Origin of the sequence: Micromonospora sp. NPDC020750 (assembly GCF_044334565.1) — a bacterium.
Taxonomy (GTDB): domain Bacteria; phylum Actinomycetota; class Actinomycetes; order Mycobacteriales; family Micromonosporaceae; genus Micromonospora.
The window spans coordinates 195,778-250,910 of sequence record NZ_JBIRTH010000010.1; the positions used below are offsets into that span (position 1 = coordinate 195,778).

A 55,133-nucleotide genomic window follows, 5' to 3' on the forward strand; every position below is an offset into this window, starting at 1 on the left:
GGTCTCGTGTACGACGGGTTGGGGGATCGGCGGCGGGCTCTCGGCTTCTACGATCAGGCGCTTCCCATCCGGCGGGAGGTCGGCGACCGGGCCGGCGAAGCTGTCACCCTCAGCAACATCGGCCTCGTGCACGGCAGGTTGGGGGACTGGCGGCGGGCTCTCGGCTTCTACCACCAGGCGCTCCCCATCTTGCGGGAGGTCGGCGACCGGGCCGGCGAAGCCACCACCCTCAGCAACATCGGCCACGTGCACGTCGGGTTGGGGGATCGGCGGCGGGCTCTCGGCTTCTACGATCAGGCGCTTCCCATCGTGCGGGAGGTCGGCGACCGGGCCGGCGAAGCCGCCACCCTCAGCAACATCGGCCTCGCGCACGTCGGGTTGGGGGATCGGCGGCGGGCTCTCGGCTTCTACGATCAGGCGCTTCCCATCGCGCGGGAGGTCGGCGACCGGGCCGGCGAAGCCGCCACCCTCAACAACATCGGCCACGTGTACGACACGTTGGGGGATCGGCGGCAGGCTCTCGGCTTCTACGACCGGGCGCTGCCCATCTTGCGGGAGGTCGGCGACCGGGCCGGCGAAGCTGTCACACGCAACAACATCGGCCACGTGCACGCCGGGTTGGGAGACCGGCAGCGGGCTCTCGGCTTCTACAACCAGGCGCTCCTTATCCGGCGGGAGGTCGGCGACCGGGTCGGTGAAGCTGTCACCCGGCACAACATCGCGATGGTCCACCGGGCGGGAGGTGACCTCGACCTGGCGATCCAGGAACTCGAACACGTTGTCGACCTCGCCCGCCAGGTCGACCGCCCCGACCTCGACGCCGACACCGCCGTCCTCGAACAACTCCGCCGACAACGCGCGGAAGACCACGGATCCGAACCGCCCGCAGGGTCGTGATGACGGCTGTCACAGCAGGGAGGCGCGGGCCGAGAAGGCCACGCTGGCCAGGAGGAAGCCGCGGTTGACGATCGTGAACGCCACGATCACCCAGAACACCAGGGCCGGGGCGAACGCCAGCACCAGGCCGGCCACGAAGATCACCGCGCCGTAGTCGCGGACCAGCTTCACCAGCCGTACCAGCAGGCTGGTCGAGGTGACCATGCTGGCCGCGGCCGCTGCGGTCGGCGACGCCGGTCGACCGCCGGCAGCGGCTATCGAAGGTTGCTTTGCCCAGCACCTGGCCGAGACCGACCGCCACGCGCGATGAGAATGGCTCACTGCGTTGGTTACGCTCCCGGCATGTTCCGTGAGGCTCGTCCTGGCGATTTCGAGCAGGTTATCCGCCTCTACGGGCAACTGCACCCCGACGATCCGGTTCTGAAGGACGGATCTGATGCGGAGGCTTTCCAGCAGATCCTCGGCTCTCCGGCGCTGCATCTCTTCGTGCTCGAGGTGGATGGGGTCGTCGTCGCCACGACGTACCTCAACGTGAATCCCAACATCAGCCGATCGGCAGCGCCCTACGCCGTCATCGAGAACGTCGTCGTCGAAGCATCGCGGCGCGGCACAGGTCTGGGTAAGCAGATCATGGCCGGTACGCTCCAAGCCGCATGGGATGCGGGCTGCTACAAGGCGATGCTGATGACGGGCTCGCGAAGGCCTGCGACGCACGCCTTCTACAGAGCCTGCGGGTTTTCGGCCGACGTCAAGACGGCGTACCTGGCGCGACCATCGCCATCGTGACGTGGCGCACCGGCGAGCACACCGGGGCGTTGGGCCCGCTTTTACCGAGGCCGTCCATTTCCCGGGAATTCCGTTCCGCGCCTTAGGAGGGTCGGAGATCTTGGTAGAAAGTGGCCCCTCCAGGGGCCGATTTCTACCAAGATCTCCCGTGGGTTAGTCGTGACGTCCAAATGGCGGGTGGGAAGTCGCTCGGCTGCCGTTCCGCACATCGGGTAGCCCGGCGGCGGAGCGGGCACGTGACACCGGGCGGTGCGCACGACAATGCAGAGATCAGCGATGACTCCCACCAGCACGGGCGCGTCTCCACCGACCAGCCCAAGCCGGAAATCCCCGGAGGACTGGCGGGTCAGCGCAGCGAGGCGCGGGCCGAGAAGGCGATGCTGGCCAGGAGGAAGCCGCCGTTGACGATCGTGAACGCCACGATCACCCAGAACACCAGGGCCGGGGCGAACGCCAGCACCAGCCCGGCCACGAAGATCACGGCGCCGTAGTCGCGGACCAGCTTCGCCAGCCGCACCGGCAGCGAGGTCGAGGTGACCATGCTGGCCGCGTTCGGGCCGGACTGCATCACCGACGTCACCAGGTTGACCATCCAGGTGCCCGCGAAGACGGCGACCAGCCAGGACGGCGTCTCCGGGCGCTGCGCCACGGCCGTGGCGGACAGGGCGGCCACCAGGGCGATCTGGGCGGCCACGTCGCAGAGCACGTCCACCCGCGCGCCGGCCGCGCTGCCCTGCCCGGTCACCCGGGCGAGCTGCCCGTCGGCGCAGTCCAGCGAGTACGCGACCTGCCAGCCGACCAGCGCGGCCAGGCCGACCATCCAGGCCGGCACGTCCCCGGCGGCGACCCGGCCGGCGAGGGCCACCACGGTCACGGAGGTGGCCAGGCCGAGCACCAGGTTGGCGATGGTCAGCGCGGTAGGGCGCAGCCCGAGCCGCTGGGCGACCAGCGCGAACACCGCGCCCAGCCACTGGCTGACCGACTCGCTGAACAGGCCACCGCCCCGGTTGACCCGGTGGAAGTCGGCTACGGAGGGGCGGGACGGCTCAGTCAAGGTGGTCGCGGAGTGCACCGGCGTAGTCTGCCAGCCGCTCCCGCGTCTCGGAAGGCGACATCGCCAGGTGCTCCAGGATGGTGTACCGGTCCGGCCGGGTCCTTGGCGCGAACTGCACCGCCTCGACGAACTGGTCGTCGCCGAGCCCCACGTCGGCCGGCAGCCGGGGCAGGCCGTGCCGGGCCAGGCAGGCCGACATCTCCCGGAACCGGCGCAGGTCTCCCCGCAGCCAGGTGCAGAAGAGCGCGCCCAGCCCGGCCAGCTCGCCGTGCGAGGCGGTGCCCGGGAAGAGCGCGTCCACCGCGTGCATGATCTCGTGGCAGCCGCCGCTGGACGGGCGACTGGTGCCGCACACCGCCATCGCCAGGCCGCTGGAGATCAGCGCCTCGGCGAGCACGGTGACGAACGCGTCGTCGGTCATGTCGCCGGGGTGGTTGAGGACCGCCTCCGCGCCCGCCCGGGCCAGCGAGGCGGCCAGCCCGTCGACCGGTTCCCCCCGGACCTGGCGGGCCAGCTCCCAGTCGGCCAGCGCGCTGATGTTGCTCACCACGTCGCCGATGCCCGCCCGGTTGTGCCGCTCCGGCCCGGCCTCCACGAAGTCCAGGTCGATGATGACCGCGATCGGGATGTGCACCCCGTAGGAGCCCTTGATCCCGTCGGTGATCAGCGAGGCCACCGGGGAGGCGATGCCGTCGTTGGCCAGGCTCGTCGCCACCGTGACCATCGGCAGCCCGCGCCGGGTGGCCGCGTACTTCGCCACGTCGATGGTCTTGCCGCCGCCGATGCCCACCACCGCGTCGTACGAGCGGGCCCGGAGCTTGCCGCCCAGGTCGTCGGCGGCGTCCAGGGTGCCCCCGGCGACGGTGAACACGTCCGCCGAGCGCAGCGACGGGCGGATCAGCTCGGCGATCTGCCCGCCCTGCCCCGGCCCGACCACCACGGCCACGTCGCCGCCGGAGGAGATCCGGCCGTCGGCCAGGATCGCGGCCAGGTCCGCCACCGCGCCCCGCCGCACGTCGATGTGCAGCGGGGTGAGCACCGTGCGGGCTAGCAGCGGCACGCGATCTCCCGCGCCCGGGCCAGGTCGGCGTGGTTGTCGACCTCGACCCAGGAGACGTCGCCGATCGGTGCCGCCCGCACCTCCCCGCCCCGGTCGGCGAACTCCTGGTAGCCGTCCTCGTAGTAGAGGTTCGGGTCCCGCCGCCAGGTCGTCTCCAGGGCGTCGGCGAGCGCGTCGGCCACCCGCGGCTCGATCAGCGTCGCGCCGATGTACTCCCCGTACGCCTCGCCCGGGTCCATCAGCTTGGTGATCCGGGTGAGCTGGCCGGCGGCGTCGAAGGTGGTCTTCATCTCCTCCTCGGCCAGCGCCTTGATGGTGTCCACCGCGAGCAGGATGCCCGGGCCGCGCTCGGCCAGCAGGGTCTTCTCCACGCTCACCGGGTGCACGGTGTCGCCGTTGACCAGCAGGAGGCCCCGGGCGAAGTGCTCCCGGGCCAGCCAGAGCGAGTACGCGTTGTTCCACTCCTCGGCCTTGTCGTTGTGCACGAGGCTGATCGTGACGCCGTGGCGCTTCTCCAGCTCCGCCTGGCGGGAGACGACCGCGTCGGCGGCGTACCCGACGACGATCACCACCTCGGTCAGCCCGACCTCGGCGAGGTTGCGCAGCGCGATGTCCAGGATGGTGGTCTCACCGTCCACCGGCACCAGCGCCTTGGGCAGGGTGTCGGTGTACGGGCGCAGTCGACGCCCCGCACCGGCGGCGAGCACCATACCGATCATGCGACGTTCTCCCTCGTACGACTCCGGGTCACCGGTGGAGGATAGCGCCGGGACGGAACACGCCCGCCGTCAACCGGGGTTCACCCCGGCAGCGCGGCCAGGTCGGCGAGCACGGCCAGCCGCTCGTCGGCGGTCAGCACCGCGTACGGGCCCGCCGCCCGCCGGTCCGTCTCCTGCTCGATGGCCAGCCGTTCCGGGCCGGCCGGCAGCTCGGTGATGCTGAGCGCGGTGTGCCCGGCCGCCGTCCACGCGGCCTCGTGCGCGTCGGCCCGGTGGTAGCGCAGCGTGCCGAGCCGGTTGAGCAGCAGCACCCCCGGCGAGGCGCCGTCCGGCTCGTGCGGGGGTGCCATCACGACGAACGCGTCGCCGGCCGAGCCCGGCTCCTCCTCGGCGGCGACCATCGCGTACGTGAGCAGCCGGCCGAGCGCCTCGACCAGCCGGAGCACCCGGTCGTCGTGCCCGGCCCACAGCTCCTCGGTCACCTCGGCGTGTATCTGGTAGATCTCGGTGAGGAATGCCTGCCCGCGTTCCGTCGCGGAGAAGCAGCCGTCGGGGCGGCGGTGCAGCATGCCGTAGGCGACCTGCTTGTCCAGCGCCCGCTGGCAGGACCCCGGGTCCCGGTACCGGGTCACCGCGGCGAAGCCCGCCGGGTCGACGGTCCCGCCCGGCGCGGCCAGCCGGGTGCGGAACTCGATCAGGAAGCCGGTGGCCGCAGGCCCGCCGTACCGCTGGCTCAGCTCCGCGCCGCCCCCGTCGCGGCCGGCGAGGATGCCGGCGACGAAGACCCGGTCCACCGGCGGGGCGACCAGCCCCGCGAACCGGTGCGGCGCGAGCTCGACGTCGTCGCTCACAGACCGATCGAGCGCAGCGCCGCGAAGGCGTCCTCGGCGATCCGCCGGATCAGCCCGTCGTCGACGTCGCGGTGCTCGTCCAGCAGGGCGATGTCCCGCTCGGCCAGCCAGCGGAACTCCGTGTGCTTGCCCTCCTCCAGTCGGGGCCGGCTCAGGTCGCCGTCGACCCGGACGAGGAAGTCGACCTCGATCCGGTCCAGCCCGTCGGCGCCGGTCCAGCGGTACTCGCCGACCGGGCCGAGGACGTGCGACACGGTCCAGCCGGTCTCCTCGGTGACCTCGCGGAGCAGCGCGTCCTCGACCCCCTCGCCCGGTTCCAGGTGGCCGCCGACGATGTCCCAGGTGCCGGGGAACAGGACCCGCTGCGGGGACCGGCGCTGGACGAAGAGGCGGCTGTCGTCGTCGACGATAAGCGCGCCGGCGCAGCGGAGAGGCTCTGTGGGCACGTCACGACAGTAGCGAGCCGGGGCCGGTACGGCGATGCCCCCGTACCGCCCGACGACCGCCGGTGGGCCCCGCGGGCGGCGGGACGCCGACGGCCCGGCCCCCGCGAGGGGACCGGGCCGTCGGTGGAGACCGGTCGGGCGGGGTCGACCCCCGCCGTGGGACGGCGGTTACGGGCCGGTGAAGACCGCCCGGGCCCGCCAGTCGACCCCGCCGACGGCGGGGCCGCTGCGCACGGTCCAGGCGCCCGAGGGCGCCCCGTTGACCCAGCTCGCCGACGACAGGTTGCCGGTGGTGCGGCTGATCAGGTAGATCCGGGACCCCGAGACGAAGACGCTGCCGGAGTCGGCGAAGCCGGTCGCGCCGGCCACGGTGAACTTGTCTGCCCCGACGGTGCCGCTGTCCGGGTTGAACCAGCGCCAGAAGAGGCCGGCCTGCCCGCTGAGCGTGTAGTAGAGCCGCCCGTTGGTGTAGAACATGCCGGTCACGTTCGCGATCTCCGGGTAGAAGCTCACGGTGGCGCCCCGGAACGTCTGGCCCTCCGGCCCACCGCCGGTCACCACCGTGTCCCACAGCGGGTCGTGGTACGGGTCGACCAGCTTGGGGGTGCCGAACGTGGTGCCGTTGAACGTGCGCCGCCACAGCGCGCCGTTGATCCCGTAGAACAGGGTGCCGCCGACCCAGAATGCGCCCTTGGCCGTCGACCAGGTGGTGCCGTCGGGGTTGGCGACCGAGGCGGCCGCGCCCACGGCGCCCGTCCCGTCGTACGACCGGCGCTGCACAGTGTTCGCCGTGCCGCTGCCGACCCCGGCCTGGTAGACGTTGCCCGGCAGGGCGGCGGTGGCGGTGGAGTGCGGGGCGGCGCCGCCGGCCAGCGGGAAGAACGAGATGCGCTCCCGGCGGTACTTGCGGTTGCCGATCCAGGGCTGGTCGGAGCCGAGCCAGAGGCCCTGCGGGGTGACCAGCAGTTCCGCCACGCCGTACCCGCGCGGGTTCCGGCCCGGGTTCCAGGCCAGCGGCAGGCCGTTGAGCGGGTCGAGCGCGGCGATGCTGGGTCGGGCGACCGCGCCCGGGAGGGCCGAGTCGGTGGCCGAGGTGTTGTTCAACCAGCGGAAGTGCCCGCCGACGTAGACCGCCTTCTCGGTGATGCCCACCGAGAGCAGGGTGTCCCCGCCGCTGTAGTTGACCCAGGTCGGCTGGACGGCGGTGCCGGTGGACGAGGTCTCCCAGCGGGCCGCGGCGTCGCAGAGCGTCCCGGCGGACGGACCGCCCGTGGTGGCGACGACGAAGTAGCTGCCGTCCGGCGAGAAGCTCACGTCCCGCACGTACGAGTCGAACTTCGTCCAGGCGCAGCGCGGCTCGTAGCGGTTCGTGTTCCAGGACGAGACGGTCGCCGCGGTGCTGCCGAGGGCGAGCCGGACCACCTGGTCGTGCAGGGCCCCGTTGGCCTTCTTGAAGTTGCCGATCACCACGAGTTGGGTGCCGTCCGGCGAGACGGCCAGCTTCTCGGCGCCGACGCCGGCCGTCGCGCCGCTGACCCCGTCGTAGTTGTGGTGCTCGGTCAGCTTGGCGGTGAGGTAGTCGTCCACCGCGCCGGTGGTGGCGTTGACCGAGACCAGGCCGCCGCGCGCCTTGCTGGCGACGGTGGTGAAGGTGCCGCCCACCAGCAGCCGGGTGCCGACCCGGGCCACGTCGTTGACCAGGCCGTTGAAGGCCAGGTTGGGGAAGCTGGTGACCAGGCTGCCGTTGGAGAGGTTGACCAGGGCGAGCTTGCGGCGGGCGGTGCTGTTGACGTTGTTGAACTGGCCGGCGAGGTAGACGGTGCCGGCGGTGGGGCCGGCGAGCACGTCGTAGACCTCGCCGTCGACCGCCGGCACGAACGTGGTGTCCACCTTGCCGGTGGCCTTGTCGAAGGCCAGCACGTACTTGCGGGCGACGGTCACGTCGGAGTCGCGGTCCTGCACCCCGGTGAACGAGCCGCCGACGATCACCTTGCTGCCGGCGTCGTGGATGGCGAAGACCGTGCCGTCGATGATGTCGGGGGTGAGGGTGGACGGGACCGCTCCGACCACGGTGGTGTGGTCGGGCGCGGCGGGTGCCGGGCCGGCGACGAGCACGCCGGTGGCGGTGAGTGTGGCGGTCAGGACCGCGAGCGGTCGGCGGGTGAGCGCCGGAAGACGGGTCACGGGCAACTCCGGAGGAACGGCGGAGAACTGATTTGGGAATGCCTCCGTGACCGGGCGGACCCGGTCGGTCACTGCCGGTCGGGGAGGCGACGACCGGCGACGAAAAGTCTGAGGACACGATGGCGCATCGAACGCGCGGCGTCTACCCCGGGGTGTCCGATGTGCCTGTCGTCATTGTCGCTTTTTCCGGGCCCGGCCGGCCCGGCCGGGCGAGCCGGACGGCGTCACTCGGTACGGGGGCCGTGCACCGGGACCGGCGGGGGCGGTGCGGCGAACCACGGGTCGGCGGTCAGCTCCCGGTACGCGGCCAGCCCCTCCGGGTCGTCGTTGAACGTGCTGTCGTACACGGGCTTCGTGGTCTGCTTCGCGGCGAAGTAGACCACCGCCTTGATCTGCGGGTGCTGCTTGACGTAGTCGCGGGCCTCGCTCAGCCAGGCGGCGCGCTGGCCGGGCCCACCCGGGTACGTCACCCCGAACTCGCCGATCACCACCGGCCGGGGGTGCTTGGCGGCGAAGGCCATGAAGGTGTCCATCTGCTCGGCGAAGCCGTCGAACTCCTTGCCCGGGTACACGTCGGTGCAGAGCCAGTCGACCTGGTCGTCGCCCGGGTAGTACGCGGCGGCGTTGCGCTTCTCGTCGACGAAACCCTGCACGTGCGGACACCAGACGAAGCCGGCGTTGGTGGCCCCCACCTCGGTGAAGATGCCCCGGATCCGCTTCCAGGCGGCGACGTAGTCCTCCGGGGAGTGCACGCTCTGGGTCAGGTTGGGGCGGTCCATCTCCCACCGCCAGCGCAGCAGCAGCGGCACCCCGAACTGCTTGATCTTCTCGGCCCGCTGCCGGATCAGCTGGTCGTACACCCCGTCCCGGATGGACCGGGTGTCGGCGCCGGACCAGGAAATCATCTGGAGCTTCCCGGCCGCCTGGAACGCGTGCTCGGTGGGGCCGGGGAAGTCGTCCTCCCAGTCGTGGAACATGTGCGCCAGGACGACCTTGCCGCGGGTCTGTTCCCCGAACGCGGTCAGCGCCTCGACCCGGCCCTCCGGGGTCTGCCAGTCCGGCTTCACCCAGGCGCCCAGCCAGACGCCCTCCCCGGGCAGTTCGGGGCCGCGCCCGGTGGTGCGCAGGCCGTCCGCCGGGCGGGGGCCCGCGGCCGGCGCGGTGCCGGTCGGTGTGGCCGGCGGCACGAAGTCCGGAGCCGGCTCGGAGCACGCCGACACGGCCAGCGCCGATCCGAGCAGGAGCACCACCGCCGTCTGGAACCGCTTCATCGTTGCCGTACCTTCCCCGTGTGCTGAGGCCACCGGCGTGCCGATGGCGGACGTTCAGTGGACAGGCCCGTGGTCGGGACCTCAGCGCCGCCGACCCCGGCGCAGCGCCCGCAGCGCGTCGAGTTGGAGCACCCGGCGCAGCCGCCACACCCCGGCGGCGTACCCGGCGGCGCCGAGCACCGCCAGCACGGCCAACGTGACCGGCCCGGCGTCGACCACCGTGCGGGCCAGCAGCGCCGGCACTCCGAAGCAGGCCACCGCCAGCCCGGCGGCGGCGAGCGTGCCCCGACCGAACGGGTGCAGCCGGTACGCGTGGTGCAGCTGGGCCAGCGGCACCAGGTTGGTGATCAGGATGGACGCCGACCAGGCGACCGCCGCCCCCATGATGCCGAAGCGCGGGATGAGCAGCACGTTGAGCACCACGTTGACGACCGTGCCGGCCAGCGCGTTGTAGAACGTCCAGGACGTCCGGCCGGCCATGTTGAGTACCGTGTCGACCATGCCACAGCCGGTGGCCACCAGCATGCTCAGCGCCAGGAAGACGGTCACCCGCTGGCCGGCGGCGTACCCGTCGCCGAACAGGTGCAGCATCGGCTCGGCGAAGACCGCGAAGAGCAGGTACGCCGGCCAGGCCAGCAGCACCAGCCACCCCGTGGCGGCCTGGTAGAGCCGGCCGGCGGCGGCCCGGTCGTCGCGTACCAGGTGCTCGGCCAGCCGGTGCTGCACGGCGGTGGACAGCGCCTGCCCGGAGAGCTGCCCGAGGGCCAGGAACCGGGTGGCCGCCGTGTAGAGCGCGGCCTCGGACAGCCCGCGCAGCGCGCCGATCAGCACGATGTCGAGCCGCTGCACCGCCATCTGGGCCAGCCCGCTCAGCGCCCGGGGGCCGCTGTAGCGCCAGTACGGCCAGAACTCGTCGCGCAGCGACACCGGTGGGGCCTGCGCCCCCCGCTCGGCCCGCCGGACCAGCCGAGCCAGCCACACGGTGCCGAGCAGCGCTGCGGGCAGGTAGGGCAGCGCCCAGGCCAGCGGCAGGGCGGTGGTGGCGGAGAGACCGAACAGGGCGACCAGGCCCACCCCGACCAGTTGCAGCCCGGTCCGACCGAGCCGCTCGACCAGCAGCAGCGGGCGCATCTTGCCGAACCCCCGGCAGGCGGCCAACGCGAAGTCGCAGAGCGCGGCCACCGGCACGAAGACCAGCAGCACCCGCAGCGCCCGCACCGCCCCGGGCACCGGCTCGTCAAAGGTCAGCGCCACGATCTGCGGGGCGGCCCACCAGCCGGCCAGCGCGATCAGCGTGCCGAACAGCACCACCGGCAGCAGCCCGACCAGCACCGACGCGCGGATGCGCTCCGGCTGGCCGAGGGTGCGGTAGCGGCTGAGGAAGTAGACCGAGCCGACGCCGGTGCCCAGCCGGGCCGCCGCGTACGCGATCATGAAGGCGCTGGTGGCGGCGAAGAAGAGGCCCGCGTCCGCCATGGACCAGGCCCGGGTGACGACGATGTTCAGGCCGAACCCGGCGACCGCCGCGACCGTCACCCCGAGCAGGTTCGCCACCCCGTGCCGGGCCGCCCCGCCCAGCTCGCCGCCCGGTGACCGGGCCGGCGCTACCGTCGCCACGACGGCACGCGTCCCCACCAGGCGCTCAACCGCTCGTCGTACGGGGCGAAGTGCTCCTCCAGCCGGGCCCGCAGCGCCGGGTCCATGGGCGAGCGGGACCGGGCGTTGTGCTTGCCGAACGAGATCTCCGCCCAGTGCGGCAGGCCGAGGAAGTCGCAGACCGCGTCGAACGCCGGCCGGGGGTCGGCGAAGAAGTCGTCCGCGTCGACCACGTGCAGCCGATCCCGACCGAAGATCGACTCCAGCCGTTCGATCTGCTCGACGTAGCGCCCCCGGGTCAGGTAGGCGTTGTGCTGGTAGTGGTGGCTGTGCGCGGTCGGGTCGGCGAGCAGCCGCTCCCGCTCCCCGGCGATCCGCTCCTCCTCCAGCTCCAGGGCGCGCTCGAAGCCCTCCGGCTCGAAGCCCCGGGCCGCCTCGTGCGAGTGCGCCGAGTACGCCCGCTCCACCGGGTCGCGCAGCAGCACCAGCAGCCGCACGTCCGGCAGGTCCCTCGCGATCCGCTCGCCGGCCAGCGGGTGGAACATGTAGTACGGGCTCGACTCGCCGGTCACCCCGCGCACCCCGGCCCGCTCCCGGGCCGCCTCGGCCTGGCGAACCGTCGGGAAGTGCCCCAGATACCAGTCCATCCCCCGGTCGTAGCCGGTGTCGAAGTAGTGCACGCCCTTGTGGTAGTTCGCCGGCAGCACCGCCGGGTGCTGCGAGAGGGTCTTGAACAGCGACGTCGTGCCGCACCTCTGGGCGCCCACGATGAGGAAGTCGGGGGCGAGCCGCGACCCGGCGGTCCACCGGCCGTACGTCCGACTCACCGACCGCACCGCGCGCCGCGCCTGTGCCTTTACCAGCGTCACTTCGCCACTCCTCCCGCGCCCGGCCGACCGGCCAGGTGATCCTCCACCGCCGGCAACAGCCAGGCGGCCACGTGTCCCAGCCGGGCGCCCGCCTCGGCCTGCCGGTCGCGCAGGTACCGCGCGGCCAGCTCGACCAGGTAGAGCACCGCCACCAGATCGGCCACCCCGGCCGGCTGCCCGAACTCCGCCAACGCCCCGGCCGCGTCGGCGATCAGCCGCCCGGCCGCCACCCGCGGCTCCACGCCGGCCCGGGTGATCGCCGTCTGCACCCGACGGTGCAGGGCGTCGAAGCCGACCGGCACGTCGTCGGCGAACCGTTCCCAGTCCCAGACCAGCACCCGGCCGTCGGCCAGGGCGGCGCTGTTGCCGCCGTTCCAGTCGCCGTGCCAGGCGCCGAGGTCGAGCACCGGGTCGGCGCGGCGGACCTCGGCCAGCACGGCGCGTAGCCGGGCCGCCTCCGGGCGGTCACCGAGCGCCGCCAGCTCGCCGGCGAGTCGCCGGGCATGGGCGCTCTCGGCGTACGGCCGGCGGTCGACGCCGACGCAGCGGCTCACCGCGACCATGGCGGCCCGCTCCGCCTCGGCGGCCCGAGCGGGGGCGGCCCGAGGCAGGCCCACCGGCAGGGCGCTCTGCACCAGCAGGGCGTGCCCGCCCCAGGTGCCGTGGTGCAGCACCTCGGCCGCTGCGATTCCGGGCAGGTCGAGCGTCGCCAGCCGGCCCAGCACCGCCGCCTCGGCGTCGACCAGGGCCCGGGTGAGCGGGTCGACGCCGAGCTTGGCGTACCCGATGGGGTCGCCGACGGCGTCGAGGAGCTGGACCACCGGCTTGCGGTTGGCCCGGGCCGGACCGATGTGGATGCTCAGCAGCGCCGGCCGGCCCAGCACGGCGGCGAGGTGCGCGTCGAGCGCGTCGGCGGCGGCGTCGACCACCAGCCGGTCCCGGAACGCGAGCCGGCCCAGCCCGGTGCGGAACGCCGCCGCCAGCACCGCGCGGCGCAGCCGGGCCTTCGCCCCCTGCGCCTCCGTGGAGTGCCGGACCGCGCCCGCCGCGGCCCGCCGGGAGCCGGCCGGGACCAGCAGCCGGGGTCGCGCGGCCGACGGGACCACCGCGAAACCGGCCCGGCCGCCGCGCCGCAGCGCCGGTCTGGCCGGCGCCGGCCAGACCACGCCGGCCAGCTCGGGCAGGTACGCGCCGCGCGCGTCCGCGCCCGGGGGTGGGGTGAGCATCAGTGGGACCGCCGTTCCGGCCACGCACGCGGGCCCGTCGTCTCCAGTGCGGCGAGCCGGGCCTCGCGGCGCAGTTCGCGCAGGTGCAGGTCGTTGCGGGCGAGCAGCGCCACGCTGATCAGCCCGTACGCCAGGGTGGTGTTGAGCGAGCCGTAGAGGAACTGGAAGAACAGCATCAGGATCAGCACCAGGCTGCCGGCGATGCCGATCGGGGTGTGGTCGTGCCGGAACCGCCACAGGCACCAGAGGAAGAACGCGCTGTAGCAGAACGCGCCCACCCACCCCTGGCCGGTCAGCAGGTTCCACAGCTGGCCGTTGCTGCCCAGCTCCCGGTTGCCGCACTGCTTGCAGTCGGCCGACTTGCCGATCGCGATGGACCGGTTGCTGCCGATCAGCGCCCGGTTGCCACCGTAGCCGAGCACCGGTGAGTGGTTCGCCGCCTCCACCGCCCCGTTGGACAGGGTGGACCGGATGTCGTCGCTGTGCCCGTTGGCCATCCGCTCGTTGAGCAGGGCACCCAACGGCGAGGCGAGCACCGCCACCCCGACCAGGCCGGTGGCCAGCGCCAACCCGACCAGGACGACGATCCGGCCGCGCAGCGCCATCCGCACCGCCACGTACACCGCGCCGATCACCAGGCCGATCCACAGCCCCCGGTTGAGCGAGTAGACGATCGGGAAGATGGCGGCGGCCACCACCAGGTACCCGGTGAGCCTGCGCGGCCCCCGGCCGAGGACCACCCAGCCGACGATGAACCAGATCAGCAGGATGGCCATGTTCTCGCCCCAGGTGTTGGTGTACTCGAAGGGGGCGGCCGGGCGGGGCGAACTGGCTTCCCCGGCGAGCACCTCCTGCACCTGGGCGACCTCGACGTGCATCAACCGGTTGACGAACGGTTCCTTGGCGATGGCGGCGGGGAGGAGGTAGTTCAGCGGCGCGACGAACTTGAGCTGGGGAAACAGCGCGCCGACGTACCCGCCGACGACGGTGATCACGGCCATGAAGCCGAACAGCCTCACCAGCCGCTTGCGGGGCAGTTCGCGCTCGCTGAGGTTGAGCACGTACAGCATCGTCACGGTCAGCGCGGTGTAGTTCATCACCCGGATGCCCCAGCCGATGTACCGGCCGGACCCGTTCGGGGTGAGCGTGTTGGGGGCGGTGATGTCGAGCATCAACCCGGACAGCACCACCCAGGCCAGCAGGATCAGCCAGAGGCCGAAGCCCGGCGGCACCCGCACGGCGCCGCGCCGGTAGAGCTGGAAGCCCATCGGGACGGCCAGGATGGCGAAGATGAACGAGGGCAGGCCGAGCGCCCACCACAGCGGGTACAGCACGAAGAGCGCGGTCACCGGCCAGGCGACGGGCAGCCGCAGCGACCAGCGGCGAGCCCCGCCGGCCGGCGGGCTCTGCGGCGGGTCGGCCGGACGGTGACCGGCCCGCGCCGGCTCCGGCCCGGGGTTGGGCCGGAGCGGGGCGGCCGTGGTCATGTCACGCTGACCTTGGCGGTCTTCGGGGCGTAGATCACCCAGGCCGGTCCGGGCTGCGGGCGGATCTGGTAGCCGGCCGTGTCGGTGACGTTGCAGACCAGCTTCTGCCCGGGCTTGCTCCACTGCGCCTTCGCGCTGGACGGCCCGGACACCACCACCGCGGCCCCGGACCCGTACACGTTCGCCCCGGGCAGGGAACGGGGGCTGGGCTTGCGGACGTCGATGGTGCGGTACTCCATCGTCAGCACGACCACCGAGGCGACGCTCACCGTGGCCTTGCCGACCCGGCCGCGCCACGACGAGCTGGCCGCGTCGTACGTCCAGGTCTGGCCGGGGTGGCCGGGCGCGGTGACGGTCAGCTTGCCGGCCGGGGTGACGCCCTGGCTGGCCAGCGCAGTTCCCGGGGTGGCGTGGTCGAAGACGCGGGTCGGCGCGGGGCCGCCCTTCGGGGCCGCCTGCCGCAGCGCGGCGACGGACGCCTGGCCGGACGGGAACGCGGCCGAGCGCTGCGCCGGGGTCACCCCCGGCAGGTCCGCCGCCTCGAACTGGCGGAGGAACCCGGTGGGCCCGCCGGCGTAGCCGACGAACGGGCGCAGCACGCCGACCGTGCGGATGTCCACCGGCCGGATCTCGGCGACCGGTCCTACCCGGGCGGCGTCCCGGGACTGGTAGACCGCAGTCAGGTGCAAGCTCTCCGACTCGGCGAACTCCTGGTAGACCAGGTCGGCCTCGGCCAGCCCGGCCGGGCTGGTGCCGGCGGTCACCCGCAGCGGCACCGCCACGGCCTGGCGGGCGGCCGTCGCCGCCGCGACCGGCTTTCCGGACAGCGGCGCGGCCGGCAGGCTCGGGGTGGGGCTGGGCCGGGGTGCCGGGGAACCCGGGTCCACCACGTTCGTCGCGCCGGGCGCCTGCTCCTCGGCGCAGCCGGCGCCGAGCGCGGCGACGAGCACGACCGCGAGCGTCGTGCCCAGCGCCCGCCGGCGGGTCACTCCCGCTCCTCGACCGGGTCGAGGGCCATCGAGTACCGGCTGGGGTCGGGGCCGTCGGCGTCCCGGGCGGAGCGGTAGACGGTGGACTTGCCGGTGGGCTTCTGCTGGGCCGCCGGCTTCGGCGGCCCAGGCGGCGGGGCCTGGACCGGGCCGGACTTGGCCATGCCGGGCGGGACCGGGCCGGACTTGCCCATGCCGGGCGGGACCGGGCCCGACTTGCCCATGCCGGGCGGGGCGGGGGCCGGCCTGGCGGCGGTGTCCCGGGCGCCCGCGCCGGCTCGGGGCAGGATCATCGTGGACTCGAAGTTCGGCGCGCCCGGCTGGGGCCGCCCGGCGGGCGTCGGCCGCGGGCGGGGCGACGGCGGGCCCCCCCGGCGGGCCGGCGAGGTGGGCGGGGCCGGCCGGACCGTCGGGCCCCGGTCGGTCAGCCGGGGGGTCAGCACCGCGCCGAGGACCGGTGCGTCGACCTGCTCGAACTGCCGCATCGCGGCGGTGATCTCGCTGCTGCGGGTCTGCCCGCCCTCGACCACCAGGATCACGCCGTCCACGTGCCGGGCCAACGCCTGCGCCTCGACCGCCGCCGTCGGCTGGGCCGTCTCGATCAGCACGTGGTCGAAGCGGGCGGCCAGCTCGGCGAGGATCTCCAGCATGGTGGCGACGGGCAGCTCCACCTCGGTGTCGAGGTTGCCCGGGAGCAGCACCCGGAGCTGGTTCAGGCCGGGGGCCGGGGTCAGCGCGGTGAGCGCCGAGACGTCGTGGCGCAGCACGTCGGCGAGGGTGTGCCGGGGCCGGACCCCGTCGAGCATCCCGGCCAGCGGGGAGTCCGGCTTGGTGGTGACCACCGCGACCTGTGCCCCGGTGCGGGCGTACGCCGCGGCGAGGTTGCCGACGACGAAGCCGGCGGCCGGGCCGGGGGAGGTGTCGGTGAGCAGCAGCAGACGGCCCCGCCCGGGCCGTGATTCGGGCATGGTGGACTGCAACACGTTGCGCAGCCGGCCGAGCTCCCGGGAGACCTCGTGGGCCGCCGGCAGGACGGTCAGCCCGGTCGGCCGGGGCGGCAGCTCCAGCAGCATCGGCAGGCCGAGCCGCTCGGCCACGTCCCGGCCGCGCCGGACCCGGGTGTCCAGCCGGTCCAGCACCAGGGCGACCACGATGCCGAAGAGCAACCCGGCGCCGAGGCCGCTGGCCAGGTTGAGGGTGGTGTTCGGGGAGCTGGGCTTTCGGGGCAGCGCGGCGTCGGAGATGATCTCGCCGGGGTCGAGCGCGATGCTCAGCAGCGGGCTCAGCCGGCTGTTGAGGCTGGCGAGCTGGTTGGTCAGCACGTTCCGCTCGGCCTCGGCGCGGGCCCGCTCGACCGAGTTGGACGGGGCCCCGGCGATCTTCCCGGCGACTACGGCGAGCTGCTTGTTGGTCTCGGTGATCTGCTGCTTGAGCGCGGTCGTCTCGTTCTCCAACGACCGGGTGGCGGTGGCCAGCCGCAGGTCCAGGTACGCCTGGGCGAAAGAGTGTGACCCGGCCTGCGCCGCCTCGGGGCTCTGCGCCTCGTACACGATCTGGAGCACCTGACTGTTCGGCGGCACGGTTACCGACAGTGAGCGGACCAGGTCGTCCGGCGGGATGGCCGTCTTCAGCAGGGCCCGAGCCCGTTCGGCCACCACCAGGGAGCGGACCACCTGGGCCTCGGTGTCCAGATTGACCTTGGTGCCCTGGTTGGCGTCCTGGCCGACCTGGCGGACCAGCAGCGACGTCGTCGAGACGTATGTGCGGGTCTGCACCTGGCTGACCAGCATGCCGGCGCCCGCGCCCAGCAGCGCGGCCACCACAAGGATCCACCACCGGCGGCGCAGCCACTCGAGGTAGGTCATCAGTGTGGGACCGTCTGAATCGCGCAGATCGGTGTGGTGAGGCGAGGGCATCGGGCTGTGTCGCTTCCTGTGGACCGGGACCGGCCAGTCGGCCGCAGCGGCGGCACCATGGCGGAACCCTGAGTCTCCCCGATCCGGGCGGTGAGGGGAAGCCGACGAAGGTCCGCTTCTCCGCAGCCGGGTCCGGGAGGCAGGATGGGTGGGTGCGGTTTTGCTACCACATCCAGAGCCACCGGTCCCCCGAACAGATGAACCGGCTGGTCCACGCCGTGAAGCGGTACAGCCCGGACAGCGTGGTGCACATCAGCCACGACGTCAACGGCCCCCCGCTGGACCTCACCGAGCTGCGCTCGCTGCCCGACGTCGTCGTGCAGACACACGAGGGCGGTTATGGTGACTTCAGTCATGTGGACCGCTACATGGCTGCCGTGGACTGGCTGAAAGACGAGGGGGTCCAGGTCGACTGGCTGGTGAACATCACCGGTCAGGACTACCCCCTACGGCCGCTCGGCGAGTGCGAGGCGGAGCTGGTCGACTCGGGCGCGGACGGGTTCATGGAGTACTGGGACGCGTTCGGCCCGGACAGCCACTGGCCGAGCCGCCGGGTCCGGTCCCGCTACCACTTCCAGCACCGCCGACTGCTCCCGCTCACCCCCCGGGGCAAGAAGCTGCTCCGCCCGATCCAGGCAATCAACCGGGTGCAGCCGCTGGTCCGGGTGCACGTGTCGTACGGGCTGGCAGTGGGCCGCCGGGCCCGCACCCCGTTCGGGCCCGACCTGCGCCTGCACGGCGGGTCGGCGTTCACCTCCCTGAGCTGGCCGGTGGTGGCCTACCTGCGGGAGTACTTCGACCGGCGGCCGGACGTGGTGTCGTACTTCCGACGCTGCCTCTCCCCGGTGGAGGCCGTCTTCCAGACCATCGCGTGCAGCTCCGGCCTGTTCAACCTGGTGCCGGACTGCAAGCGGTACTTCGACTTCCGGGACAGCACCTTCAACCACCCGAAGTCGCTGACCGCCGAGGACCTGCCCCGGGCGCTGGCCAGCGGGGCGCACTTCGCCCGCAAGTTCGACTACGAGCGCGCCCCGGAGCTGCTGGACACCCTGGACGCCCACCTGGCCGCCGCCCGCCCCTGAGCCCGCCGCCCGGCCGTGCCGCGAACGGGGTAGGCGGGGAGCGGCGGGCAGGTCAGCGGTAGTCGTAGCGGCGGCGCAGCGGCCAGGTCAGCGCGCCGACCAGCCGGCGGTGGCCCGGGGCGTACTCCCGGCGCCACTTCTCGTCCAGCGCCAGGGTGATGGGGCCGCTGCGCATCCGGATCCGGCCACCGGCGACCGCGTGCGAGCCGGCCTGGTCGAACTCGTTGTCCCGCAGGAACTCCAACGGGTCCACGACGCCGGTCACGTCGGCGGTGAGCGCGGCGATCCGGCCCAGCTCGGCGCGCGGGTCGCGGACCAGGTCCTCGTACCGGACGGTGACCCGGGGGACGCCACGGCTGGCCAGCGCGGCCACCATCGCGTTGACGGTGACCCAGCGGCGGGCGGTCAGCCGGGCCGAGCGCTGGTTCATCCGGCCCTTCGTCGAGGTGCCCTCGGGCAGCTCGACGACCTGGCTCCAGGAGTACGCCACCCCGCGCGGGTCGCGCAGCACGTGCACCAGCCGCAGGTCGATCTGCGGGGCCCGGGCCAGGATGTACGCCAGCGAGGGGCGCTTGGTCGAGTCCACCACCACCTTCGCCCCGGACACGTCGGCCACCGCCCGGTAGAGCTTCGTCAGCAGCTCGGTGTAGCGGTCCAGGTCCCGTCGGAACGCCGGGGACATCCGGGAGTTCACGATCAGCGGCAGCTTTCCGGTGGCGTCGACCCGGCGTTGCAACGCCCGCACGTCGGCCACGTCGACCTGGGTCCACCCGCCGTACGCCCGCCGGCCGACCTCGCCCCAGAACGGGCAGGCGTCGAAGTGCTCCCCGCAGGCGCAGCGGAAGTTCCGCTCGACGCCGGACTGCCACAGGTAGAACAGCTCGCCGACGTCGCAGTGCCCGACGAACTGGCCGAGCATCAGGTCGAGCAGGGTCGAGCCGCTGCGCGGCATCCCGCAGACGTACAGGACGGTGACCGCCCGGCTGCCGCCGCCCTGCGCCGCCTCGGCCGTGTCGGTCATCCGCCATCCTCTCGCCCGGGTTGCTGTCAGCAGGCAGTCTAGGCACGGGACGGTGGAGTGAGGCACTGGCGGAAGGGCCGCAGCCGATCATCCGACAGGTCCGATGATGGTGAGAGCCACTTATGTTCCCGGCCGGGTGGCCGATACATTGTTGCGGCGTCGTGCCGTCCGGTCGACCGCCCCGTCGGGCGTGTCCCGGGGCGCGGCCGGGGCCGTGGGAGGCGGGTGACATGGAGTCTGGTGAAGTCATGCTCGTCGGATCCAGCGGCGGGCACCTCGCCCAGCTGGTGGCGCTGCAACCGTGGTACCGCGACCGGGCCCACTCCTGGGTCACGTTCGACACCCCGGACGCCCGGTCGCTGCTCGACGGCGAGGACGTGGTCTGGGCACACCACCCGACCACCCGCAACGTGAAGAACCTGGCCCGCAACATGTGGCTCGCCGTCCGGGTGTTCCGCGGGCGGGACGTCGCCGCTGTGGTCACCACCGGCGCCGGGGTCGCCGTGCCGTTCGTGGTGGTGGCCCGGCTGCGCCGCATCCCCACCGTCTACATCGAGGTGTACGACCGGATCGACACGGCGACGCTGTCGGCCCGGCTGTGCCGGCCGTTCCTCTCCGCGATGCTCGTGCAGTGGGAGGAGCAGCGCCGGCTCTACCCGAAGGCGACCGTAGTGGGAAACCTGCTGTGAGCCTGCCGATCCCCCGCCAGCGCACCAACTCCCCGGCCCGGCGCACCGTGCTGGCCATGGTCGGCACCGACGTGCACCGGTTCGACCGGCTGGTCGAGTGGCTGGAGCGCTGGCACGCCGGCCGCGACGCCCTCGCCCCCGAGGTTCGCCTCGTCGTCCAGCACGGGCGCAGCCGCGCGCCCCGGCTCGCCGACGCGGCCCCGTTCCTGGCCCACGACGAGCTCCAGCGGGCGATGACCGAGGCCGACCTGGTGGTCTGCCACGGCGGGCCGGCCACCATCACCGAGGCGCGCCGGCACGGGCACCTGCCGATCGTGGTGCCCCGGGACCCGACCAGGAACGAGCACGTCGACGACCACCAGCAGCTCTTCTCCCGCCGCCTCGGCGTGGCCGGGATGGTCCGGCTGGCCGAGTCCGAGGCCGACCTGGTCGCGGCCCTCGACCGGGGGGTGGCCGACCCGAGGGCGTACGCGCTGTCTGCCGACCCGGGCCGGCCCGACCCCCGAGTTGCCGCCGCCACGGCGGTGGGCCGGATCGTCGAGGACCTGGTCCGGACCAGCCGGGAGCCGGGGCGGCGCAGGTGGTGGCGGTGAACGCCCGGGTGCTGTTCGTCGGCGGCCTCGGCCGCAGCGGCTCCACGCTGCTGGAGCTGATCCTCGCCCAGCACCCCGACGTCTGCGCCGTCGGCGAGGTTGTCCACCTGTGGGAGCGGGCCCTCGGCGGCGACGAGCGGTGCGGCTGCGGGGAGCGGTTCACCGCCTGCGACTTCTGGCAGCGGGTCGGCGAGCACGCGTTCGGCGGCTGGTCGGCCGTCGACCGCGACGACGTGCTCGCGCTCAAGGCCACCGTCGACCGGACCCGGCACATCCCCCGGCTGGCCCGGGGCGACCTGCCCGCCGCCGAGCTGGCCCAGGTGCGCCGCTACGCCGACTTCTACACCCGGATCTACGCCGCCGCGATGGCGGTGACCGGGGCGCAGCTCGTGGTGGACTCCAGCAAGCACGCCTCGACGGCGTTCGCGTTGCGCTGGGCCGACGACCTCGACCTGCGGGTGCTGCACCTGGTCCGGGACAGCCGGGCGGTGGCCCACTCATGGGCGAAGCAGGTGCGCCGGCCCGAGGTGGTGGACGCCGAGGCGTACATGCCGACGTTCTCGCCGTTCACGGTGAGCAAGCTGTGGACGGCGCAGAACGCCGCGTTCCACCTGCTCGCCACCCGGGCGCCGGTGATCCGGCTGCGCTACGAGGACTTCACCGCCGACCCGCGCGGCACCGTCGCCCGGGTCCGCCGCTTCGCCGGCCTGGCGGACACCCCGGACGCGCTGCGGGTGCTCGACCCGACGCCCACGCCGCTGGTCCGGGCGCACAGTATCGCCGGCAACCCGCTGCGGTTCAATGCGGGGCCGCTGCGGGTCCGGCAGGACGATGCCTGGCGCACGGCCCTGCCCTCGCGCAGCCGGGCGGTGGTGAGCGTCGCGACGCTGCCGCTGCGGCTGCGGTACGGATACGTCGGCCTCGGCCGCCCGGGCTCCACGGAGGCACCATGACCGAGCCGTTGAACGAGCACCCGTCGGTGACCGCGGTGGTCCCCACCCGGGACCGCCCGGAGTTGCTGCGCAAGGCCCTCGACGCGATTCTCGGCCAGGAATACCCCGGCCCGGTCGACGTGGTGGTCGTCTACGACCAGTCCGAGCCGGATCGTTCGCTGGCCGACGACCCCCGGGTCACCGTGCTGGTCAACCAGCGCACCCCGGGCCTGGCCGGCAACCGCAACACGGGCATCCTGGCCGCCACGGGCGACCTGGTGGCGTTCTGCGACGACGACGACGAGTGGCTGCCCGGCAAGCTCGCCGCGCAGGTGGCCGCGCTGCGCGCCGCCCCGGACGGGGCGTTCGTGAGCTGTGGCATCCGGGTCGACTACGACGGCCGTCCCCCGGTCGACCGGGTGCTCTCGGTGGACCGGGTGCCGCTGGCCGCCCTGCTGCGGGACCGGCACACCGAGCTGCACCCGTCGACGTTCCTGATCCGCCGGGACGCGCTGCTCGACGGGATCGGGCTGGTCGACGAGGAGATCCCGGGCAGCTACGCGGAGGACTACGAGTTCCTGCTCCGGGCCGCCCGGCACGCCCCGCTGGTGAACGTCGTCGAGCCGTACGTGACGGTGCGCTGGCACAAGCAGTCGTTCTTCGCCCAGCGCTGGGAGACCATCGCCACGGCGTTGCAGTGGCTGCTCGGCCGGTACCCGGAGTTCGCCACCGTGCCGGCCGGCGAGGCCCGGGTCAGCGGGCAGATCGCCTTCGCCCAGGCGGCGATGGGCAACCGGGGCGAGGCGGTCCGCTGGGCCCGGCACACGCTGTCCCGCAACCCCCGGGAGCCGCGCGCGTACCTGGCCCTCGCCGTGGCCAGCCGGGCCGTCGACCCCGACCGCGTCCTGCGTACGCTGCACAAACGCGGCCGGGGGATCTGAGCCTCAGGAGGCGGCGCACCAGGCTCGCCACGCCTCCTGGCTCGGCGCGTCGGTGAGCCGGAAGTCGCCCCCGGCGACCTGGTAGTCGTAGTAGGCCACCCACAGCGGGCGCTGGCCGTCGAGGTACCGGCTCATCGCCCGGATCCACGCGGCCCGCCCCGCGCCGCTGTCCCCGGCGATCCGGAGGCTGCCTGTCTCGGCGAGCCCCCACGGCTTTCCCAGCGCCTTCGACTTGGCGATCATCGGGGTGAAGACCTGCGCCGGGTCGGTGTACCGGTTGAACTTGCCGCCGCTGTTGTAGCAGTCCCAGCCGAGCACGTCGATCGCGTCGCCGCCCGGCCAGTAGTCCTCGAAGGTGCGGCGCGAGCTCGGGTTGAGCGTCCAACACATCAGGATCAGCGTGGCCCGCAGCCGGGCGTTGCCGGCCCGGTCGGCGATCCCGGCGAGCCGCTGCCATGCGGCCCGGAACTGCGCGGCGGTGTACGAGCCCTGGGCGATGTCGTTCTCCGGCTCGTGGAAGTACGACCAGTAGACGTCCAGGTTGCGGGGGACGGAGCGGAACCAGGCGGCGAGCCGGGAGTCGTGCCGGCCGGCGACCACCTCGCCGGGCGGCGCCTTGAACGAGACCACCACGGTCCGGTCGGCGGCGTCGGCGCGGCTGCCGGACCAGGACGGCGGCAGGCCGGGGTAGAAGACCCGGACCATGCGCAGCGGCCCGTAGCTGCGGTCGGACCGGGCCAACCCCGCGGCGAAGTTCTCCCCGTCCTTGAGATGGATGCTGGCCCCCGGGAGGGTGTTCCGGCCGCCAGGGAACCCGCCGGCCTCCGTCCCGCCGCTGGTGCTCGGGCTCGGCGAGGCGGACTTCGGGCTGCTGCCGAAGCCCTCGTCCCCACTTGGCGTCGGCCGGGTGCCGGGGGCGGCCGGGCCGAGGCCCGCGCCCTCGGACGCGGCGTCGGTGACCGTCGGGGCCGGCCGCCCGGGCAGGTCCCCGTTGGTGGCCAGGGCCACCGTGGTGCCCAGCGCTACCGCGCCGGCGGCCACCGGGAGCAGCAGCCACCGGCCGAGCCGGCGGCGCGGGCCGCTGGGTTCGGCCGGGGCAGGGGGCAGGGCGGGTGCGGTGGTGGGGCCGGAGCTCATGACCCTCCTCGGGTCGGCGGTGTCGATGGGACCGGGCGGGAGCACCACGACCGCGCCCGCCGGGCGGCGGATCCGTCGGTCAACGGTGGCGGTCGATGGCCGCCAGCAGGGACTCCGCGTGCTCCGGGCGGCAGACCAGCAGGTCCGGCAGGCGCGGGTCGTCCCGGTTGTAGCGCAGCGGCGAGCCGTCGATCCGGGACGCGTGCATGCCGGCGCCCAGGGCGACCGCGACCGGGGCCGCCGAATCCCACTCGTACTGGCCCCCGGCGTGCACGTACGCGTCGACCTCGCCGGTCACCACCGCGCAGACCTTCACCCCGGCCGAGCCCATCGGCACCGCCCGGGCGCCGATGCCCTCGACCAGTTCGCCCACGAACGCGGGCGGCCGGCTGCGGCTCACCGCGATCCGCAGCGGCCCGGCCACGGCGGGCGTGGCGGGTACGGCGGTGCCCAGGACCAGCGGCGTGCCGTCCGACGCGGTACGGGCCGGCATGCCGACCGCGCCGGCCACCAGCGCGCCGTCCGGGCCGGCCGAGCGCTGCCAGAGCGCCACGTGCACCGCCCAGTCGTCGCGGCCGGACTCGGAGAACTCGCGGGTGCCGTCGAGCGGGTCGATGATCCATACCCGGTCCGCCTCTAGCCGCGCGGGACGGGCCCCGGCGGACGGGTCGCCGGCCCAGGCGTGCCGGCTGTCGGCCTGCTCCTCGGAGAGCACCGCGTCGGCGGGCCGCCACCGGGCCAGGGCGGTCGACATCAGGTCGTGGGAGACCTTGTCGCCGGCGTTCTTGAGCGCCGCCGGGTCGGCGAAGCCCTGCTCCGCGCGCAGCGCGGTCAGCGCCCTGCCGGCCGCGCCGGCCAGCCACTGCGCGAAGGCCTGGTCGTCGAGCCGACCCGTACCGTCCTCGGTCACGTGAACCTCACCACTCCTTCGGTGCCGGTGCCGGTGCCCGTCGGCCCCGCGCGGACGCCCATCCTTCGGCGGTCGCGGGGGCGCGGCCAGGGACCGGTCCGATAATCGACACCTGAGTGTCGCGCACCTCCGGCCGCTTCCGCGTCGGCCGTTCCGCCGTCCGTCCGCTGCCCGCATGTTGAACTTGGCGTGTATGCCGGTCGGATCGCCGGGGCCAGGCCCTAGGCTCGTCCGCATGACCGCCGAGCAGCTGATCTCCTTCGCCCGTGGGGCTCCCTCGCTGGACATCGTCGATGTCGAGGGGCTCAAGGCCGCCGCCGTCCGTGCCTTCGACGCCGACCCCGCCGGGGTCACGGCCTACGGCACCTCCGTCGGCTACCCGCCCCTGCGGAAGTGGATCGCCGAGAAGCACGGCGTCGGGGCCGACCAGGTGCTGGTCACCAACGGTTCGCTCCAGGCCGACGCGTTCCTGTTCGATCACCTGGTCCGCCCCGGCGACGCGGTCGTGGTCGAGCGCCCGACGTACGACCGGACGCTGCTCAACCTCCAGCGGATGGGCGGCGAGATCCACGGCGTGACGATCCAGCCGGACGGCCTGGACATCGCCGAGCTGCGCAAGCTGCTGGAGTCCGGGGTCCGCCCGAAGCTCGCGCACGTCATCCCCAACTACCAGAACCCGGCCGGGGTCACGCTGTCGTTGGAGAAGCGGCGGGAGCTGCTCGACCTGGCGGCCGAGCACGGCTTCATCATCTTCGAGGACGACCCGTACGCCGACATCCGGTTCCGGGGCGAGCCGCTGCCGTCGATGCTCTCGCTGGACACCCGGGGCGTGGTGGTGCACGCCTCCAGCTTCACCAAGACGGTCTGCCCGGGGGTGCGGGTCGGCTACCTGATCGGGGCGGCGGACCTGATCGCCGACATCGCGAGGAAGGCGACCAGCCTCTACATCTCGCCCGGCATGGTGTCCGAGGCGATCGTGCACCAGTTCTGCGTCTCCGGCGACATCACCCGCTCGATCGAGACGGTCAGCACCGCGCTGGGCGAGCGGGCCCGGGTGCTCGCCGAGTCGCTGCGCCGGCACCTTCCCGAGGCCCGGTTCGTGGAGCCGGACGGCGGTTACTTCCTCTGGGTGGAGCTGCCGGAGGACGTGCTGGTGGACCGGCTCGCCCCGGCGGCGGCCGAGCGGGGCGTGGCGGTGGTCAAGGGCAGCGACTTCGTGCTCGACGGCGGTCAGCACGCGCTACGGCTGGCGTTCTCGGCGGTCACCGCGGATCAGATCGACGAGGGCGTTCGTCGTCTCGCGGAGGCGGTGGCGGCCGTCCGAGGCTGACCTTCTGTCGGATTCCTGACAGAAGGGCGGTGCCGGTCGGGTCGGGTCTCCCGCCCGGCCGGTTCGCGGCCCACAATGCTGCGAGCACCACTCACGTCGCCCGGCCGACCTGCCCCGATGCTGGCCTCGGCCACCCGACCGGTGGTGTGCGCAGCACAACCCCCGCCCCAAGGGCGCCGGGTGGGCCGTGTCGTCCCTCACCCCCCTGACGCGGCACGGCCCGCCCCGGCGCCGTCCCCACTCCGGGCCCGGGGCGCCTGTCGGCCACCCGCTGAGGCGCCGGCCGACGCCGGCCGGTCCGCGTCGGGTGCGGGCGTACCCTGCAACCCGCGACGGCGTGCTGCTGCCGCGACAGCGTGGGGAGGGGGTCGCCATGTCGGACCGGGCGGAGCGGAGCCGGGCCACGTCGCCGGACGGCGGGCGGGTGATCAAGCCACGGGCCTGGGCCCCGGTGCGGGTGATGACCCGGATCCTCAACCCCGACGAGGGCCAGCACGTCCCCGAGCCGGTCGGGCCGGGGCGCAGCGCGGTGATGGACTGCGGGCTCTACGTCGACGGCAGCCGGCAGCCCGGTGAGTGGCACTACGCGGAGGCGCTGGCCGCGGCCCGCCGCGAGCGGGGGTTCGTCTGGGTCGGCCTGCACGAGCCCGATCTGGCCGAGATGTCCGCGATCGCCGATACCTTCGGCCTGCACGAGCTGGCCGTCGAGGATGCGGTCAAGGCCCAGCAGCGGCCCAAGCTCGAACGCTTCGGCGAGGTCACCTTCCTGGTGCTGCGCACCGCCCGGTACTGCGAGCACGACGAGCTGACCGAGAACTCGGAGGTCGTCGAGACCGGGCAGGTGATGCTGTTCATCGGTCCGAACTTCGTGATCAGTGTCCGGCACGGGGACGCCTGCCGGCTCGCTCCGGTCCGCGCCGACCTGGAGGCCAGGCACGAGCTGCTGGAGCACGGCCCCTGGGCCGTCGCGTACGCGATCACCGACCGGGTGGTCGACCTCTACCTGGAGGTGGCCGACCGGCTGGAGGACGACCTGGACGTGTTGGAGGCCGACGTCTTCGACCGGCAGAGCAGCGGCCGGATCCAGCGGATCTACCAGATGAAGCGGGAGTTGGTCGAGTTCAAGCGGGCGGTGGCGCCGTTGCAACGGCCGTTGATGACCCTCACCGCCCAGGTCAACCGGGAGGTCCCGCAGGAGGTGCGGCGCTACTTCCGGGACGTGCAGGACCACCTCAGCCGCACCGTCGAGCAGGTCAACTCGTACGACGACCTGCTCAACTCGATCCTCCAGGCGCGGCTGGCCCAGGTCACGGTCGACCAGAACAACGACATGCGCAAGATCGCCGCGTGGGCCGGTATCGCCGCGGTCTGGACCGCGATCGCCGGCATCTACGGCATGAACTTCGCGAACATGCCGGAGCTGAAGATGACGTACGGCTACCCGGTCGTGCTCGCCCTGATGCTGGTCGTCTCGCTGTCCCTGTACCGCTGGTTCCGCCGCAACGGCTGGCTCTGAGCCCGCCGCCCGTCACCCGCCGTCACCGGCCTGGCCCCGGCTGCGACGGACAGGCGCCCGGAAACGCCCGCGGCGCGGGACGACGGGGGTCGTCTCCGCGCCGCGGGCGATGGCCCGAAGGGGTCAGCGCCGGCCGCCGGACCGAGCCGTGTGCTCCTTGCCGAGGGCCGTGGTGAGGTCGTCGGCCGGACGGCCGGAGACGTCCCGGGCGCCCTCGGCGACCGAGGGCACCTTGTCGTTCGGGTGGATCACCGGCTGGGTGTCGAGGGTGCTGGTGGAGGCGCTGTCGCCGCCGGCCACCGCCGAGCTGCCGGCCCCGGTCGGCCCGCCGGCCACCGGCGAGCCACCGGACATGGTGGACGAGTCGGCCACCTTCGCGCCGTTCGCCGACGGGGTCTCCACGATCAGGGTGTCCACCTCGTCGCGGGCCGGCTCCAGGGTGCGGGCCGGGGCGTACTCGGTCCACTCCTGCTGCTCCCGGCGGCGGCGCATGGCCATCGCGCCGGCCAGGCCGGCGACCGTGCCGGCGGCCAGCAGGCCGACCATCGTGCCGCGCGACGACTTCTTCTGCTTCCTCCGCGTGACCTTCAGGCTCTTCGCCTTGACCTTCTTGCTCAGCGCGGCCTGCCGCCCGGCGGCGGCCTTCTTGCCGGCGACGGCCTTGCCGGCCGCCTCGGCCTGGGCGTTGCGGACGGCCAGGGCCAGCGGCGCGAGGGCCGCGACCGTCGACGCGAGACTGCTCGACGCCCGGTCCCGCACCACGAGGGCGGTCGGCGCGACTGCGCCCCGGGCCGCCTGGACCCGCGGGCCGACCGTGGCGCCGGCACCCCTCGCCGCGTACGTGGCGGCCTGCTTCAGGTGACCGATGCCCTGGTTCAGCTCGACCTTGGCTCGCTGCCCCTGGGTCTTTCGCCGCCCGATTCCAAACACGGTCCCACCTCCTGGGAGTTGTTCCTCCGTCATCCTCCACCTTCGGATGCCTCCGCACTGCCAGATCGGGCACATGGGAGGATCCGCATGGAACTGACCAACGACTGAGGAGTACCCGTGGCCGAGGCTGTCTACGCCACCTTGCACACCAACGCTGGCCCGATCCGGCTGGAGCTCTTTCCCAACCACGCGCCGAAGACGGTCCGTAACTTCGTGGACCTGGCCGAGGGCAACAAGGAATACACCGACCCGCGTACGGGTCAGCCGGGCAACGGGCCGTACTACGACGGCACGATCTCGCACCGGGTGATCAGCGGCTTCATGATCCAGATGGGTGACCCGACCGGCACCGGTCGCGGCGGCCCGGGCTACAAGTTCGGTGACGAGTTTCACCCCGAGCTGCGCTTCGACCGGCCCTACCTGCTCGCCATGGCGAACGCCGGGCCGGGCACCAACGGCTCGCAGTTCTTCATCACCGTGGGGCCGACCCCGCACCTGACCAACCGGCACACCATCTTCGGCCAGGTGGCCGACGAGGCGTCGGCGAAGGTCGTCGACTCGATCGCCAGCACCCCGACCGGCCCGAGCGACCGCCCGATCTCCGACGTCGTCATCGAGCGGGTCGAGATCGAGCGCACCCCGGCCTGACCGGGTGGCGATGTACCTTTGCTCGCATGACTGAGCGCCCCGCCGGCACCGGGAGGCAGCGGCCGTGAGTGAGTCCCCACCGACCACCCCGGTCTGCTACCGGCACCCCGGCCGGGAGACGTACGTCCGGTGCACCCGCTGCGACCGGCCGATCTGCCCGGACTGCATGCGGGACGCCTCGGTCGGGCACCAGTGCCCCGAGTGCGTGGACGAGGGACGCCGTAGCGTGCGGCCGACGCGTACCGCCTTCGGCGGCGGTACCGTCGGCCGCCACGGCTACGTCACGAAGACCCTGATCGCGCTGAATCTGCTGCTCATGGTCCTGTCCATCGCCTCCGACCGGGGCGGGGACGCGGTGGCGGGCGGCTCCGGCTTCGGTGGCCTGATGGGCGGCAGCACGCCGCTGACCGACTGGGGCTCGGTGCTCGGCCAGGCCCTCTTCCCCGACGGCAGCGTGCACGGCATCGCCCAGGGCGAGTGGTACCGGCTGGTCACCGCGATGTTCCTGCACTACGGCGTGATCCACCTGCTGCTGAACATGTGGGCGCTCTGGGTGCTCGGCCGGTCGCTGGAGGCCAACCTCGGGCCGCTGCGCTTCCTCTCCCTCTACCTGGTCGCCGGGCTCGGCGGGAACGTGGCCGCCTACCTGTTCAGCGCCGAGAACTCCACTACGGCCGGGGCGTCCACCGCGGTCTTCGGCCTGTTCGCCGCGTTGATCGTGATCGAACGCCGGATGGGGCGGAGCATCTCCTCGGTCCTCCCGATCCTGGTGATCAACCTGGTCTTCACCCTGACCGTCCCGGGCATCTCCATCCCCGGCCACCTCGGCGGGCTGGTGATCGGCGGGGTGATGGCCCTGCTGCTGGCGTACGCGCCCCGGTCCCGGCGCGGGCTGTTCCAGGCCGCCGGCGCCGTGCTGGTGCTGGTGGCGCTGATCGGGCTCGCGGTGGTCCGCACGGCGTCGCTCACGGGCTGACCCCCGACGCGGGGCCGGTCCGCAGCGTGGTGTCAGGGGGTCTCGCCGTGGGCGGCGCGCAGCGCCTCGGCCACCTCGCCGGGCGGGGCGTCCAGGTCGTACCGGCCGAACAGGTGCAGCGAGTCGCCCACGTCGATCTCCAGGATCTCGGTGGACAGCCCCAGCCGGGGTCTACGGTCCACGGTGATCGCCTCGACGGTGTCCCAGGCGAGCCGGCGTCGGCCGGCGAAACCCCGGACCACCGTGATCCCCGCCGGGCCGACGGCGAGCCGCACCGGCACCAGCAGGTCGCGCGCCGCCCAACCGGCGAGCCCGACGGCGGCCGCCGCGGCCAGCACCAGCCGCACCCGGTCGCCCTCGGCGAAGAGCAGCCCGAGCCCGACCAGCGCCGCCGCGCCGAACAGCTTGACCACCGGCACCGAGGCCGGCACCCGCCACTGCCGCTCCGCCGTCGACGACTCCGGGATCCGCTCTGGCCGCATGCGTACAGCATGCCCTGCCGGGACCGCCTCGGCCGGCCGGGACCGGCCGGTGCGGGGGACGGCCGGCCGGGACAGGACGTAGTATCGAGGCCCGCCAAGTTACCGGGGAGTAAACATGAGTGACGCGGTCATCGTCGGTGCGGTACGGACCCCGGTCGGGCGGCGCAAGGGCGGCCTGGCCTCAGTGCATCCGGTCGACCTCTCGGCCCACGTGCTGCGCGCCCTGGCCGAGCGCACCGGGATCGATCCCGAGCAGGTCGACGACGTCGTCTGGGGTTGCGTGTCCCAGGTCGGCGAGCAGTCGTGGAACGTCGCCCGCAACGGCGTGCTGGCCGCCGGCTGGCCGGAGTCGGTGCCCGGCACCACGCTGGACCGGCAGTGCGGGTCCAGCCAGCAGGCCCTGCACTTCGCCGCCGCCACCGTCGCGTCCGGCCAGGCCGAGCTGGTGGTGGCCGGCGGTGTCGAGTCGATGACCCGGGTGCCGATGGGCTCCAGCGTCGGCGACGCCGCACCGTTCAGCGACCAGGTCCGCGACCGCTACCGGGGGGTCGAGGGCTTCGCCGAGGACTCCCCGCTGCCGTTCAACCAGGGCGTCGGCGCGGAGCTGATCGCCGCCCGCTGGCGCTTCTCCCGCGCCCAACTCGACGAGTTCGCCCTGGCCAGCCACGAGAAGGCCGCCGTCGCGCAGGACGCCGGGGCGTTCGATCCCGAGCTGGCCCCCGTGGTCCTGCCCGAAGGCGGGAGGTTCGCCGCCGACGAGGGCATCCGCCGGGACACCACGCTGGCGAAGCTCGGCGAGCTGAAGACCCCGTTCCGGTCCGACGGCGTGGTCACCGCCGGCTCGGCGTCCCAGATCTCCGACGGTGCCGCCGCGCTCGCCGTCACCACCTCCGAGTGGGCCGGCCGGCACGGCCTGCGCCCGTTGGCCCGGGTGCACACCGCCGTGGTCACCGCCGACGACCCGGTCGCCATGCTCACCGCCCCCATCCCGGCCACCGCGAAGGCGCTGCGCCGCGCGGGGCTGGGCATTGAGGAGATCGGCGTGTACGAGGTGAACGAGGCGTTCGCCCCGGTCCCGCTCGCCTGGCTGGCCGAGACGGAGGCCGACCCGGACCGGCTGAACCCGCGCGGCGGGGCGATCGCCCTCGGGCACCCGCTCGGCGCGTCCGGTGCCCGGATCATGACCACGATGCTCCAGCACATGCGGGACAACGGCATCCGATACGGCCTCCAGACAATGTGCGAGGGCGGCGGCATGGCCAACGCCACCATCGTCGAGTTGCTCTGACCGCCCAGCCGGCCCGGCGGGCCGCCGGAACGTGGAAGTTCCGCAAGTCCGCCGTGACCCATGTCACGCCGCCGCCCCTGTCGTTGGGCAGGGCATGGACGTCTTCTCCCGAACGTTCCTGCCCGCAGCCGCCGACACCGGGCTGGCGGCACAGACCGTCAGCCGGCACATGCCGATCTTCCGCCGCTGCGTCGGCGCGGGCGACGCCACCATTCTGGTGACCCGGTGCAGCCGGCCGCAGCGTCCGGTCGGCGAGTACCTCCTGCTGCTGACCCACCGGCGACTCGTCGTCATCCGGCAGACGCGGGTGCTGCACCGTCTGTGCCTGCACCTCAACGCCGAGCTGCGCGAGCTGACCGACGTCACGTGGAGCCCGGACCCCCGGCTGCCCTCGGTCGAGCTGGCCGCCACCGCCATCGACGGCGTCCGGGAGCGGTTCCTCATCCGGCCCCAGCACCCGAGGCAGGTGTGGCAGCTCGACGCCCTGCTGCACCACGCGTTCCGGACCCGGCTCCGGACGGCCCGGGAACGGATCGTGGCCACCATCGGCGACGCCCCGGCCACTGCCCGCCCCACCGCGTTGCGGCCCGTGGTGATCCGCTGAGCGGGTCCTTACCCGATTCGAACACGGCCCGGCTCGTCCCGGGCGTCGAGGTTCGGCAATCATGAGCCGATGCCGACCTTCGGCCGCCGCCCGGGGCGTAGCCACCGCCGTTGCCCGGGCGTCCTGATCAGGTGGGCGGGAGGGCGTAGCCGACGTAGCCCCGCCAGGTCAGCGTCCAGCCGGGCGGCACGAGCTTCACGCAGGCCGCCCGGCTGCCGGTGCAGACGATCGCGTCCGTCGAGGCGGGGTCGGCCGGCGGGAGGTCCGGCAGCACCGACTCCAGCGCCACCAGCTCGGGCGGGCGGCCGTCGGCGTCACGCAGCAGCAGCCACCATGGGTACTCCCAGTTGTCGTTCTGCTGCACCAGCCCGATCCGCCGCGCGCCGGACGCCCGCACCGCGTCGGCGGCCCCGCGGAACTCGTCCGTCCACTGTGGCCGACGCAGGAAGCGGGTGTCCCACTCCGAGGTGGTGAAGACCGATCCGGCGCCGACCAGCCGGCGCGGGAAGCCGTACGACAGGGCGAGCACCCCGGCCAAGGCGGAGGTGGCCAGCACCGTGGCGGCCAGGCCGGCGGCCACCGACCGTCGGCCCGGCGCGAGTCGGCGGCGGAACAGCGCGTCCAGCCACAGACCGGCCAACGGGGCCGCCAGGATCAGGGCGTACAGCAGCAGCCGGTTGCCCCACGGCTGCCATTTGATCATCGCCGTGTGCAGCAGGACGGCGGCCACCACCACGACGGCGTACGCCCGCAACGCCCCGGCCGCGGCCGGGGCGACCCGGGCCGGCCGGGCCAGCGCCAGCACCGCACCGATTAGGGCGAGCGCGCCGGCCAGCGGGAACGCCACCCGGTCCTCGTCCGGGTACCAGGCCGGCACCGGGAACACCTCCCGGCCGAAGGTGATGGCCCGGTCCTGCGGGTCCACCCCGATCGCGCGGGACCCCGCCATGATCGCTTCGGCCGCGCCGTCGCGGACCGGGGCGAGCGGCGTGTCCAGCGCGGTGTGCCCGATGCGCAGCGCGTTCACCAGGACCGACGCCGGGTCGTGTTGCTCCATCGGGATCGACTCGCGCAGCCGGGGCGGGCCCAGCGGGTGACCGAACTCGGCCTGCACCCGGGCCAGGAACGGCCCGACCACGGCCAGGGCGACCAACAGGACCAGCAGTGATCCGGCCGCGGTCCGGGCCAACCGGGTCACCCGGGCCGCCCGGGACGGTCCCGCCGGGCGGCCCGTGACGCCGCCGCGCACCGCCGGCCCGGCCGTGGCCGCCGGGTGGTCCCCGTCCTCGACCGCCCTCGCACCGCCGGCTGCCCCGTCCTCGACCGCCCCCGCACCGCCGGCCGCCCCGACCCCGACCAGCACCGGTCGGCCCGGGGTGCCGCCGGCCGCCCGCACCGGTCCGCCCAGGTACGCCAGCCGGAGCTGGCCGATGCCCCAGAGCAGCAGCAACGGGCCGACCCCGATCAGCCCGCTGGTCTTCGTCACCGCGGTCAGTCCGGTCGCCGCGCCGAGCAGCAGCAGCGTGCCGGCCCCGGTCCGCCGGCGCAGCCCGTCCAGCGCCAGGGTCGCCACGCAGGCCACCCAGGCGGCGCAGACCAGGTCGGTCTGGGTGCTGGTCGCCTGGAGTGCCACCATGGGGGTGGTGGCCAGCACGAACGCGGTGAGTAGCTGGGCCCGCCGCCCCCCGCCGAGCTGGGCGGCGATCCGGGCGGCGACCAGCAGGCAGCCCACCCCGGCGGCCCACTGGACCAGGTTGTGCAGCGCGTCGCCGCCGGTGAACAGCCGCAGGTGCAGCAGCAGGTACTCCGCGCCGGGCGGGATGGTCACCTGCCGGTGGATCGCGGTGGGCCAGAACTCCAGGCCGCGCTGGGCCACCCAGTGCTCCACCTTGGGCAGGTGGTAGGTCTGCGAGTCGAAGTTGTTGGGCTCGGCCAGCAGCGCGATCAGCAGCTCCACCAGGACCAGCCCGCCGAGCGTGCCGGCCAGCAGCCGCTCGCCCCGCCCCGTCGTACGCCACCGGCCGGCCAGCCGGGCGAGGCCGGCGCGGGCGGCGGCGGCCGGGGCCCCCGGCGTCCCGTCGCGGCGGCGTCGCCAGCCGGCGGCCCCGGCGGCGACGGCGAGGAAGATCAGCCAGGCGACCGCGAAGGCGGGCAGGGTCAGCAGGCGCAGCGCCCCGAGCAGCTCCACCGTCAGCACCGCGAACGCGCCGGTGACCACGGCGGCTCGGATCACGGCCAGGCGCAACGGGGCGACCTCGTCGGTCCCGCGTGGCCGCAACGCCACGGTGAGCGACAGGACGGCGGCGAATGGGGCCGCCACGAGCAGGAAGCCTGCTGCCGACATGGCGCGAAGTAAACACCATCAGACTGGATACGTTGCCCCCCACGCCCGACGGTGGGGAATACCGCCGGGTTAACTGCCAGGCTAGGCTGGGGCCGACGTGTCGCCGCCACCGTGGAGATTTCCCGTGAAGCTCTCGATCCTGATGCCGGTCTACAACGAGGAAGAACGCATCGCGGATGCGCTCAAGCAGGCGCTGGCGGTCGACTACCCGTGCGAGATCGAGATGCTCGTGGTCGACGACGGCAGCCGCGACGGCACCGGCGAGATCCTCGGCCGCGCCGACGACGCTCGGCTGAGGGTGATCACCCACCAGCGCAACGCGGGCAAGGGCGCGGCCATCAAGACGGCGGTCGACAACGCCGACGGCGAGTACATGGTCATTCTCGACGCCGATCTGGAATACGACCCGCAGGACATCCCCAAGCTGCTCGCCCCGGTGCTCGACGGCCGGGCCACGGTGGTCTACGGCAACCGCACCTTCGGCAGCCACAGCGCGTACAGCTTCTGGTACGTGATGGGCAACAAGGGCGTCACCATGGCGGCCAACGTGCTGTTCAACTCGTACATCGGCGACCTGGAGACCTGCTTCAAGCTGATGCCGGTCGCCCTCTACCGGTCCCTCGACGTCCGCTCCCGGGGCTTCGGCATGGAGGCCGAGGTGACCGGCAAGCTGCTGCGCCGGCGCATCCGCCCGTACGAGGTGCCGATCAGCTACCGGGCGCGGGGCCGCGAGGAGGGCAAGAAGATCACCTGGAAGGACGGCGTCGAGGCGATCTGGATCCTCGGCCGGGAGCGCACCCGCCGCCGTCCCGTCGACACCCCGCGGCGCTGACCCGGGTCAGCGCCCCGCTTCGAGGAAAGCGCTGACCGACCGGCGCAGGCCCGCCGCGTCCAGCCCGTGCCAGCGGGTGTGGTCGGCAGCGGAGCCGTACCGTCGCAGCTCCTCCCGGCCCACGCCCAGCGACAGCAGCCGGTGCGGCCGGTCCACCAGGGCGTCACCGACCAGCCGGGCGGACGTCCCTGCCAGGTAGGGCTCCACCAGGATCACCTCGGCCCCCGCGAGGGCCCGCAGCCCGGCCACGTCGAACGGTCGCGGCCGGTGGGTGTACGCAACAGTCACCTTCAGGCCGGCCATCGCCGCCAGCGCCGCGTCCAGCACCGGCCCGACCGCCACCAGCAGCGGTGCTCCCGGCCCCGCGTCCCGCACCACGGCAAGCGATCCGTCCGTGCCGTGCGGCCGGTCGTTGCCCAGCGTCGACAGCCGCAGGTACGCCGGACCGTCTCCGGCCACCGCCGCGTGCAGTAGGGCGGACACCTCGTCGGCGTGCCCGGGCACGTGCACGGTCCAACCGGCCAGGGTGTCGATCAACGCGACGTCGGCCGGGGACAGGTGGGTCCGCCCCGCGGCGGCCCGGTCGTACGATCCGCCGATGCTGACCAGCACCGCGCTCACGCCCTGGTGGTCCAGGTCCAGCTTGATCTGCTCGTACGCCCGCTCGACGAGGAACGGGGCGTAGCTGTGCACGATCGGCCGCAGCCCGGTCAGCGCGAGCCCGCCGGCCACCCCCACCATCAACTGCTCCCGGATACCCACGTTGAGCACCCGGTCGGGGTGCCGCCCGGCGGCCGGGGCGAACGACTCGGCCGAGATGTCGGCGAGCACCAGCGCGGTGCGCGGCTGCTCGGCCAGCAGCGCCGTGGTCGTGTCGACGAAGGCGTCCCGCATCATCGTGGTCACTCTCCCTCCCGGACGACCGCGACGACCACGTGCGGCCGGTTCCCGTGCTGCCCGGTGAGGGCGTCGTGCAGGGCGTCGTGGTCGCGCCCGTCCACGGTCGCGGCGGTCCACCCGTTGACGGTGAACCGGGTGGCGATCCCGCCACGCCAGCCATGGCTGGCCGAGTCGTTGTCGATCACCACGGCGGTCAGGTTCGCCAGCCCGACCGCGCCCGCGTACGCGATCGCCTCGTGGTTGGACCCCTCGTCCAGTTCGGCGTCGCCGAGCAGGACGTACACCCGGGGGTTCGTCAGGCCCTGGGCCCGCAGCCCGAGCGCGGTGCCCGCGCCCAGGCCGAGGCCGTGGCCGAGCGAGCCGGAGCCGATCTCCACCCCGGGGACCAGCAGCCGGTCCGGGTGTTCGCCGAGCAGGCTGTCCGGGCCGCCCTGGTCGTCGAGCCAGTCGACGGGCACGAAGCCCTTCGCGGCCAGCACGGCGTAGTAGCCGGCGACGGCGTGCCCCTTGGAGAGCAGGAACCGGTCCCGGTCCGGGTCGTCGACGGTCGCCGGGGTGATCCGCAGCACCCGGTCGTAGAGCACCTGGAGGACATCGAGGGTCGAGTACACGTTCGGGTCGAACTCCCGACCTGCCCGGACCCGTTCCAACAGGGTCCCGAGCGGTGCGGGTGGGTCGCCTTCGGCGGCCCGCGTGGTGGCGCTCATGATGGTCATGCCGCTAGCCTGCAAGTTGAAGTCCCCTTCAACTCAAGGCGACGTGATGCAGGAATCCCTGACTATCGGCCAGCTCGCCGCCCGCAGCGGCGTCGCGCAGTCGGCGCTTCGCTACTACGAGCGCCTCGGCCTGATCCGGGCCGACCGCACCAGCGGTAACCAGCGCCGGTACGCCCGCACCGAGCTGCGCCGGGTGGCGTTCGTCCGGATCTCCCAGCAGGTCGGCATCTCGCTGGAGGAGATCCGCGACGCGCTGGACTCGCTGCCCGCCTCCCGAACCCCGACGGCCGCCGACTGGGCGGAGCTGTCGACCGCGTGGCGGGCCCGGCTGAGCGAGAAGATCCGGCTGATGATCAAGCTCCGCGACGACCTGGACGGCTGCGTCGGCTGCGGCTGCCTGTCGTTGCAGCGCTGCACCCTCTACAACCCGGAGGACAAGCTCTCGGGCGAGGGCCCCGGTGCCCGGCTCATGCTGCCCCCCGCCGAGCAGGCACCGCCCGCCGGGTGACACGCCGGGGTCACCCGAGGGTGAGCAGCACCTTGCCGACGTGGTCGTTGGACTCGACCAGGCGGTGTGCGTCGGCGGCCTCGGCCATCGGCAGCCGCCGGTCGACGACCGGGCGGACCGCCCCGGCGGCCACCAGCGGCCAGACCTGCTCCCGTACGCCCGCGACGATCGCCGCCTTCTCCGCCAGCGGCCGGGACCGCAGCGCGGTGGCCGCCACCGAGGCCCGCTTCGCCAGCAGCGCGCCCAGGTCCAGCTCCGCCTTCCGGCCGCCCTGCATGCCGATCACCACGAGCCGGCCGCCGGTGGCCAGCGCGGCCACGTTCCGGGCCAGGTAGGAAGCGCCCATGATGTCGAGGATGACGTCCGCGCCCCGGCCGTCGGTGACCCGCCGGACCTCCTCGACGAAGTCCTGCTCCCGGTAGTCGATCGCGTGCGCGGCACCCAGCTCGCGCAGCCGCTCGTGCTTGGCCGACCGGGCGGTCACCACGACCGTCGCGCCGAGCGCCGTGCCGAGCTGGACGGCGAACGTGCCGATTCCGCTGCCCCCGCCGTGCACCAGCAGCGTCTCGCCCTTCGCCAGCCCGGCGAGCCGGACCACGTTCGACCAGACCGTGCAGGCCACCTCCGGCAGCGCCGCCGCGTCGACCAGGTCGACGCCGTCCGGCACCGGCAGGAGCTGCCCGGCGGGCACGGCCACCCGCTCGGCGTACCCGCCGCCGGCCAGCAGCGCGCAGACCTCCTGGCCGACCGCCCACCCGGTGACGTCCGCGCCGATCGCGTCGATCACCCCCGAGCACTCCAACCCGGGGTACGCGGGCGCGCCCGGCGGCGGTGGATAGTGCCCCTGCCGTTGCAGCAGGTCGGCCCGGTTCACCGCGCTGGCCCGCACGTGCACGACCACCTCGCCGGGGCCGGGCTCCGGATCGGGCACCTCCGCCCAGACGAGTGCGTCGGGTCCGCCGGGCTCCGGGATCGTGATCGCGCGCATGGCCCAGTCTTACCCCATCCGGCCCACCGTCCACGCCCGGACGGGGATCGGGCTGGCCGTGTCCCCTGGTGGCGGCTCGGCGGTGCCCTGCCGGAGGCGGCCCGCACCGCCGCAGGCGCACCGATCGGGGGAGCGGGCGGGTCGGCAGCTCGGCCACTGTGGACCTCGCGCGGCGGAGATTCCGCTGCTCAGCACGGCGGGCAGGGGTGCCCGCATCCGGCCGCCCTGCCAACCAGGGTGGGATGGCGGCTCGCCCGTGCACCGGCTTCTGGCAGACTAGGCGGCGGGCGCGTCCTGCGGGGCGTGGTCCGGGAGGGTTCGCCTAGTGGCCGATGGCGCTGGTCTTGAAAACCGGTAAGGCAGCGATGTCTTCGTGGGTTCGAATCCCACACCCTCCGCTCCCCGAACAGCAGAAATGCCACAGGGGGCATGCCTGTGGCATTGACCCGGTCCCACTGGTTCTCGCCAGGGGCCCCCATGACGCCGGACGGGCAGCCCTGCCTCTAGCGACGGCGGCTTGCCCGGCTCACCAGGAACCAGACGAGGCCGGCGAGCAGCGCTGCCGACGTGACGAGACAGCAGAGCGTGGCGATGTGCCACGGCTTGAGTGCGCCCATGCTGCGGCACTGTACCGGCGGCTGCCCACGGCCACCGGCCCCTGCCGCCCGGTCGGCGGCGAATGAGCGGCAACCAGTCTTCGTGGGTTGGGTTCGAATCTCGCACCCTCCGCCCCCGAACAGGAATCTGTTCCCTGAACAGGGAAAACGCTGGTCAGGGGCCTATCGTCTGCTGGTGGGTCAGTCTCACTGCTTGCCAGGGACGTCACAGCCGCCACCTAGGCTCGGCGCGACGAATGCTGGCCGCCTAAGGAGAGTGACCATGCTCGACAACGAGACGCGGGGGTTCATGCGCCAGGTCGCCGGCCTTGCTCCTGAGACGTTGGCCCGGATATTCGATCGTGCCCTCGATCTGTGGCAACAGGGCGGGCGCGACGCCAGCAGAGCAGCCAAGGTTTCCGCGTCCCAGAACTCCGAGATCCGTAGGACCGTGCTCACGAGCTTCCGGCCGCGTGCGGAGGAACTCGATGCCCACCAGCCTGAGCTGTGGTCGAGTGCGATCAGCGGCACGGTGATCGCGGCGCGCGGCGTGCTGAAGCGCGACCGTTTGACGGCTGAGCAGTACCACGTGCTGATGGAGCCGTTCGTGTCCGCGGGCATGGTCACGCCGGAGCATCCGAGAGCCGGGATCATGTCGGATGACACCGCCACCTCGGCCGATGACCGGCCGGGGCACCCTCAGGACTCGACGGACGACCACGTGGCCGTCGCCGAGCAGATGCGGGCCCGCGGTCTTTCCACCGGTTCCGACTACTGGTTGTACGTCGCCGGCGAGCCGGCATCGGCCACGACGACGCCGGTCGAAGCAGGCGAGCGTCACCACCCTCCCCAGTAGGGCCGGCCCCTACCCCGTAGGCCCTTCGCGCCGATCCGACGTGCCGGTGGTCGATTGGCGGGTCGTGGCGGGGTAAGAAGGGCGGCAGGAAACCACGCTCACCGGAAGGACCGTCCCCGATGTCCCTGGAACGACCGATCGCCCCGGACCCGTACGAGCTGCTGCCGACCGTTGCGTCGTTCACCCTGACCAGTGACGACGTGCACAACGGTGAGCCGATGGACGCCCGGCACGCCCACGGCAGCGTCGGCGGGGGGAACGTCTCGCCCCAACTCGCCTGGTCGGACTTCCCCGCCGAGACGAAGAGCTTCGTGGTCACCTGCTTCGACCCGGACGCGCCGACCGGCAGCGGCTTCTGGCACTGGGTGCTGGTCAACCTTCCCACCTCGGTGACCGAGCTGCCCCGGGGCGTCGACGAGGCCGCCCTGGGCGACGCGTCCAGTGTCCGCAACGACTACGGTGCGACCGGTTTCGGCGGCGCCGCCCCGCCCGCCGGCGACCGCCCGCACCGGTACGTCTTCGCCGTGCACGCCGTCGACGTCGAGCGCCTCGACGTGGGCCCGGACGCCACCCCCGCGTACGTCGGCTTCAATCTTGCCTTCCACACCCTGGCCCGCGCGGTCATCCGCCCGACGTATCAGGTCAAGGACTGAGCCACCCGCCCGCGATCTTGCACTTGCGGCCCGCGTCTTGCGGCACTTGCCCGGATTGTCCGGGCCGGAAATGCAAGATCGCGGGGCCGGTGGGGGTGGGGGTGGGGGTGGGGGTGGGGGTTAGGCGGGGACGCGGGCTACGGCGAAGACGGACTGGCCGAACGGGGGGCGGACCAGTTGCTCCGCCGCCTTGGTGGCGGGGAGGACGAGGGTGTCGTAGACCTTCACCATCGGGCCCTCCTTCGGCATCAGCCGGAAGACCTTGGTCGCCATGAAGTAGCCGATCAGGCCGAGCGCGTTCGCGTAGTGGATCTTCTCCACGGTCAGGCCGGCCTCGGTCATCGCGGCGGACAGGGTCTTCTTCGTGTACCGGCGGACGTGGCCGGTGGCGATATCGGCGGGGCCCATCGCGAACTGGAACGCCGGCACGATGATCACCACGGCGCCGCCCGGCCGGACCAGGTCGCGCATGCTGGCCAGCGCGCTCACGTCGTCCTCGATGTGCTCCAGCACGTTGTACGACACGGCGGCGCTGTAGTCCCCGCGCTCGGAGTGCGGCAGCAGCATCTGCCGGACCTCGATGTTCGGCTGCGCGGCGAGGCGCTCCTTCAGGGCGACCAGCCGGTCCGGGTCGGCCTCGGTGGCGGTGAACCGGGGAAAGTGGTCCGCCCACGCCAGGGCGTAGTCACCCAGCCCGCTGCCGATCTCGATCGGGTTGTCACCGAGGTGCGGGACGGCCAGTTCGACGAACCACCTACGGTGGTTGACCGCCGTCGCGAGGCCTTCCAGCACCTCGGACTGGACACGCTGATCCCCAGTGATTTCTGCCATGCGTCGATTCCTCACGGTATGACTCGACCTGCCCCGGGACCGACAGAGTGAACCATCCGAAGCGGACGGTGGGGAAATCGGGGCGTCGTGGTGGCCGAATTGCGGTCGGGGGTGGGCACGAGATCGGCGGTCGGCGAACCCGGCACATAGTACGCCAGTCCCCAGAAACATGTCACGTCAGCGCCATACGGTGACTACTCTATGAATTGCCATGACTACTCCTCAATCGGACCGCCCCGATGGCGAGCCCGGGGGCGGCGAGGCCGAGCCCCGGGTGACGGATGTGTCTGACGAGGGGGCGGGCAGGGCCGCGGCGTCCCGGCGGGGGCGCTGGACGGACGTCCTCGCCGTGCTCAGCTTCGCGCTGATCGCTTTCTGGGTGACCGTCCGGCTCTGGGTGAACCCGGCGCACGGGGTCCGGGACAACCGATCCGACCAGGCGCTCTTCGAGTGGATGATGGCGCACGGCGCGCGCGTGCTGACCGATTTCGCCTATCCGTTCGGCTCGGACCGGATGAATGTGCCGGACAGCGTCAATCTCATGGCCAACACGTCCGTATTATCCATTTCTCTGCCAATGACGCCGGTCACCGTCCTGTTCGGGCCGCGTACCGCTTTTCTGGTGTTTCTCACCGGCGGCATGATCGCCACCGCGACCGCCTGGTACTTCGTCCTCTCCCGGGTGCTGGTCGGCTCCCGGGGGCCGGCCTGGCTCGGGGCCGGGTTCTGCGCGTTCGCCCCGGCGATGGTCTCGCACGCCAACGCCCATCCCAACATCGTCAGCCAGTTCGTGGTGCCCCTGATCGTCTGGCGCACCCTGCGGCTGCCCGACGGCGGCCGGTGGCTGCGCAACGGCGTACTGCTCGGGCTGGTGATCGTCTGGCAGGCCTTCATCAACCTGGAGATCCTGCTGATGACCGCCATCGGGCTCGGCGTGGTGGTCGTCGCGCTGGCCCTGGGCCGGCCCGAGCTGCGCCGGCGGGCCCGGCCGTTCCTCGCCGGGCTGGCGGTCGCCGCCGCCCTGGCCGTGGTGCTGCTGGCGTACCCGCTGTACGTGCAGTTCTTCGGCCCCGGCGCGTACGAGGGCCTGTCCGAGCTGATCCGCGGCTACCGTACCGACCTCGCCTCGTTCACCGCGTTCGGCCGGGAGTCGATCGCCGGTGACCCGAAGGCCAACCTCAGGCTGGTCAAGAACCCCACCGAGGAGAACGGCTTCTTCGGCTGGCCGCTGGTCGTCCTGGTCGGTGCACTGGTGTGGTGGCTGCGGCGCAGCCCCGTGGTGCTCGGCCTCGCCGCGGTCGGCCTGCTCTTCGCGGTGCTCTCCCTCGGCCGGGAGATCCAGTTCGAGGGCCGGGCGACCGGGATCGCCGGGCCCTGGGCGGCCCTGGAGAACCTGCCGATCCTGCACTCGGTGGTGCCCACCCGGTGGGCGCTGGCGACCGTCCCGGTGGTCGGGGTGCTGCTCGCGTTCGGCGCGGAACGGGCCCGCCGGCTGGCCCGGGAGCACCCGGCCGCCCGCCCGCAGATCCGCTTCGCCACCGCCACCATGCTGACCATGGCGCTGCTCCCCGCGTTCCCCACCCCGTTGCCCTCGGTACGGCTCGACCCGGTGCCCGAGTTCGTCACCTCCGGCGCCTGGCGTCCGTACGTGGCCGGCGGGCGCAGCGTGGTGACCCTGCCGCTGCCGGACACCGACTACCCCGATCCGCTGCGCTGGTCGGCGACGACCCGCCTGGACCTGCCGCTGGCCCGGGGCTACTTCCTCGGGCCGGACACCCGGCCGGGGGCACCTGAGGGGCGGATCGCCCTGTTCACCGCCCCGCCCCGCCCCACCAGCAGCTTCTTCATCACCATCCGGCGCACCGGCCAGGTCCCGCCGGTCACCGCGCCGATCCGGGCATCCGCGCTGGAGGACCTGCGGTACTGGCGGGCCGGGGTGGTGCTGCTCGGCCCGCACGAGCACGCCGACGCGCTACGCCGGGGGATGACCGAGCTGACCGGAATTCGCCCCACGTACACCGGGGGGGTCTGGGTCTGGGACGTCCGTCCGCTGACGGACTGAGCCCGCCGCTGGCGGACCAGTCCGTGTCAGCGGAGGCAGCAGCCCTGGCAGACCTTCGGCTTGGGCAGGGTGAAGGCCAGGCAGCAGGTGCGACGCTGGACTGTCGGCTCGCCGGCCGGGCCGGGCACCAGCTCGACCAGGTCCGCCAGGTCGAGGGCGTGCAGCAGCGTCTCGACGTGCCGGGTCGCGGGGCCGGGCAGCACGTCGGCGGCCCGCAGCACGCCGTGCGCGATGCCGGAGGCGACGGAGCCGAGCAGCGTACGGGTGCCGATGCGGACCTCCGCCTGGATAGCGGTGACCAGCGGGGCGAGGTGGGCGTCGAGCAGTGAGGCGCGGAGCACGGCCAGCAGCGCGGCCTCGTCGGCGACAACCCGGACCTCCGGTAGCCCCGCCAGGGCCAGCGGGTCGCCGGGGAGCACCGCGACGGTGGTGGACCGGCGAAGCCCGAGGGTGACCAGCGGGCGGTGGTCCTCGAAGTGGATCAGCACGTCGGCCGGGTCGAGCAGCGGCACCCGGCGGGCCGCCGCCCAGCCGAGCACGGCCGGCAGGGCGACCCAGTAGCTGTACGACTTCCAGGCCAGCGCGGCGCAGGCGTGCGGGGTGCCGCCCCAGAGCAGGGCGGCGGCGTGCAGCAGCTCGGGCAGCCGGGTCCCGTCGACCAGGGTGGTGGCCGGGGCCCAGCCGAACCGGTCGTCGGTCACCAGCAGGCCCGGCGCGAGCCCGGGCAGGTCGTCGGTGCCGAACATGGCCCGCAGGGTCGCGGTCACGGGGGCGAGGGGCGTCGCGGTTTCCCGCGCGGGCATCACCGCTGTCACCGCATCTCCCCTCGACCGAAGCTCCGAGCCGTGAACTAAGGCTAGCCTAACCAACGCTTCGGGGATAGGGAAAGCCCCGATCTGCGGCGACCGGGAGGCGGCCGTCACCCTGGCGGGCTCCACGGCCTCGGGGGCGTGCGGGGGCGGTACCCGGCCAGGACCGGGGAGAACCCGGTCGGCCGGGGCGGGTCGGGCCGCCGGCGGTATTGACGTTCATGCGTGGATTGTCAAGCCGAGTGTCGACAAGATGCCAAATCCGTGCGCGTTCACGTACGGAAAGTGAAACTGATACTCCCCGGCGTTGAGGAAGCTGATGACGACCTCTCCCATCGAGCGGGCCGCTGACTCGTTCGCGGCCGAACTCGCCCGGCAGCGGACCGAGCGGGGGATGTCCAAGAAGCAACTGGCCACGCTGATGGGCTTCGACCCGTCCTACGTCAGCCACGTCGAGGGACGCCGGCACCGGCCGACCGAGGACTTCGCCCGCCGGGCCGAGGCCGTCCTGGCGGCCAGCGGCGCGATCTGGCAGCGCTTCCGGGAGTACGACGAACTCCGGCACGGCCGCCCCACCCCGCCCCATCGCGACCACCCCGCCCCCGGCCAGTGGATGCCCCCCGGCACCGGGCTGATCGTGGAGGGCGAACTGGCCACCCTCACCCACACCGACGAGGGCTACCGGTGCGTCATCCGCCGGGAGCTCTACAACGCCGGTACCGAACCGGTGACCCGCTACCTGGTCCGGGTCGCCGTCGACCGGTACCCCAACGACCCCGGCCGGTCGAACCGGCACCACCGGGAACACCCGCTCACCTTCGCCGAGCTGCAACTGCTGTCGTACCGGTACGACGGCGGAGAGCCCGAGCCGATGCACTGGCGGGCCAAGCACGACCGGGACGCGTTCAAGGAGATCTGGCTGCTCTTCGAGAACGACGAGGGCCGCTTCCCGCTCTACCCCGGCGAGCGGGCCACCATCGAGTACGCGTACCGGGTGAGCCGGGAGAAGTGGGGCCCCTGGTTCCAACGTGCCGTACGCCTGCCGACCCGGCACCTGGCGGTCCGGCTCGACCTGCCCACGGACCTGGCCCCCCAGGTATGGGGGGTGGAGACCTCGCTCTCGTCCGAGGAGGGGCCGCTGCGCCGCCCGATCAGCCGGCACGAGCGCGGCGGCCGGGCGATCTTCGACTGGGCCACCGAGGACCCGCCGCTCAACGCCCGGTACCGGTTGCAGTGGCGGTTCCGCAGCCGCCCGCCCGAGTCCGACTCCGGCGGGCCGGTCGGCGGCCGGGTCCGGGCCAGCGACCGGATGCGAGGGCTCGGCATCGTGCAGCGCGGCGCGGACCTGCTGCGCCAGCCCAGCCGCCAGTTCAACCTGCCCGCCGACGAGGCGTCCGCCCGCGACGTGGTCGACCGGCTCAGCTCGGCGCTGGTCCGGCTCGACGAGCTGCACCCGTTCAGCAAGGGCGTCGGCATCGCCGCCCCCCAGCTCGGCCTCGCCTGGGCCGCCGCCGTGGTCCGCCCGCCCGACCGGGGTGCTGATCCGGTGATCCTGCTCAACCCCCGGGTGGTCGACTCGTCCCCGGACACCGACGAACAGTACGAGGGCTGCCTCTCCTTCTTCGACCACCGGGGGCTCGTGCCCCGGCCGCTGCGCATCGACGTGGAGCACGCGCAGTGCGACGGCGGCCGGATGATCACCTCCTTCGAGTTCGCCATGGCCCGGCTCGTCGCGCACGAGATCGACCACCTGGAGGGCCGGCTGTACGTCGACCGGATGACGCCCGGCGTGCCGCTGGTGCCGGTGGAGGAGTACCGCGAGACCGGCAACCCCTGGCGGTACTGAGAGACGAGCGAGGGTGCGGACCGGGTCGCGTGCCCCAGGGGGCGGAGGCACGCGACCCGGTCCTTTTCGGGGGGAGGAAGGTCTTCGTCCGGGCGTCCCGGCGCGTTCGCCGAACGCCGAACGGCGTCGTGCTACAGCTCGCCGAAGGTGTCATACCGGATGTTCGGAGGCGGCACGTCGTCCCCGGCGAGCGCCCGCAGGGTCGCCCGGACCATCCGGGCCGAGCCCGAGACGTAGCAGTCGTGGGCGGTCCACGGGCCGTACCGGGCCACCACCTCCGAGATGTCGCCCCGCTCCCCGTCGAAGTCCGGCTCCGCGCTGCACGCCGGGGTGACCGAGAGCCAGGGGTGGGTGGTCACCAGTTCCCGCAGCCCGTCCAGCGCGTACAGGTCGTCGGCGTGCCGGGCGCCGTAGAAGACGTGCACCCAGCGGGTCCGGTTCCAGTCGGTCAACTCCTCGACCAGTGCCTTGACCGGGGCCAACCCGACCCCGCCGGCGACGCACAGGATGTCCCGCTCGGAGGAGCGGTCCAGGGTCATCGACCCCATCGGCGCGGCGACTCGGAGCAGGTCCCCCGGCCTCGTACGGCGCACCAGCGCCCCGGACACCCAGCCCGCCCCCGACGGCGTCCGGACATGGAACTCCAGGACGTTGTCGTCGTTCGGGGCGTTCGCCACCGAGTACGTCCGCCACACCCGGGGCAGGTGCCGGGGGACCTCGACGCTGACGTACTGGCCGGCCCGCCAGGGCAGCGGATGCTGGAGGGCGCGGACGGTCAGGACCGCCGTGTCCGGGCCGTGCCGCTCGTGGGTCAGCACCTCGGCGTGCCAGTACGGCGGGTTCTCGTCCGCCGCCGCCCCGGCCAGCATCTTCTCGACGATTGCCGCGTACGCGTCCCGCCACGCCTGGTCGTACTCCAGGTTCCAGCCGTCACCGGCGGTGCTGCGCAGCGCGTCCAGCAGAGCGACGCCCATGGTCTCGTAGTGCGCCGAGTCGACGTGGTACTTCCGGTGGTCCCGGCCCAGCGAACGCAGGTACTCGTCGAAGCTCTCCGGGTCGTCCACCACCTGGGTCGCCGTGACGATCGCGTCCAGGATGCGGTCGCCCTGGCCGGTCATCGCCGCCGGAAAGAGCGGGCGCAGCGCGGGGTCGAGGAGGAAGAGCCGGGCGTAGAAATGACCGCTCAACCGGCCCCGGTCCTCCTCGACCAGGGTCCAGCTCTCCTTCAGCAGCTGCGCGACGTTGTCCAAGACGCTCCTCCTCCTGACCGGCGGATCGGGCCCCCATAGAATGTCCACGGAGCGTGTGCACCGGTCGCACAGAATGTGCGATCTCCTCATGCCGCCCCTCGGCCCGTTGTCCCGCTGGCCGTCGGAGTCGGGCACAGTGGTGCGGTGACCGTTGAGCTCAACCGGCCGGCGTCCCGCCGGGTCCTCGGCACGGAGACGCTGCTGGTGCTCGGGCTCTCGCTCGGGCAGTCGGCGGTTTACGCGCTCGTGTCGATCATCGCGAAGCTGACCGCCGACGGGCCGCTGTCGAAGCAGACCGCAGCGCTGAACACCTCCCAGTCGGCCCGCCCCTGGCTCGACCTGACGTACCAGCTCCTCGGCATCGTCTTCGCGCTGCTGCCGGTGCTGCTCGCCGTACACCTGCTGGCGCGCGACCCCGGCGACCCCGGCCGTACCCTCGGGGTGGACCTGCGCCGGCCCGGATCCGACCTGGCCCGGGGCGCGGGCCTGGCGGCGCTCATCGGCCTGCCCGGCCTGGCGCTGTTCTGGGCCGCCGCGCAGCTCGGCGTCAACGCCACCCTCGTCCCGGCCGGCCTGCCGGAGGTCTGGTGGGCGGTCCCGGTGCTGATCCTCGCCGCCGTGCAGAACGCCGTGCTGGAGGAAGTGATCGTGGTCGGCTACCTGGTCACCCGGCTGCGCCAGCTCCGGTGGCGGCTCGGCGCGGTGATCGCCGCGAGCGCCGTCCTGCGCGGCTCCTACCACCTCTACCAGGGCTTCGGCGCGTTTCTTGGCAACGCCGTGATGGGCGTCGTGTTCTCCTTCTTCTACCTGCGCACCAAGCGGGTGCTGCCGCTGATCATCGCGCACACCCTGCTCGACGTGGTCGCCTTCGTCGGCTACGCCCTCCTGCCCAGGTCCTGGTTCGACTGGCTCTGACGGGCCGCCCTGCAACCCGACGTCCGCGCCACGCGTCGATTCCGCTCCGCCCGCCCATCCCGGCGGGCGCTGCCGTCAGCGGGCGCGCGGTGGACGGTAGGCGTCGACCGCCCGCGCGGCCAGCCGCTCGGCGGCGGCCGAGCCGCCCACCGCGGCGGCCAGCACCGCCGCGCCCGGCACCAGCCGGGACGCCACCCGCAGCCCCAGCCAACCCCCGGCCTGCACGGCCAGCGGCGCGGCCAACCGCCAGGCAGCCTCAGCCACCCGGGGCCACGGCTGCTCGACCGGGTCGGTCGCCGCCTCCGCCGCCGCCAACGCCACCCGGGCGCTCTCCGCGTCCGGATGCACCCGGGTCAGCACCAGCAGCTCCACCGCCCGTTCCGGGTCGGCCGGATCCCGGCCGTACGCCGCCGCCAGGTGCAGCACCAGGCCGGCCTGCGTCCAGAGCACCGCCGCCAGCTCCGCAACCGGCGCGATCAGGCCAGCGAGCGCCGCCGTCGCCCCGCCCGCCGCAGCCAGCCGGACGAACCGCCGGGTCGCGAGCCGGGCCAGCCCGTCCGGCGTCGCGTCGGGGTAGACGCCCCGGAGGGACGCCGCCCAGTCGCGCGCCCCCGGCCCCAGCGCCCGGACCGCCGCCAGGGCCAGCAGCTCCGGGGCGAAGCCCGGGTGGTCGAGCATCCGCACGGCCGCCGCCCGCAGGCCGCCCACGTCGGTACGCGCCGACGCCGCCTCCGGCGCCCGGCCACCCGCCCCGGCAGCAGCCTCGATGCCTGCGGTCTCCGGACCAGCCATCGAGGGCGCAACTGTCTCCACGGTGACTGTCTCGGGGGTGACCCTCGCTGGGGTGGCCGCCTCCGGGGTCGCAGTCTTCGGGGTGGCTGGCTCCGCTGGGGTGGCCGCCTCCGGGGTCGCAGTCTTCGGGGTGGCTGGCTCCGCTGGGGTGGTGGCCTTCCTCCGGGGGACGGCGGCTTTCTTCGGCTGGGCGACGCCGGTGGTCTCCTTCGGGGCGGAGGTCTCCCTCAGGGCGGCGGTCCGTCCGAGGGTGGTGGTTTCCTCGGGCTCGGTGGCCTTCCCGGGCTCGGACCTCTTCCTGGGCGCGGTGGTCGTCTTCCTTGTCGTGGCGGTCCTCTTCGGCATGGCGGTCCTGCCGGCCGTGGTCGGGGTGGCGTCCTCCTCGGCCGGGGCCCCACTGGCGGCCTCCTTGGCCGCAGTTGCCTTCCGAACGGGGGTCTTCCGAGCTGGGGTTCTCCGAGTGGCCCGTGCCCCGGGGGCCGAGCCGACGGCGGTGACGTCCGTCTCAGTAGCCTCGGAACGGGCGTTGCGCGGGGCGACCGGTTCCGACTCGGCCGCCGAGGGGGATGCGGCGTCGGTGCCGCTGTGTTCCTGATCGTCTTGGCTGGCCGTGCCCGTCGGCGGCTGAGGCGGTTCGGCCGCTTCGGTGGCCGGGACCGGCCGGCCCGCGGCGGATCTGGGGGCCGGTAGCGGAGCCGGTCGGTGGGGATCTGGCGGTTGGAAGAGCACGGTGGGGGCCGCCGCCCGGGCCCGGCGTGGCTGTGGCCTCGTCAGGTCCGGAGGCGGGGCGTCGGCGGGGGCCGCAGCGGGATCGGGAGGGGGGACGGGCGGCGTGAAGGCCGCGCGCGGAGGACGGCGTCGGCGCGTGCCCTCACCAGGCTCGCGGCGGGGCGGGTCGCTTGGCGGCTGCTCCTCCATGTCGATGAATCGTAGCCCTGATCCGGTGTCGCACACCGGCGAATCGCCTGGGTGGGAAGCGGCGACCACGCGGTCCTCCTCAGGTGCCTTCGCCCCGGCTCCGGTAGTCGCTTTGCTCCGGACGGGTGCGGGCCTGTATTCTCGGGCGCGGTGGTCTGCGGGTCACCGAGGAGACTTCGCCTAGTCTGGTCTATGGCGCCGCACTGCTAATGCGGTTGGGGTCTTAAAGCCCCTCCCGGGTTCGAATCCCGGAGTCTCCGCGCGAAAGCCGGTGTGTAGACTGGTCGAGCAGCAAGCGCCCGTAGCTCAACGGATAGAGCATCTGACTACGGATCAGAAGGTTAGGGGTTCGAGTCCCTTCGGGCGCACAGACAGCCCCCTGCCAGCCTTTTAAGGCGGTAGGGGGCTTCTTTCTGTCTAGCCATTCCTGTGAATACCTCCTTACTCTCCGTGCATGACCAGGATCAACACGCTCCAGTGCCGGCGTGGGCGACCACCTCCCGGCCGAGCATGCCGGCCCAGAACCGCGCGAGGCGAGCCGGGTCGTCCGCATCGAGGTGACCGCCAGCAGTCACGAGATCATCGCCTCACCGTAGACACGGCGCAGTGGGGCGACAAGGCGATCTGCCGGGCCAGGACGCGTCACGTGGGTGGCGCAGCGCGGCTGTGCCTGACCAGCGCGACCGGCAGGAGTGAGTGAAAGGCGGGTGCCCCAGGGAGGCACCCGCCTTCGCATCAGCCCTGACCCTGCTGGATCAGGAGCGTTTCTCGGTCAGCAGGGGCCCTGCGAGTCCCAGGGGCCCCACTGCCCGCTGTTGGCCGGGTTGTCGCCCTGCGTCCACCACTTGGCCCGGTAACGGTGTCCCTGGTGCGAGACCTGCTGGCCGCCGGTGTAGACGGTCGTCGGGTTCCACGCAGGGGCGGAGCAGGTGCCGGAGGTGGGGGACGTCGATACCGTGGGCGACGCGGATGCCGTGGGCGACGGAGTGACCGCGCCGCGGGCGTGGTCGGCCGTCAGGGCGTAGGTCTGGCCGCCGAAGCTGAGCGTGAAGTTCGATGGGCCGGCGATCGGCAGGCTGTAGTTGAGGGTGACCTCGGCGAACGAGCCTGGTGCGATGGCCGACGGCACGTTGAGCCGTACCCGGTGGAAGTCGCCCTTCAGTCCGCCGACGTTGCTGCCGGTGTGGCCGGTGGACACCACGGACAGCGCCCACCCGGACTGCTGTCCGAGTGTGCCGGGTGCGGAGGTGGGGTAGTCGAACTCGAGCTGGGCACCGGCGGGGATGGTGGCACCCGAGTTGTTGGTCAGGCGCAGTTCGGGGTTGATCGGGTAGTTGTTGTCGCCGAGCGCGAAGCCGCTCATTGTCGCCGTGACGTTCAGCGTCTGGGTCGGCATGGCGATCTTCGCCTTCCGCTCCCCGTACGGGCTGGCGGTCTGGAACTTGTCGTAGACCAGGTTGGTCATGGTGTTACCCATGTAGTATTCGCCGCGCTGAGCGTTCCACGCGTAGTCGCCGGCCAGCTCCCAGATCATGATGCCGCCGAGGCCCTTGGCCACGACGTAGTCCGCCTTCGAGGCGATCGACTGTTCGTCCTCCGTGGACAGGTAGACCTGCTTCTGGGAGTTCCACAGCCACGGCGCGACCAGGCTCGACGAGTAGTGGCGGGTGTAGCTCCCGGTCAGCACGTCGGTCGGGTCGGTCTGCGGGGTCAGCCCGTACGCCTCCAGGTAGCTGCCGCTGCGCCCGTCCTGGAGGTTCTTCGCGTGCCACATCGGGTTGGCTCCGCCCGCCACCTCGGCACCGTTCTCCAGGTCGTGCCAGACGTTGTCGATGCCGATCGCGCCGTTGCCGCACGGGGTGGTCGATCCGACCGACCCTCCTGTTCCGGCGGGACACTTGGTCTGGTCGGGCAGCGCGGCCCGGCCCCACAGTCCGTTGGTGCCGCCGGTCACGCCCCGCCAGCCGCGCGTGTAGTACGGCACGCCGATGTTGATCCGGCCGGACTGCATCGCGCCCCGGAAGTAGTGGTACGCCCAGTCGGTGTTGAGGTATCCGATGTTCTGGTACGCCCCGTACACGCCGCCGGCGGCGAGTTCGGCGTCCTGCCCGTCGTCGTAGAGGGCGGCGTTCGGGCCGACGAAGTGGTTCCAGGCCCCGTGCAGGTCGTAGCTCATGATGTTGACGTAGTCCAGGTACTGCAACGTCTGGTACGACTCCATGCCGCGCAGCAGCCAGCCGGAGGCGGGCGCGGCGACGGTGAGCATGTAGTACTTGCCGTCGGCCGCTGCGGCGGCGTCGAGCTTCTCCCGCAGGGTCCGCATGAGCACCTGGTAGGAGGCGTTCAGGCCGGCCCGTTTGGCGTCGGCCTGGGCGAAGTCCAGCGGGTGGCCGGCCTTGTTGTTCGACGTCGGGTACTCGTAGTCGATGTCCACGCCGTCGAGGCCGTACGTGCGCAGGAAGGTGACCACCGAGTCGGCGAACGTGTTGATACCGGCGGTGTTGACGGTGTTGCTGCCGGTCGTGGTCATCCGGTAGAAGCCCCCGGAGTCGATCCGGGCGCCGTTGGCGTCGATGTAGCCGCCGGTCTCGGCCCAGCCGCCCACGCTGACCAGCGTCTTCACCTGCGGGTGCTGCTTCTTGAACTTGTTGAGCAGGTTGAAGTGGCCGGTGTAGGAGTACTCCGGATCCATCTCCGCGCCAGACACACCGGGCCAGGTCATGTTGGTGGCCGGGTTGTTGGGCGCGGTGGGCGAACCGATGGAGATCTTGTTCGCCGGGTCAACGTGGGCGAACGCGTAGTTGATGTGAGTGATCTTGTCCCACGGGATCTGGTTCGCCAGGTACGCCGGTGCGCCGTTCTTGCCCGTGCGCCAGCTGGTGAAGTAGCCGATGATCCGTCGCTTGTGGTCGGCGTCCATGACCTCGCGGCCATCGGTGTCGTAGACGTCGCAGTAGGGCGTGGTGACGCCGGGCGTCTGGTAGAGCCCGTCCGGTCGGCACTGCGCGTGGTCCACCGCGGCGGAACTCGCCTGACCTGCCAGTGCCACGACCGCCGGCACCATCAGCAGGCTGGCGGCGGCCGTGGCGATGAGATGCGGTAGTCGCCTCCGTCGCATGGGATGCCCCTCCAACATTCAGTAAAGAAAGTTAACAATAATGCAGCCGAATATATGCCGACATCGATGCCGGCACAAGGGGTGGGTCTGCTGCGTTGGGCGAAAGCATGATCGACTCCGGCTTACCTGGTGTGGTCTGCTTGGCCGGTGTGGTCGTCGTCCCGTGTCCGGTCCTGGTCCCCGCCGTCGTCGGCGTTCGTCGGGTTCCGGTTCCCGCCTGAGGTGATCGTGCTGGCGGTCCGCTGGTACCTGGCGGTTCAACCTCTCGTACCGGGATGTGGAGGAACTGCTGGTCGAGCGCGGTGTCGGGGTGGATCACGTCACGTCTACCGGTGGGTGCAGCGGTTCACCCCGCTGCTGGCCGACGCCGCCCCGGTTCGCTCGTCACTCACCTGGTGACCGCTGGTTCGTTGACGAGACCTACGTCAAGGTCAACGGGATCTGGCGGTACATCTACCGAGCCGTGGACCAGCATGGCCAAGCCATCGACGTGCGCGTCTCGACGCGTCGAGACACCGCCGCAGCCCGGCGGTTCTTTCACCGGGCGCTGACCACGCTGAAGGTCACGCCCACGAACTCCTGCGGTCGGATCGAGTGGACCACCGATCGAGACAACGCGAAGGCGCAGCGCTTCTACGAGAAGATCGGTGTCGCGCAGAACGGCAACAAGCTCTTCTACCGGCTTGAGGGCCAGTTCTTTTCGGCGACAGATGCCGGGTAACGGTGCGTTGCTGACCATGATGGTTGCGGGGACGCGGGGAGATCGCGGAATTTATGACCATGGCGACGACCACGGATGAAGCCAACCGAGGCGCGGAGGTCGCCGTGCTACCGGTGGGCAGTATCGAGCAACACGGCGATCACCTACCCCTGTTGACGGACACGATCGTCGCCTGCGCCATCGCGCAGGTGGTAGCACCGAGTACGACCTGGTGCTTCTGTTGCCGGCGACCATCACTCGTCTTACCGGCATCACGTCCTGGCCGGCGTGCTTCATCCGCTCAAGGGCACGGCTGCCACGGTCGACCATCGGTACGTGTGGTGTTCCCGGTATAGCGCGATCAGTGACACCTCGCTGATCGTCGCCGTCACCGGGGGCAGACGCCGCAGCTCGGCCAGCCGGGCGCGGATTGGGGCGGTGGGTGCGGTTGCGCCGCTATACGCGATCGTGACATGGGGCCGGAACCCGTCGGCCGGTTCGGGGACCGTGGGCCATACCGCGGCGATGGCGGCCCGGATGGTGGCGCGGACCCGTTCGACAGGTTCCCAGGGTTGGACGAGCAGTCCGATGCCTTCGGCGTCGGGGTCGACGGGGCCGAGGGACAGTTCCAGCGGCGGCAGGCCGGCGCACCGTTGGCGGGCTTCGGCGACGATCGCGTCGATGTCGCTGTCGGATACCTCGTCGGTGAAGCCGATGCCCTGCGTGGTCAGGTGCAGGCCGTCGACTGGTACCAGGTCCAACCCAGGCAGTCTGAGCTGCTGTTGAAGGTCGGTGACGTGGTGGTGGAGTGCCGGTTGGTCCTGGAAGGTGAGGTGCCAGGTGTAGAAGCGGCGGCCGGCGTGCCAGCCGGGACGCCAGTACCAGTGTTCGGTGAGGGTAAGCAGGTCCTGGTAGACGGTCCACCGTTGCCGCAGGCTGGTCAGTTCCCGGCTGATCATGTCGGCGATCGTAGGCCCGAGGGCGGCGCCGTGCCCGGGTGTGTGCGTTCGGCGAGGAGGTCCGCGACGTCCTGTATCCGCGGATGGTGGCGCAGGGGGTGCGCGGCGGC

52 protein-coding genes, 3 tRNA genes and 2 pseudogenes (1 of these 57 running past the window's edge) are annotated in these 55,133 nt (G+C 72.8%); 26 read left to right on the forward strand and 31 right to left on the reverse strand.

Translation table 11 applies throughout. The annotated features are described in order from the left end of the window. Positions 1–897 (forward strand): tetratricopeptide repeat protein (locus ACH4T9_RS27480; RefSeq protein WP_396686868.1); only part of this gene is annotated, 897 nt, incomplete at its 5' end. A 9-nt stretch (positions 898–906) separates the two neighbouring features. On the opposite strand, the pseudogene ACH4T9_RS27485 reads toward ACH4T9_RS27480, so the two are convergent. Then, positions 907–1,110: pseudogene (locus ACH4T9_RS27485) on the reverse strand (CDP-alcohol phosphatidyltransferase); the annotation flags it as partial. A gap of 129 nt (positions 1,111–1,239) precedes the next feature. Between ACH4T9_RS27485 and ACH4T9_RS27490 the strand changes: the two are divergent. Continuing rightward, on the forward strand, positions 1,240–1,683 hold the full coding sequence (locus ACH4T9_RS27490) for a GNAT family N-acetyltransferase (protein WP_396671964.1): 444 nt from the start codon (positions 1,240–1,242) through the stop codon (positions 1,681–1,683). A 346-nt stretch (positions 1,684–2,029) separates the two neighbouring features. Here ACH4T9_RS27490 and ACH4T9_RS27495 read toward each other — a convergent pair whose 3' ends face one another. The 13 genes from ACH4T9_RS27495 to ACH4T9_RS27555 all read right to left on the reverse strand — a co-directional run bounded on the left by ACH4T9_RS27495 (position 2,030) and on the right by ACH4T9_RS27555 (position 17,300). Continuing rightward, positions 2,030–2,755: a CDP-alcohol phosphatidyltransferase family protein gene (locus ACH4T9_RS27495; RefSeq protein ID WP_396671965.1), complete on the reverse strand. Its 726-nt coding sequence runs from the start codon at positions 2,753–2,755 to the stop codon at positions 2,030–2,032. Continuing rightward, positions 2,730–3,797 (reverse strand): iron-containing alcohol dehydrogenase family protein, encoded by a 1,068-nt coding sequence (locus ACH4T9_RS27500; RefSeq protein WP_396671966.1) that lies wholly within the window; start codon positions 3,795–3,797, stop codon positions 2,730–2,732. The genes ACH4T9_RS27495 and ACH4T9_RS27500 overlap by 26 nt, the downstream gene beginning before the upstream one ends. Further along, positions 3,785–4,516 (reverse strand): sugar phosphate nucleotidyltransferase, encoded by a 732-nt coding sequence (locus ACH4T9_RS27505; RefSeq protein WP_396671967.1) that lies wholly within the window; start codon positions 4,514–4,516, stop codon positions 3,785–3,787. Before ACH4T9_RS27505 ends, ACH4T9_RS27500 begins: the two co-directional genes overlap by 13 nt. 80 nt (positions 4,517–4,596) lie before the next feature. Beyond that, positions 4,597–5,367 (reverse strand): hypothetical protein, encoded by a 771-nt coding sequence (locus tag ACH4T9_RS27510; RefSeq protein WP_396671968.1) that lies wholly within the window; start codon positions 5,365–5,367, stop codon positions 4,597–4,599. Further along, positions 5,364–5,813 (reverse strand): NUDIX hydrolase, encoded by a 450-nt coding sequence (locus ACH4T9_RS27515; RefSeq protein WP_396671969.1) that lies wholly within the window; start codon positions 5,811–5,813, stop codon positions 5,364–5,366. The genes ACH4T9_RS27510 and ACH4T9_RS27515 overlap by 4 nt, the downstream gene beginning before the upstream one ends. A gap of 168 nt (positions 5,814–5,981) precedes the next feature. Continuing rightward, positions 5,982–7,997, reverse strand: coding sequence for a hypothetical protein (locus ACH4T9_RS27520; protein ID WP_396671970.1), 2,016 nt, complete (start codon positions 7,995–7,997; stop codon positions 5,982–5,984). 224 nt (positions 7,998–8,221) lie between these two features. Continuing rightward, positions 8,222–9,268: a glycoside hydrolase family 26 protein gene (locus tag ACH4T9_RS27525; protein WP_396671971.1), complete on the reverse strand. Its 1,047-nt coding sequence runs from the start codon at positions 9,266–9,268 to the stop codon at positions 8,222–8,224. An 81-nt stretch (positions 9,269–9,349) separates the two neighbouring features. Then, a complete protein-coding gene (locus tag ACH4T9_RS27530; RefSeq protein ID WP_396671972.1) occupies positions 9,350–10,885 on the reverse strand; it encodes a lipopolysaccharide biosynthesis protein in 1,536 nt (511 codons plus the stop codon). Next, positions 10,873–11,733: a sulfotransferase gene (locus ACH4T9_RS27535; RefSeq protein ID WP_396671973.1), complete on the reverse strand. Its 861-nt coding sequence runs from the start codon at positions 11,731–11,733 to the stop codon at positions 10,873–10,875. The genes ACH4T9_RS27530 and ACH4T9_RS27535 overlap by 13 nt, the downstream gene beginning before the upstream one ends. Then, positions 11,730–12,959 carry a hypothetical protein gene (locus ACH4T9_RS27540; protein WP_396671974.1) on the reverse strand — a complete coding sequence of 410 codons (1,230 nt, stop codon included), beginning with the start codon at positions 12,957–12,959 and terminating at the stop codon, positions 11,730–11,732. Before ACH4T9_RS27540 ends, ACH4T9_RS27535 begins: the two co-directional genes overlap by 4 nt. Further along, positions 12,959–14,446: an O-antigen ligase family protein gene (locus ACH4T9_RS27545; protein WP_396671975.1), complete on the reverse strand. Its 1,488-nt coding sequence runs from the start codon at positions 14,444–14,446 to the stop codon at positions 12,959–12,961. The genes ACH4T9_RS27540 and ACH4T9_RS27545 overlap by 1 nt, the downstream gene beginning before the upstream one ends. Beyond that, positions 14,443–15,435, reverse strand: a complete 993-nt coding sequence (locus ACH4T9_RS27550; RefSeq protein ID WP_396671976.1) for a DUF3048 domain-containing protein — start codon at positions 15,433–15,435, stop codon at positions 14,443–14,445. Before ACH4T9_RS27550 ends, ACH4T9_RS27545 begins: the two co-directional genes overlap by 4 nt. After that, complete coding sequence (locus ACH4T9_RS27555; protein WP_396671977.1) at positions 15,432–17,300, reverse strand: lipopolysaccharide biosynthesis protein; 1,869 nt, start codon at positions 17,298–17,300, stop codon at positions 15,432–15,434. Before ACH4T9_RS27555 ends, ACH4T9_RS27550 begins: the two co-directional genes overlap by 4 nt. A gap of 203 nt (positions 17,301–17,503) precedes the next feature. Here ACH4T9_RS27555 and ACH4T9_RS27560 point away from each other — a divergent pair, with 203 nt between their 5' ends. Next, positions 17,504–18,433 (forward strand): hypothetical protein, encoded by a 930-nt coding sequence (locus ACH4T9_RS27560; protein WP_396671978.1) that lies wholly within the window; start codon positions 17,504–17,506, stop codon positions 18,431–18,433. A gap of 52 nt (positions 18,434–18,485) precedes the next feature. Here ACH4T9_RS27560 and ACH4T9_RS27565 read toward each other — a convergent pair whose 3' ends face one another. After that, positions 18,486–19,454 (reverse strand): sulfotransferase, encoded by a 969-nt coding sequence (locus ACH4T9_RS27565; RefSeq protein WP_396671979.1) that lies wholly within the window; start codon positions 19,452–19,454, stop codon positions 18,486–18,488. Between the two features lie 230 nt (positions 19,455–19,684). On the opposite strand from ACH4T9_RS27565, the gene ACH4T9_RS27570 reads away from it, so the two are divergent. Genes ACH4T9_RS27570 through ACH4T9_RS27585 form a run of 4 tightly spaced genes read left to right on the forward strand, consistent with a single transcriptional unit; the run spans position 19,685 to position 22,609 of the window. After that, positions 19,685–20,143 (forward strand): UDP-N-acetylglucosamine--LPS N-acetylglucosamine transferase, encoded by a 459-nt coding sequence (locus ACH4T9_RS27570; protein WP_396671980.1) that lies wholly within the window; start codon positions 19,685–19,687, stop codon positions 20,141–20,143. A 56-nt stretch (positions 20,144–20,199) separates the two neighbouring features. Continuing rightward, positions 20,200–20,736, forward strand: a complete 537-nt coding sequence (locus ACH4T9_RS27575) for a glycosyltransferase (RefSeq protein WP_396672083.1) — start codon at positions 20,200–20,202, stop codon at positions 20,734–20,736. Then, positions 20,724–21,689 carry a sulfotransferase family protein gene (locus ACH4T9_RS27580; RefSeq protein WP_396671981.1) on the forward strand — a complete coding sequence of 322 codons (966 nt, stop codon included), beginning with the start codon at positions 20,724–20,726 and terminating at the stop codon, positions 21,687–21,689. Before ACH4T9_RS27575 ends, ACH4T9_RS27580 begins: the two co-directional genes overlap by 13 nt. After that, positions 21,686–22,609 (forward strand): glycosyltransferase family 2 protein, encoded by a 924-nt coding sequence (locus ACH4T9_RS27585; protein ID WP_396671982.1) that lies wholly within the window; start codon positions 21,686–21,688, stop codon positions 22,607–22,609. Before ACH4T9_RS27580 ends, ACH4T9_RS27585 begins: the two co-directional genes overlap by 4 nt. A 3-nt stretch (positions 22,610–22,612) precedes the next feature. On the opposite strand, the gene ACH4T9_RS27590 is transcribed toward ACH4T9_RS27585, so the two are convergent. Then, entirely contained in the window at positions 22,613–23,746 is a 1,134-nt protein-coding gene (locus ACH4T9_RS27590) for a hypothetical protein (protein WP_396671983.1), read from the reverse strand. Between the two features lie 79 nt (positions 23,747–23,825). After that, complete coding sequence (locus ACH4T9_RS27595) at positions 23,826–24,656, reverse strand: 3'(2'),5'-bisphosphate nucleotidase CysQ (RefSeq protein ID WP_396671984.1); 831 nt, start codon at positions 24,654–24,656, stop codon at positions 23,826–23,828. A gap of 235 nt (positions 24,657–24,891) precedes the next feature. Here ACH4T9_RS27595 and ACH4T9_RS27600 point away from each other — a divergent pair, with 235 nt between their 5' ends. Further along, the gene (locus ACH4T9_RS27600) at positions 24,892–25,986 is read left to right on the forward strand and encodes a PLP-dependent aminotransferase family protein (RefSeq protein ID WP_396671985.1); all 1,095 of its coding nucleotides are present in this window, start codon (positions 24,892–24,894) and stop codon (positions 25,984–25,986) included. Between the two features lie 373 nt (positions 25,987–26,359). Further along, on the forward strand, positions 26,360–27,502 hold the full coding sequence (gene corA / locus ACH4T9_RS27605; RefSeq protein ID WP_396671986.1) for a magnesium/cobalt transporter CorA: 1,143 nt from the start codon (positions 26,360–26,362) through the stop codon (positions 27,500–27,502). Between the two features lie 123 nt (positions 27,503–27,625). On the opposite strand, the gene ACH4T9_RS27610 is transcribed toward corA, so the two are convergent. Continuing rightward, on the reverse strand, positions 27,626–28,465 hold the full coding sequence (locus ACH4T9_RS27610) for a hypothetical protein (protein ID WP_396671987.1): 840 nt from the start codon (positions 28,463–28,465) through the stop codon (positions 27,626–27,628). 84 nt (positions 28,466–28,549) lie between these two features. Between ACH4T9_RS27610 and ACH4T9_RS27615 the strand changes: the two genes are divergently transcribed. Further along, entirely contained in the window at positions 28,550–29,080 is a 531-nt protein-coding gene (locus ACH4T9_RS27615; RefSeq protein WP_387022666.1) for a peptidylprolyl isomerase, read from the forward strand. A 64-nt stretch (positions 29,081–29,144) separates the two neighbouring features. Continuing rightward, entirely contained in the window at positions 29,145–30,056 is a 912-nt protein-coding gene (locus tag ACH4T9_RS27620) for a rhomboid family intramembrane serine protease (protein WP_396671988.1), read from the forward strand. A 32-nt stretch (positions 30,057–30,088) separates the two neighbouring features. Here the strand turns inward: ACH4T9_RS27620 and ACH4T9_RS27625 are convergent, their stop codons facing one another. Further along, positions 30,089–30,538, reverse strand: coding sequence for a PH domain-containing protein (locus ACH4T9_RS27625; RefSeq protein ID WP_396671989.1), 450 nt, complete (start codon positions 30,536–30,538; stop codon positions 30,089–30,091). A 115-nt stretch (positions 30,539–30,653) separates the two neighbouring features. Here ACH4T9_RS27625 and ACH4T9_RS27630 point away from each other — a divergent pair, with 115 nt between their 5' ends. Continuing rightward, positions 30,654–31,826, forward strand: coding sequence for a thiolase family protein (locus tag ACH4T9_RS27630; RefSeq protein ID WP_396671990.1), 1,173 nt, complete (start codon positions 30,654–30,656; stop codon positions 31,824–31,826). A 94-nt stretch (positions 31,827–31,920) separates the two neighbouring features. Further along, the gene (locus tag ACH4T9_RS27635; protein WP_396671991.1) at positions 31,921–32,430 is read left to right on the forward strand and encodes a hypothetical protein; all 510 of its coding nucleotides are present in this window, start codon (positions 31,921–31,923) and stop codon (positions 32,428–32,430) included. A gap of 127 nt (positions 32,431–32,557) precedes the next feature. On the opposite strand, the gene ACH4T9_RS27640 is transcribed toward ACH4T9_RS27635, so the two are convergent. Continuing rightward, entirely contained in the window at positions 32,558–34,774 is a 2,217-nt protein-coding gene (locus ACH4T9_RS27640) for a hypothetical protein (RefSeq protein WP_396671992.1), read from the reverse strand. A 124-nt stretch (positions 34,775–34,898) separates the two neighbouring features. Here ACH4T9_RS27640 and ACH4T9_RS27645 point away from each other — a divergent pair, with 124 nt between their 5' ends. Next, positions 34,899–35,606 (forward strand): glycosyltransferase family 2 protein, encoded by a 708-nt coding sequence (locus ACH4T9_RS27645; RefSeq protein WP_387022683.1) that lies wholly within the window; start codon positions 34,899–34,901, stop codon positions 35,604–35,606. Between the two features lie 6 nt (positions 35,607–35,612). Here the strand turns inward: ACH4T9_RS27645 and ACH4T9_RS27650 are convergent, their stop codons facing one another. Together ACH4T9_RS27650 and ACH4T9_RS27655 are read right to left on the reverse strand one after the other, a co-directional pair. Next, entirely contained in the window at positions 35,613–36,500 is an 888-nt protein-coding gene (locus ACH4T9_RS27650; protein WP_396672084.1) for a transketolase family protein, read from the reverse strand. Between the two features lie 8 nt (positions 36,501–36,508). After that, positions 36,509–37,222 carry a transketolase gene (locus ACH4T9_RS27655; RefSeq protein ID WP_396671993.1) on the reverse strand — a complete coding sequence of 238 codons (714 nt, stop codon included), beginning with the start codon at positions 37,220–37,222 and terminating at the stop codon, positions 36,509–36,511. A gap of 46 nt (positions 37,223–37,268) precedes the next feature. On the opposite strand from ACH4T9_RS27655, the gene soxR reads away from it, so the two are divergent. Next, positions 37,269–37,730, forward strand: a complete 462-nt coding sequence (soxR, locus tag ACH4T9_RS27660; protein WP_396671994.1) for a redox-sensitive transcriptional activator SoxR — start codon at positions 37,269–37,271, stop codon at positions 37,728–37,730. A gap of 10 nt (positions 37,731–37,740) precedes the next feature. Here soxR and ACH4T9_RS27665 read toward each other — a convergent pair whose 3' ends face one another. Next, entirely contained in the window at positions 37,741–38,718 is a 978-nt protein-coding gene (locus ACH4T9_RS27665; RefSeq protein WP_396671995.1) for an NAD(P)H-quinone oxidoreductase, read from the reverse strand. A gap of 311 nt (positions 38,719–39,029) precedes the next feature. Between ACH4T9_RS27665 and ACH4T9_RS27670 the strand changes: the two genes are divergently transcribed. From ACH4T9_RS27670 to ACH4T9_RS27680, 3 genes are all read left to right on the forward strand, one after another. Then, positions 39,030–39,116 (forward strand) — tRNA-Ser (locus tag ACH4T9_RS27670). Positions 39,117–39,597: 481 nt separating this feature from the next. Next, complete coding sequence (locus ACH4T9_RS27675) at positions 39,598–40,170, forward strand: hypothetical protein (protein WP_396671996.1); 573 nt, start codon at positions 39,598–39,600, stop codon at positions 40,168–40,170. Positions 40,171–40,289: 119 nt separating this feature from the next. Beyond that, on the forward strand, positions 40,290–40,823 hold the full coding sequence (locus ACH4T9_RS27680) for a YbhB/YbcL family Raf kinase inhibitor-like protein (protein ID WP_396671997.1): 534 nt from the start codon (positions 40,290–40,292) through the stop codon (positions 40,821–40,823). A gap of 120 nt (positions 40,824–40,943) precedes the next feature. Here ACH4T9_RS27680 and ACH4T9_RS27685 read toward each other — a convergent pair whose 3' ends face one another. After that, complete coding sequence (locus tag ACH4T9_RS27685) at positions 40,944–41,654, reverse strand: class I SAM-dependent methyltransferase (protein ID WP_396671998.1); 711 nt, start codon at positions 41,652–41,654, stop codon at positions 40,944–40,946. Between the two features lie 211 nt (positions 41,655–41,865). On the opposite strand from ACH4T9_RS27685, the gene ACH4T9_RS27690 reads away from it, so the two are divergent. Further along, entirely contained in the window at positions 41,866–43,716 is a 1,851-nt protein-coding gene (locus ACH4T9_RS27690; RefSeq protein ID WP_396671999.1) for a hypothetical protein, read from the forward strand. Positions 43,717–43,742: 26 nt separating this feature from the next. On the opposite strand, the gene ACH4T9_RS27695 is transcribed toward ACH4T9_RS27690, so the two are convergent. After that, positions 43,743–44,519 carry an IucA/IucC family C-terminal-domain containing protein gene (locus ACH4T9_RS27695; RefSeq protein ID WP_396672085.1) on the reverse strand — a complete coding sequence of 259 codons (777 nt, stop codon included), beginning with the start codon at positions 44,517–44,519 and terminating at the stop codon, positions 43,743–43,745. Positions 44,520–44,844: 325 nt separating this feature from the next. Between ACH4T9_RS27695 and ACH4T9_RS27700 the strand changes: the two genes are divergently transcribed. Continuing rightward, positions 44,845–46,371, forward strand: a complete 1,527-nt coding sequence (locus tag ACH4T9_RS27700) for a peptide deformylase (RefSeq protein ID WP_396672000.1) — start codon at positions 44,845–44,847, stop codon at positions 46,369–46,371. 131 nt (positions 46,372–46,502) lie between these two features. Here the strand turns inward: ACH4T9_RS27700 and ACH4T9_RS27705 are convergent, their stop codons facing one another. Then, positions 46,503–47,621, reverse strand: coding sequence for a globin domain-containing protein (locus ACH4T9_RS27705; RefSeq protein WP_396672001.1), 1,119 nt, complete (start codon positions 47,619–47,621; stop codon positions 46,503–46,505). Positions 47,622–47,765: 144 nt separating this feature from the next. Here ACH4T9_RS27705 and ACH4T9_RS27710 point away from each other — a divergent pair, with 144 nt between their 5' ends. Beyond that, positions 47,766–48,536, forward strand: a complete 771-nt coding sequence (locus ACH4T9_RS27710) for a CPBP family intramembrane glutamic endopeptidase (protein WP_396672002.1) — start codon at positions 47,766–47,768, stop codon at positions 48,534–48,536. A 75-nt stretch (positions 48,537–48,611) separates the two neighbouring features. Here the strand turns inward: ACH4T9_RS27710 and ACH4T9_RS27715 are convergent, their stop codons facing one another. After that, positions 48,612–49,328, reverse strand: a complete 717-nt coding sequence (locus tag ACH4T9_RS27715) for a hypothetical protein (RefSeq protein ID WP_396672003.1) — start codon at positions 49,326–49,328, stop codon at positions 48,612–48,614. A gap of 37 nt (positions 49,329–49,365) precedes the next feature. Between ACH4T9_RS27715 and ACH4T9_RS27720 the strand changes: the two genes are divergently transcribed. The 3 genes from ACH4T9_RS27720 (at position 49,366) to ACH4T9_RS27730 (ending at position 50,614) form a co-directional block, all read left to right on the forward strand. Beyond that, on the forward strand, positions 49,366–49,923 hold the full coding sequence (locus ACH4T9_RS27720; protein ID WP_396672004.1) for a hypothetical protein: 558 nt from the start codon (positions 49,366–49,368) through the stop codon (positions 49,921–49,923). A gap of 492 nt (positions 49,924–50,415) precedes the next feature. Next, positions 50,416–50,506: transfer RNA gene (locus tag ACH4T9_RS27725), tRNA-Ser, on the forward strand. 35 nt (positions 50,507–50,541) lie between these two features. Continuing rightward, a tRNA-Arg gene (locus ACH4T9_RS27730) sits at positions 50,542–50,614 on the forward strand. Between the two features lie 96 nt (positions 50,615–50,710). Here the strand turns inward: ACH4T9_RS27730 and ACH4T9_RS27735 are convergent. Beyond that, a complete protein-coding gene (locus ACH4T9_RS27735; RefSeq protein WP_396672005.1) occupies positions 50,711–50,821 on the reverse strand; it encodes a VOC family protein in 111 nt (36 codons plus the stop codon). Between the two features lie 197 nt (positions 50,822–51,018). Further along, a complete protein-coding gene (locus ACH4T9_RS27740) occupies positions 51,019–53,364 on the reverse strand; it encodes a chitinase C-terminal domain-containing protein (protein WP_396672006.1) in 2,346 nt (781 codons plus the stop codon). 147 nt (positions 53,365–53,511) lie between these two features. Between ACH4T9_RS27740 and ACH4T9_RS27745 the strand changes: the two are divergent. Continuing rightward, positions 53,512–54,085 (forward strand): annotated as a pseudogene (locus tag ACH4T9_RS27745) (IS6 family transposase). 59 nt (positions 54,086–54,144) lie between these two features. After that, positions 54,145–54,420, forward strand: a complete 276-nt coding sequence (locus tag ACH4T9_RS27750) for a creatininase family protein (protein WP_396672007.1) — start codon at positions 54,145–54,147, stop codon at positions 54,418–54,420. Here the strand turns inward: ACH4T9_RS27750 and ACH4T9_RS27755 are convergent. Both ACH4T9_RS27755 and ACH4T9_RS27760 read right to left on the reverse strand, forming a co-directional pair. After that, on the reverse strand, positions 54,358–55,023 hold the full coding sequence (locus ACH4T9_RS27755) for a 2'-5' RNA ligase family protein (protein WP_396672008.1): 666 nt from the start codon (positions 55,021–55,023) through the stop codon (positions 54,358–54,360). The two genes, ACH4T9_RS27750 and ACH4T9_RS27755, sit on opposite strands and share 63 nt — an antisense overlap. After that, positions 55,020–55,133, reverse strand: partial view of a helix-turn-helix domain-containing protein gene (locus ACH4T9_RS27760; protein ID WP_396672009.1) — the final stretch only. 1,191 nt of this gene lie beyond the right edge of the window; 114 of the gene's 1,305 nt are visible here — the last part of the coding sequence; the start codon falls outside the window, past its right edge; the stop codon is at positions 55,020–55,022. Before ACH4T9_RS27760 ends, ACH4T9_RS27755 begins: the two co-directional genes overlap by 4 nt.

What these genes read in the sequence shown, in the direction of transcription:
- ACH4T9_RS27600 (WP_396671985.1), top strand. Translation starts at nt 24,892, where the DNA reads ATGACCGCCGAGCAGCTGATCTCCTTCGCCCGTGGGGCTCCCTCGCTG.
- ACH4T9_RS27625 (WP_396671989.1), bottom strand. Translation starts at nt 30,538, where the DNA reads ATGCGGCCAGAGCGGATCCCGGAGTCGTCGACGGCGGAGCGGCAGTGG.
- ACH4T9_RS27630 (WP_396671990.1), top strand. Translation starts at nt 30,654, where the DNA reads ATGAGTGACGCGGTCATCGTCGGTGCGGTACGGACCCCGGTCGGGCGG.
- ACH4T9_RS27680 (WP_396671997.1), top strand. Translation starts at nt 40,290, where the DNA reads ATGTCCCTGGAACGACCGATCGCCCCGGACCCGTACGAGCTGCTGCCG.
- ACH4T9_RS27755 (WP_396672008.1), bottom strand. Translation starts at nt 55,023, where the DNA reads ATGATCAGCCGGGAACTGACCAGCCTGCGGCAACGGTGGACCGTCTAC.
- ACH4T9_RS27690 (WP_396671999.1), top strand. Translation starts at nt 41,866, where the DNA reads ATGACTACTCCTCAATCGGACCGCCCCGATGGCGAGCCCGGGGGCGGC.
- ACH4T9_RS27750 (WP_396672007.1), top strand. Translation starts at nt 54,145, where the DNA reads ATGGCGACGACCACGGATGAAGCCAACCGAGGCGCGGAGGTCGCCGTG.
- ACH4T9_RS27675 (WP_396671996.1), top strand. Translation starts at nt 39,598, where the DNA reads ATGCTCGACAACGAGACGCGGGGGTTCATGCGCCAGGTCGCCGGCCTT.
- ACH4T9_RS27740 (WP_396672006.1), bottom strand. Translation starts at nt 53,364, where the DNA reads ATGCGACGGAGGCGACTACCGCATCTCATCGCCACGGCCGCCGCCAGC.
- ACH4T9_RS27715 (WP_396672003.1), bottom strand. Translation starts at nt 49,328, where the DNA reads ATGGCTGGTCCGGAGACCGCAGGCATCGAGGCTGCTGCCGGGGCGGGT.
- ACH4T9_RS27505 (WP_396671967.1), bottom strand. Translation starts at nt 4,516, where the DNA reads ATGATCGGTATGGTGCTCGCCGCCGGTGCGGGGCGTCGACTGCGCCCG.
- ACH4T9_RS27590 (WP_396671983.1), bottom strand. Translation starts at nt 23,746, where the DNA reads ATGAGCTCCGGCCCCACCACCGCACCCGCCCTGCCCCCTGCCCCGGCC.
- soxR (WP_396671994.1), top strand. Translation starts at nt 37,269, where the DNA reads ATGCAGGAATCCCTGACTATCGGCCAGCTCGCCGCCCGCAGCGGCGTC.
- ACH4T9_RS27540 (WP_396671974.1), bottom strand. Translation starts at nt 12,959, where the DNA reads ATGCTCACCCCACCCCCGGGCGCGGACGCGCGCGGCGCGTACCTGCCC.
- ACH4T9_RS27545 (WP_396671975.1), bottom strand. Translation starts at nt 14,446, where the DNA reads ATGACCACGGCCGCCCCGCTCCGGCCCAACCCCGGGCCGGAGCCGGCG.
- ACH4T9_RS27575 (WP_396672083.1), top strand. Translation starts at nt 20,200, where the DNA reads ATGGTCGGCACCGACGTGCACCGGTTCGACCGGCTGGTCGAGTGGCTG.
- ACH4T9_RS27555 (WP_396671977.1), bottom strand. Translation starts at nt 17,300, where the DNA reads ATGACCTACCTCGAGTGGCTGCGCCGCCGGTGGTGGATCCTTGTGGTG.
- corA (WP_396671986.1), top strand. Translation starts at nt 26,360, where the DNA reads ATGTCGGACCGGGCGGAGCGGAGCCGGGCCACGTCGCCGGACGGCGGG.
- ACH4T9_RS27565 (WP_396671979.1), bottom strand. Translation starts at nt 19,454, where the DNA reads ATGACCGACACGGCCGAGGCGGCGCAGGGCGGCGGCAGCCGGGCGGTC.
- ACH4T9_RS27490 (WP_396671964.1), top strand. Translation starts at nt 1,240, where the DNA reads ATGTTCCGTGAGGCTCGTCCTGGCGATTTCGAGCAGGTTATCCGCCTC.
- ACH4T9_RS27585 (WP_396671982.1), top strand. Translation starts at nt 21,686, where the DNA reads ATGACCGAGCCGTTGAACGAGCACCCGTCGGTGACCGCGGTGGTCCCC.
- ACH4T9_RS27610 (WP_396671987.1), bottom strand. Translation starts at nt 28,465, where the DNA reads ATGACGGAGGAACAACTCCCAGGAGGTGGGACCGTGTTTGGAATCGGG.
- ACH4T9_RS27685 (WP_396671998.1), bottom strand. Translation starts at nt 41,654, where the DNA reads ATGGCAGAAATCACTGGGGATCAGCGTGTCCAGTCCGAGGTGCTGGAA.
- ACH4T9_RS27650 (WP_396672084.1), bottom strand. Translation starts at nt 36,500, where the DNA reads ATGCGGGACGCCTTCGTCGACACGACCACGGCGCTGCTGGCCGAGCAG.
- ACH4T9_RS27695 (WP_396672085.1), bottom strand. Translation starts at nt 44,519, where the DNA reads ATGCCCGCGCGGGAAACCGCGACGCCCCTCGCCCCCGTGACCGCGACC.
- ACH4T9_RS27700 (WP_396672000.1), top strand. Translation starts at nt 44,845, where the DNA reads ATGACGACCTCTCCCATCGAGCGGGCCGCTGACTCGTTCGCGGCCGAA.
- ACH4T9_RS27665 (WP_396671995.1), bottom strand. Translation starts at nt 38,718, where the DNA reads ATGCGCGCGATCACGATCCCGGAGCCCGGCGGACCCGACGCACTCGTC.
- ACH4T9_RS27655 (WP_396671993.1), bottom strand. Translation starts at nt 37,222, where the DNA reads ATGACCATCATGAGCGCCACCACGCGGGCCGCCGAAGGCGACCCACCC.
- ACH4T9_RS27635 (WP_396671991.1), top strand. Translation starts at nt 31,921, where the DNA reads ATGGACGTCTTCTCCCGAACGTTCCTGCCCGCAGCCGCCGACACCGGG.
- ACH4T9_RS27570 (WP_396671980.1), top strand. Translation starts at nt 19,685, where the DNA reads ATGGAGTCTGGTGAAGTCATGCTCGTCGGATCCAGCGGCGGGCACCTC.
- ACH4T9_RS27640 (WP_396671992.1), bottom strand. Translation starts at nt 34,774, where the DNA reads ATGTCGGCAGCAGGCTTCCTGCTCGTGGCGGCCCCATTCGCCGCCGTC.
- ACH4T9_RS27525 (WP_396671971.1), bottom strand. Translation starts at nt 9,268, where the DNA reads ATGAAGCGGTTCCAGACGGCGGTGGTGCTCCTGCTCGGATCGGCGCTG.